The sequence below is a fragment of the Streptomyces showdoensis genome (genome assembly GCF_039535475.1).
Classification (GTDB): Bacteria; Actinomycetota; Actinomycetes; order Streptomycetales; family Streptomycetaceae; genus Streptomyces; species Streptomyces showdoensis.
Window position 1 is genome coordinate 167,893 of sequence record NZ_BAAAXG010000006.1, and the last position, 44,748, is coordinate 212,640.

Consider the following 44,748-nt stretch of genomic DNA (forward strand, 5'->3'; position numbering starts at 1 on the left):
CGTTGTCGCCGCTGCCTCGGGCAGCCAGCCGTACGCCTCCTACTGGTATCCGAACTCGATCCTGAACTGGGACCCGGCCACCGACCCGGACGCGCGTTTCAACCGCTCGCGCGTCCCGCTCCGGCCGCGTGTCTCCGATCCCGCGCTCAAGGCCAACGCCAACGCCCGCGCGGGCGAGGGCAAGGTCGTGTCGCTGGTCTCGTTCGCGCCCACCTCGAACAACCCGTCCCAGGGCTCGGCCGACGCCAATTACTACGCCTTCGGGCACTGGCAGTACGTCGACAAGCTGGTGTTCTGGGGCGGTTCGGCCGGCGAGGGTCTGATCCTCGCGCCGAACCCGACCGTCGTCGACGCGGCCCACCGCAACGGGGTCAAGGTCTACGGCACCGTCTTCTTCCCGCCCACCGCGTACGGCGGCCAGCTCCAGTGGGTGCGCGACTTCACGCAGAAGTCCGGCGGCCGCTACCCCGTCGCCGACAAGCTGGCCCAGGTCGCGCAGCACTACGGATTCGACGGCTGGTTCGTCAACCAGGAGACGGCGGGCGGAGACGCGGCGCTCGCGACCGAGGTGCGCAACACGATGCGCTACGCCCGCTCGCTCGGCCCGGTCGAGTTCATGTGGTACGACGCGATGACCGAGTCCGGCTCGGTGAGCTGGCAGAACGCGCTGACCTCCGCCAACGACGCCTTCCTCCAGGAGGGCGCGCAGCGCACCAGCGACTCGGTGTTCCTGAACTTCAACTGGAGCGCGAGCGGCCTGAACTCCTCCCGCACCCTGGCCCGCGGTCTCGGGCGCGGCGAGTACGAGCTGTTCAGCGGCATCGACACCGAGTCCAACGGCTACGGCACGAGCGTCGACTGGAACGCCCTGTTCCCCGCCGGACAGCCGCACACCACCTCGCTCGGGCTCTACCGCCCCGAGTGGACCTGGAAGTCCGCCGCCGACCGGGCCGACGCCACGGCCCGCGAGGCCCGTTACTGGGTCGGCGCCAACGGCGACCCGTCCGACACCACGACCACCTCCTCCTGGAAGGGGCTCGCGCAGTACGTCGCCGAGTCCTCGCCCGTGACCGCCAAGCCCTTCGTCACCCACTTCGACGCCGGGCAGGGCGACTTCTACCACTCCGGCGGGACCCGGGTGTCCGGCGCGGCCTGGAACAACCTCTCCCTCCAGGACGTGCCGCCCACCTACCGCTGGCTGGTCACGTCCACGGGCACGAAACTCAAGCCGTCGATCGACTACACCGACGCCTACGAGGGCGGCTCGGCCCTGCGCCTGACCGGCACGCTCGACGCCGTGAACACCGTACGGCTGTACCAGACGAAGCTGCCCGTGGCGGCCGACACCAAGCTGTCGGTGGTGGTGAAGACCCCCGCCGCCGGGCCCACCCGGCTGAAGGCGGCCGTCTCCTTCACCGACGCCCCCACCACCTTCACCACGCTGGACCTCGGCGCCACCACCGGCACGGGATGGGAGCACAAGACGCTCGACCTCTCCGCGTACGCCGGGAAGACGGTCGCGCAGCTCGGCCTGGAGACGACCGGGACGACCTCCTCGTACGACATCAAGGTGGGCCGGATCGCCCTGTACGACGGCGCGGTGGACGCCCCGTCCGCACCGACGGCGCCCACCGTCCTCGGCACGACGGACACCGGTGGCGCGAGCAAGTCGCTCCGGCTCGGCTGGACCGCCTCGGCCTCCGGCGAGGTCCATCACTACGAGGTGTACCGCCGCAACGCCGACGGCGGCCGCACCTTCCTGGGCGCCACGCCCAACGACAGCTACTTCGTACCGAAGCTGGACCGGGCCGGCACCGAGACCTCGACGACGCTCGACGTCGAGGCCGTCTCCACCGAGTTCGGCCGCTCCCCCGCCGCGAGCACCACGGTCACCTGGTCCGCGACCACCGAGAGCAACCTGGCGCTGAACCGGCCCGCGACGGCCTCCGGTCAGTGCAACGCCTCGGAGGCCCCCGCCAAGGCGGTCAACGGCAGCGTCTCGGGCGGCAACGCCGACAAGTGGTGCGCGACCACCTCGGCCAAGTGGCTGGAGGTGGACCTCGGTTCGTCCCGGCCGCTGAACCGCTTCGTGGTGAAGCACGCGGCGGCCGGCGGCGAGAGCGCGAGCTGGAACACCCGGGACTTCCGGGTGGAGGTCCGCGACAGCACCACCGCCGCCTGGACCACCGCCGTGACCGTCAGCGGCAACACGGCGGCGACCACGACCCACCCGGTGGCCCTGTCCGCCCGGTACGTCCGGCTGGTGGTCACGGCGCCCACGCAGACCACCGATCCGGCCGCCCGGATCTACGAGTTCGAGGCCTGGGGGACCTGACCGCGTGCCGCCCGGGCCCGGGCGGCACGCTAGGAGGCCGCCGTCGCGACCTTCACCCCGAAGCCGATGAGCACCACACCGGTGACCCGCTCCATCGCGCCCCGCACGGCGGGCCGGGCGAAGAAGGAGCGGGCCCCGGCGAGCAGCAGCACGTAGCCGGAGAGCCAGACGACCGTGAGCGCCGCGTGGACCAGCACCAGCAGGGCCATCCCGGTGTGCGGGGAGAGCCCGGACGGGGCGAGGGTCGGCAGCAGGCCGGTGTAGAAGACCGCGATCTTCGGGTTGAGCAGGTTGCCCACCAGACCGGTCCGCCACGGGTTCCCGGCGGGCGGCGGCGCGTCCACGGGCGCCGCCGCCCCACCGCGCCTGGTCCGCCACAGCGCCTGCGCACCGAGGAAGACCAGGTAGGCCGCGCCGACCAGCTTCACCACGGTGTACGCGACGGCCGAAGCCGCCAGGACGGCGGCCAGCCCGGCCACCGCCAGCACGCCCCAGACCAGCAGCCCGCCGACGATCCCGCCGACGGTCAGCAGCCCGTCCCGCCGGCCGGCGGCCACGGCCCTGCGGGTCACGATCGCCATGTCCGGTCCCGGGACCATGGTCAGAAGCGCCAGCACACCGGTCGCCGCGAGAAGTTCGAACCCCATGGGCGGAGTCTGCCACCCGCACGCCCCGCGCGTTCTCCCGCCCCGGAGCCGTACGTCCGCCGGACAATGGAGCCCTGGACCGGACCGAGCCGGGTCGGGTCCCACCGGGCCGGATCGGGCCGTCGCAGGGAGCAGCGGATGGCAGAGGTCGAGGTCGACGGGGCACGCCTGTTCTACGAGGCCGGCGGCGACGGTGCCCCGCTGGTCCTGGTGCACGGCTCCTGGGGCGACCACCACAACTGGGACCAGGTCGTCCACGGGCTCGCCCTGCGCCACCGGGTGCTCGTCTACGACCGCCGCGGGCACAGCGCGAGCGAGCGGCCGGCCGGACAGGGCTCGCGGCGCGAGGACGAGGACGACCTGGCCGCGCTGATGGAGGCGCTGGGCTTCGCGCCCGCGTTCGTCGCGGGCAACTCCTTCGGCGCCTCCACCGCCCTCGGGCTCGCCGCCCGCAGGCCCGGGCTGTTCCGGGCCCTCGCCGTCCACGAGCCCCCGCTGCTCGACCTCGCCGCCGAGGTGCCCGAGCACCGGGAGGAGGTGGCCGCCACGCGCGGGCGGCTCGACGCCGTCGCCGCCCTGGTACGGGCGGGCGACCCGCTCACCGCCGCCCGGACCTTCGTGGACGGGGTGGCCTTCGGGCCCGGCGAGTGGGAGCGGTTCCCTCAGCGGCTGCGGGACACCTTCGTCGCCAACGCCCCCACCTTCCTCGACGAGCAGGGCGACCCGGGCTGGGCCGCCCTCGACGTGGCCGGGCTGCGGCGCTGCGCCGCCCCCGTGCTCCTCACCCGGGGCTCACGGAGCCCGAGCTGGTTCCGGGCGGTCTACGACCGGGTCGCCGGGGCACTGCCGGGCGCGCGCACCCGGGTCTTCGAGGGCGCCGGTCACGTGCCGCACGTGAGCCATCCGCAGCGGTACGTGGAGGAGCTGACGGCCTTCTTCGCGACGGCGGGGTGAACCGGGCGGGGCGTCAGGCCCCGCCGGGCGCCTCCGGCTCGGCGACCCGCTGCAACAGCCCGTGCAGCACGGCCCGTTCGTCCTCGGTCAGCGGATGGAGCAGGTCGTCGGTGACGCGGCGGCTGGTGCGGTCGGTGTCGCGCAGGAAGGCGCGGCCCGCGTCGACGAGGACGACGACGCGGCTGCGCCGGTCGCCGGGCGCGGGGCGGCGTTCGACGAGGCCGAGGCGTTCGAGGTCGTCGACGAGGCCCACGATGGCGCTGGGGTCGTAGCCGAGCCGGGTGCTCAACTCCCGCTGGAGCGCGCCCTCGACGGTGGCCAGGTAGCGCAGGAGCGCGTAGTGGCGCAGGCGGAGGCCCGATTCCTGCAGCGCCGCGTTGAAGAGCTGCCCCGAGCGCAGGCCGAGGCGGTAGAGCAGGTAGCCGCTGTCGGAGTGCAGTCCGAGCATCCAGGGTTCGTCCATGGGTCCAGCATGGGGCACTACCGGTGTTGCTGACAACTATTGACGTCAACAATGATTGGTCCTAGCTTCCATCACGGCGGACCGCCGGCGATCGAGCCCCACGCTCTCCCGGTGACCCGCTCCGTACTCCCGCGCCCGTCATTCCCTCACTCCCTCACTCCCGAAGGGACAGCTCATGTCGCACTCCCCCGCCGTCGACCTCACCGGGAAGGTGGCCGTCGTCACCGGCTCCGGCCGCGGTCTCGGTCTCGCCTACGCCTCCGCGCTCGCCGCAGCGGGCGCCGCCGTCGTCGTCAACGACCTGGACGAGGAGGTGGCCCGGCGGGCGGCCGACTCGATCGTCGCGGCCGGCGGGCGGGCCGTCGCCGAGGCCGTGGCGGTCGGCGGCGCCGAGGCCGCCGACCGGCTGGTGGCCCGCGCCGTGGAAACCTTCGGCCGGCTCGACGTCCTCGTCACCAACGCCGGGATCCTGCGCGACAAGGTGCTGTGGAAGATGACCGACGACGACTTCGACGCCGTCGTGACCACCCATCTCAAGGGCACCTTCACCTGCGCCCGGGCCGCCGCCGTCCGCATGCGCGAACAGGGCGAGGGCGGCAGCCTGATCCTGATCGGCTCCCCCGCCGGGCAGCGCGGCAACTTCGGCCAGACCAACTACGCGGCCGCCAAGGCCGGCATCGCCGCCATGGCCCGTACCTGGTCGATGGAGCTGTCCCGGGCCGGCATCACCGTCAACGCCGTCGTCCCGGTGGCCGCCACCGCCATGACCGAGACCGTCCCCGCCTTCGCCCCGTACGTCGAGGCGCTCCGCGGCGGCGAGCCGCTGCCGGACTTCCTGCGGAAGGGCGAGGGGTTCGGCACCCCGGAGGACTGCGCCGCCCTCGTCCCCTTCCTCGCCTCCGAGGCGGCCCGGGGCATCACCGGCCAGTGCGTCGGCATCGGCGGGGACAAGCTGGCCCTGTGGTCGCACCCGCAGGAGGTGGCCACCGCGTACGCCGACGGCGGCTGGACCCCGGAGACCCTGGCCGCCGCCTGGCACACCTCGGTGGGCCGCGAGCCGCAGACCGTGGGCATCCCCGCGCCGAAGCTCCCGGAGGCCTGATGTCCGCGCCGTCCGTGGACGACCTGGTCGCGATCGACGTCCACACCCACTGCGAGGTCTCATCGAAGGGCCACGCCTCGCTCTCCGAGGAGCTGCACACGGCCTCCGCCGCGTACTTCAAGGTCGCGGGCGAGCGGAAGCCGACCCTGGAGGAGACCGCCGCGTACTACCGCGAGCGGCGGATGGCCGCGGTGGTCTTCACCGTGGACGCCGAGCACGCCACCGGCACCGAGCCGATCCCGAACGAGGAGATCGCCGAGGCGGCGGCCGCCCACGCCGACGTCCTCATCCCCTTCGCCTCCGTCGACCCCTTCCGCGGCCGGGCCGGAGTGCGGCGGGCCCGCCGGCTGGTCGAGGAGTACGGGGTCCGGGGCTTCAAGTTCCACCCGAGCATCCAGGGCTTCTTCCCCGACGACCGGATGGCCTACGGCCTCTACGAGGTCATGGAGGAGACCGGCACGATCGCCCTCTTCCACACCGGGCAGACCGGCATCGGTGCCGGGGTCCCCGGGGGCGGCGGCATCCGGCTCAAGTACTCCAACCCGCTGCACGTCGACGACGTCGCCGCCGACTTCCCGCACCTGAAGATCATCCTGGCGCATCCGTCCTTCCCCTGGCAGGACGAGGCGCTCGCCGTCGCGACCCACAAGCCGGGGGTGCACATCGACCTGTCCGGCTGGTCGCCGAAGTACTTCCCGCCGCAGCTGGTCCGGTACGCGAACACCCTGCTCCAGGACAAGGTCCTGTTCGGCTCCGACTTCCCCGTGCTCAGCCCCGACCGCTGGCTCGCCGACTTCGCGGAGCTGCCGGTCAAGGACGCGGTCCGCCCGAAGATCCTCAAGGAGAACGCCGCCCGGCTGCTCGGCCTCACCGGCTCCGACTCCCCTTCCTGAAAGGGCACCCGATGCGCAACGAGGGACTGGGGTCGTGGCCCGCCCGCCGGGCCCGCAAGACCCCGCACCGCACCGCCCTGATCCACGACGGCGCCACCGTCACGTACGGGGAGCTGCACGCACGCACCTCCCGGCTGGCCCACGCCCTGCGGACGGCCGGGGTCCGGCGCGGCGACCGCGTCGCCTACCTCGGCCCCAACCATCCGTCGTTCCTGGAGACCCTGTTCGCGGCCGGCCTGCTCGGCGCGGTCTTCGTGCCGCTCAACACCCGGCTCGCGGCGCCCGAGATCGCGTACCAGCTGCGCGACTCCGGCAGCACCGTGCTGCTCCGCTCGCCCGCCCTCGCGGCGGTGGCGGACGCGGCGCTCGCGGAGGGCGGGACCGGTGTGCGGACGGTCGTCGGACACCGGCGGCCCGTACGAGGAGCTGCTCGCCGCCGCCTCCGCGGAGCCGGTCGACGAGCGGGTCTCGCCCGAGGACGTGGCCCTCATCATGTACACCTCGGGCACCACGGGCCGCCCGAAGGGCGCGATGCTCACCCACGGCAACCTGGTCTGGAACGCGGTCGACGTCCTCGTCGACCTCGACCTGGCCGGCGACGAGACCGCGCTCGTCTCCGCCCCCCTGTTCCACACCGGCGGCCTCAACATGCTGGCCCTGCCGGTCCTGCTCAAGGGCGGAGCGTGCCTGCTCGTCGAGTCCTTCGACCCGGGCGACACCCTCGACCTGATCGAACGGCACGGCGTCACCTTCGTGTTCGGGGTGCCCACCATGTTCGACCGGGTCGCCCGGCACCCGCGCTGGGCGACGGCCGACCTGTCCAGTCTGCGGCTGCTCACCTGCGGCGGCGCGCCCGTGCCGACCGCGCTCATCGCCGCGTACCAGGAGCGGGGGCTCGCCTTCCTCCAGGGGTACGGGATGACCGAGGCCTCACCGGGCGTGCTGTTCCTGGACGCGGAGCACGCCGTGAGCAAGGCCGGGTCCGCCGGGGTGCCGCACTTCTTCACCGACGTACGGGTGGTGCGCCCCGACCTGACCCCGGCGGCGACCGGCGAGACGGGCGAGGTGCTGGTCCGCGGCCCGCACGTGATGGCCGGCTACTGGGGCCTGGCCGAGGAGACGGCGGCCGTGTTCGCCGACGGCTGGTTCCGCAGCGGCGACGCGGCCCGGGTCGACGCCGACGGCTACGTCACCATCGTCGACCGCCTGAAGGGACATGATCATCTCGGGCGGGGAGAACATCTACCCCGCCGAGGTGGAGGACGCCCTGCTCGCCCATCCCGACGTCGTCGAGTGCGCCGTCATCGGCGTGCCCGACGGGACGTGGGGCGAGACGGTCCGCGCGGTGATCGTGACCGGAGCGGCCGGCACGCCCGATCCGGCCGCGATCCTCGCGTCGCTGGACGGCCGGCTCGCCCGGTACAAGATCCCGAAGTCCGTCGTGGTCGTCGCCGAACTGCCGCGCACCGGCCTCCGGAAAGCTCCTCAGCACCAGCTCCGCACCCGGTACGGAACCCCCTGGACACGCCACCCGGCGCTTCCCTAGGAAGGACCACCCCCATGACCACGACCCTCATCGTCGACGGCATCGACGCCCTGAAGGAGCTGGCCGGCAGCGAGCTGGGCACCAGCGGCTGGATCGACGTCACCCAGGACCGGATCGACGGCTTCGCCGACGCCACCGGCGACCACCAGTGGATCCACGTGGACGTGGAGCGCGCGAAGGAGGGGCCCCTTCGGCGCCCCGATCGCCCACGGCTATCTGACTCTCGCCCTCTTCATCCCCCTGTTCACCGGACTCCTCGACGTCCGGGGCGTCACCACGAAGGTCAACTACGGCCTGGACAAGGTGCGTTTCCCCGCCCCGGTCACGGTCGGCTCCCGGCTGCGGCTCGTCGCCCGCCTCGCCGCGGTCGAGGAGGTGAACGGCGGCGTCCAGATCGCCGTCGACGGCACGATCGAGATCGAGGGCGGCGCCAAGCCGGCCTGCGTGCTGCGCAGCCTGTCGCGCTTCTACGCGTAGGCCGGCTGCGGCCGGGTCCTGGCCCGGACCCGGCCGCGGCTCACGCCTCCGCGCCGTCCACCACGAGGACGATCTTCCCGGTGGTGCGGTCCGTCCTCGCCGAGCGCGTGGGCCTCGGCCGCGGCGGAGAGCGGGAAGACGGAGTCGACGTGGGCGCGGAGCGCGCCGGAGGCGACGAGGTCCGCGATGGCGTTCATGCCGCCGTGGTCGGCCTCGACCAGCATGGTGACCGCCCGGACGCCCCGCCTCGGCCGCCTTCGCCGCGTCGTCGGGGTCGGTGGGCGGCAGGATCGACACGACGATGCCGCCGGGGCGCAGCACGTCGAGGGAGCGGGTGCGGGTGTCGCCGGAGAGGGGGTCGAGGACGACGTCGATGTCCTTCGTCGCCTCGCGGAAGTCGACCGAGCGGTAGTCGATCACCTCGTCCGCGCCGAGCGAGCGCAGGAAGTCGTGCTTGGGGGCGCTGGCGGTGGCGATCACATGCGCCCCGTGCGCCTTGGCGATCTGTACGGCGAGGTGGCCGACCCCGCCCGCGGCCGGCGTGGATCAGGACGCGCTGCCCGGCCCGCAGCCCGGCGGTGTCGACGAGCGCCTGGTACGCGGTGAGGGCGGCGAGCGGCAGGGCGCCGGCCTGTACGTGTCGACCTCGCGAGGGCTGCGGGCGAAGGCACGGGCCGGGGCGTGTGACGTACTCGCGTGGGCGCCGACCCCGTGCGGGTACGGCAGCATGCCGAGACCTCGTCGCGGGCCGAAGAGGGTGACGCCGAAGCCGACCGCCTCGACGACGCCAGGAGACGTCCCAGCCGAGGACCGGGGCAGCTCGCTCAGAAGAGGGCGTCGAGGCGACAGGTGCTTCAGTCCGTCGGGTGACCCCCGGAGCGCGCGGACCGGCGACAGGATCTCGCTGGGCCTCGGGACGGGACGGCCGGTACCTCGACCTCCTGGAGGACTCGGGGGTTCCGTGGGTGCGCTGGCTGATGGCCCGCATGGTGGGGGCGGTGGGGCGCAGTGGTGCTGTTCGTCATGGAGCAAGCCTCGCCGGAGCGCCCCGGGACGTACCATGGCATGAAGGCCTCTTCGACAGGATCGTGCCATGGGAAACGTCCCCGCGGTCGTCGTCTCGCTCTGTGACGGCGTGTAACCCTTCGAGCTGGGCATCGCCCGACCGGGTCTTCGCGCGGCCGGGGGCCGCTATACGAGGTCCTGACCTGCTCGGTCGACGGCGGGCCGTGCGGACGAACTCCGACTTCTCGTGAGACCGTCGCGCACGTCAGTCCCGAGGTGCTTGAGCACGGCGACACCGTGATCCTGGCCCCTGCCCTGCGAGACCGCCCTCGTCTCGCCCGAGCTGCCTCGAGCGGTCGGCGCGGCCCCTCGCGCGGACGATCCCGCGGGGCGCGTCGGATCAGTGTCCATCTGCACGACCGTGCTGCTCGCCAGCGGCGGGCTCCTCGACGGCTGCGCCGAGGCGACCACCCACTGGCGCTCGTGTGGAGCGTTGCCGCGCGTGGTTCCTGAGGTGGCAGCTCGACCCGGACGTCCTGTTCATCGCGACGGCGACATCCTCGACCTCGGCGGGAGGCGCCGTCGGGCGTGGACGTCTGTCTGCACCTGCTGCGCAAAGGACCACGGGACCGCGCTCGCCAACCGGGTTCGCCCGCCTGGCTCGTCGTGCCGCCCGGGCGGACGGCGGCCAGGCGCTCAGTACATCGAGCAGCGGTGCCCGAGCCACCGGCGAACGACACCTCGGCCACCGCCAGTGGGCGCTGGAGAACCTGCACGAGCCGCTGGCCCGCGCCGATCTCGCCGGGCACGTCCCGGATGAGCCTGCGCACCTTCGCGCGCCGGTTCAACGAGGAGTCGGCATGAGCCCGGGCCGCTGGCTGATCCAGCAGCGGGTGACCGGGCCCGTGACCTCCTGGAGTCCACCGACCTGGCCGGGGACGACATCGCGGGCAGGTCGGCTCGCCACCGGAACCTCCCCTGCGCCCAGCACCTGCACGCCGCCATCGGGGTGACCCCCCTGGCCCTACCGGCGCACCTTCGCGGCGGGGTGGGCGCCGGGCGTCTAGCGCCCGTCCAGCAGGGCGCCGAGTCCGGCCGCCAGCCGCTCGTACTCCTCGGGCCGCGTTGTAGATCTCGCCGCTGATCCGGATGCCGCCGCCGTCCGGCCAGGCCAGACGAGGGTCGGCAGCCGAGGGCGGGCCGCGATCTCCTCGCGCAGCGCGGCCCGCCTCGCCTGCGTCCGGGCCAGGCTCCGGGGCAGCCGCAGGGAACCGCATGGCGAGCCCCTCGTCCACGGGAGGGGCGTGACGCCCGGGAGGCGGGACAGCAGTGGCGGGCGCCGTACGCGACGAGGGCGCCGTTGTGGGCCGACGGGTCGCGGCGCCGAGGGCGCTCGATCAGGTCGAGGCCCTCGGGCGCGGCCAGCCAGCCCGTGTAGTCGGCGGTGGCCCGGAACTCGACGCGCGCGGAGCAGCCGCGGTGGCCCTCCAGGAGGGCACCGGCGCGGGGACCCGGGCCGGAACCCGGGGCCGACCGCGAGGACCGGCGCTGCCCGGCGGGGCGTAGGCCCCACTTGTGCAGGTTGCCGAACCAGAGGTCGCGGCCGTCCGGCGAGCGGTTCGGCGAGCATCCGGGCGCGTGGGCGCCCGTCCGACGACGGTGGTGATCCCGCGGGCGCGCAGCTCGGTGAGCAGCCGGGCGTGGCCGACGGGCCGCCGGTGGGCGAGCTGATACTGGTCGAGCAGCGCCACCTGGTGCGGGGCGTGATCCCGGCGAGCACCGCCGCGCACACCGCGTCCTCGTCCGGGAGGGCCGGGTCGAGGGCGACGGTGGTGAGAGCGGGGCGCGCCGGGCGGCGGCCGTGATCACCCGTGCCGTAGCCGTGGTCGGTCACCAGGATCTCGTCGTTCCCGCTCCAGGCGCAGGGCCGTCGAGCGCGAGGTTGGCCGCCTCGGTGGCGTTGGCGACGAACGCGAGGCCCTCCGGCTCCGTTCCCAGTGCCGTCCGGCGACGCGGGCCCGGGCCGCGGCGAGCCGGTCGGGGACGTCGCGGAAGAAGCGGTCGGGGTCGGCGGCGGACTCGTCGTCGAGGCGGCGGCGTTCCCGGGGCGACGGGGACCGGGACGGCGCCGTAGGAGCCCGTGGTTGAGGTGGGCGACGGCGGGGTCGAGCCGGAACAGGCCGGCGCCGCCCGGGAACGCGCCGGGCCGCCGCGGATCCGGCGGGCGCCGTCGCCCGTCCGGCCGCGCCCGAGGCCTTCCGCCCCGTCATCGGACCTCCACGACACCGTACGGCCGGGGGCACCCGGGTGCGGACGGTCGTGTACGTGACGCGTCGACACCCACCCTCGGTGCGGGCCGGGCGCCTGGCGCCGTCGACCAGGACAGTGGCGTGGGGCGCCGGGGAAGCGCGCCACCCAGGTGTAGGGCCGGGTGCCGGAGGTGGGGTGAGGGGGTGGAGCGGAGGGACGCCGGGGCCGTGTCGTGCCGCAGGGTGAAGGCGGAGTCGCCGACCGCAGGTCCGAGACGCTCAGCCAGTCCATGCCGGAGGGCAGGCGCGGCTGGGTGGTGAGGGTGCGGGCGGGGGGCGTCGGGGGTGACGCCCCATGAGGCCCTGGACGGTCTGGGGCGAGAGGGTGAAGGACACTCGGGGTAGTCGCGTTGGTTGCCCTGGCGGGGTGTGACGTGCCGGACCATCCTTCTCCGGCGTAGATGCGGCGCATCCACTTCCAGGCGGTGTCGGCGGCGCGGTTGTCGGTGAGGAAGGTGTCGGGGAGGTAGGTCAGGGCCTCGATGTTGTCGGGGCGGCCGGCGCCTCGGCGCCTGGGCGTCGATGTAGTCGAGGTAGGCCTTCGCGGCGGGCGCCCGGGGTCGATGATCCCTTCATCGGCATGAAACCAGCTGTTCTCCTTGCCCCCAGCCGGTCAGCGCCGCCGTCGGTGGTGTAGCCGCGCGGACCATGTCGGCGCCCGAACCGGTGCCGCTCCAGGTGGTGTTGAAGTAGGTCCTGAGCGCGCGCGGGCGCGGCGGTTCGAAGCGGGCGGCGGGGGTCGCGGTGTCGCCCTGTGCGCGGGCGAGGGAGGCCATCGCGCGGTAGGCCCTGTACTGGAGAGCCGATGGCGTCGGCCCGGCCTCGGCGAGCGGTTCGCGCTCTGCTCGTTGTAGCTGGCGGTGCCCGGAAGATGCCGTGTCCGGTGCCCTCGGCGACCCGCACGGGGCGTTGTCCTTGCGGCCGTCGTGGAGGGTGACGAACTCCTCGGTGTGTGCCGGTAGAAGTCCCACAGGGCCGGGTCGTCGAGGTAGGGCGGGGTCGCCGCTCCAGCGGTAGCCTCCTCGGCCTTCTGGACGAGTTCGAAGGGGCGGGGACCTCGCGGACGAAGAGCTCGGGGCCGCCGGTAGTCGATGGAGAGCGGGCTGCGGTTGTCCGAAGTTGAGCGCCCACACCGGGTAGTAGGCGTGCTCGGCGTGGCGGAGGAGGCGGCGAAGGCGCGCAGCATCTCCTTGTTCTCGTCGGGCAGGCCGAGGATGCGCACCGGCGAGTGGTGGGCCATGTCGCGGGAGTAGTAGCCGCTGCGGTTCGCGTAGCCGGCCCAGTAGGAGGGGCCGTAAGACGCCGGCCGGTGTCCGCGGTCTGGCGTTCGTCGGCGTCGAGGGGGCCCCGGGTGCCGCGGGAGGTGGACCAGCTGTTGGCCTTGTGCTTGGCCCAGTCGAACATCGCGACGATCATCCGGGGTCGTGGAGCCGATCCGGGGGTCGGCCGGGGCCGCCGGGGAGGACCATCACGTCGTCGACGTTGACCAGCCCCGGCCGACTCGAAGGCGATCTCCAGCCGGTCGCCGGGGGCGAGGGTGACCTGCCGAGCGGTGTGGCGCCGGTAGCCGGCGCCGGCCGGCAGGAGCCGCCTCCGCGGTCCTCGGTGGCCGTTGACGCGCAGGACGTAGCGGGCGCCGGGGCCGCCCGTGGCGATCCAGGCGGAGACGAGGTAGCCGCCGTGCCCGGGGCGGTCACCGGTCTGGAGAGATCTTCATGCCGCGCCGGCGTTCGAGGTAGGCCAGCCGTCCGCCGGCGTGCGGGTAGTTGCTCGCCACGCGGTGCCGGAGGTGAACCTCCCAGCCCTCGCGCCCCGTTCGAAGAACCCGGGTCGGCGACGGCCAGCGGGGCGGGTGCGGTCGGCCCACGTCGGTGCGGCCGGCGCGCGGGGGTGGCGTGGGCGCGCGTGAGCGGGGCGAGCGTACTGAAGAGCAGCGCGACGGCTGCGAGCAGCGTCAGGCGGGTGCGCGTCATGAGGTGTCTCCCGGACGGGTCGGGCGGCGCGCGGCACGCTAGCAACCGGGAAGAAGGGACCGCCAATGCATCGGGCAACATTCCTGACGGATCAAACTGAAAAGTTTCAATCGAGTCTTGCAACTCGGGCGGGAGGGCTTGTAGCGTCCCGCCCCATGACAGACAGAGACTCGGCAGGACACCCCGCCCGGCGCCACCTTCCTCCGCATGGGCGGCGGGGGCACTGGCCTCTCGCTCGCCGGCTGCACCGGCAGCGGCGCCGCCGACGCGGGCGGTTCGGGCGGCAAGGGCGGACCCCGCAAGGGGAAAGGATCACCAGGTCTGGTCCGGCCAGGGACCCCGCGGCCGAACTCAAGGCCTGCTACGAAGTTCAACAAGGAGTTCACGGACATCCAGGTCACCGTCGAGGACATCGGCAACCCGGCGATCTGGGACAAGATCACGGCGGGCCTGGCCGCCGGCGGCCAGGGCCTCGCCGAGTGTCCTGCACATCGGCGTGGGACTACCTGCCCGGGTAGTCGAGCGCTTCCCCGGCGGTCTCGCCGACCTCCCTGCCGCCGCTGGGCGAGACCGCCCACAAGCAAGGACCATTCGACCGCCGCCGTGGCAGAGACCGTTCTGCCCCACGGCAAAGCGGGTCGACGCCCTCTTCCTGTTGGAGGCCAACTCGGCGGGCTCTCTACTACGGGCCGACCTCTTCGAGAAGGCGGCGTCGACGTCGGCGCGCTGCAGACCTGGGACAGACGGTCGAGGCGGGCAAGCGGCTCAAGGCCCGCACCGGCGCCCCACCTCCTCGGCATCGACAAGCCCGCCTCGCAGCCGGACGCCGCCAACTTCTTCCAGCTGCTGCTCCAGCTCCAGGGCGCCTTCTACTTCGACCTGGAGGGCCGCATCACGCTGGACTCCCCCGAGGCCGTCCGGGCGATGACGCTCATCAAGACCATGAACGACGCCGGTCTGGTCAGCGACCTGGCCGGCGGCTGGAACGCCCTGATGATGCTCGCTGAAGCGGGCACCCGCCGCCGTGCTCCCCTGGCCCACCTGGTTCGGCGGGATCATCCAGGAGCAGGTGCCCGCCGAGGCCGGCAAGTGGAAGGTGCGGCTGCCCCCGGCCGTCCGCCGCGGCGGCCCCACCGCGGCGACGTGTGAACTCCACCCACCTCGCCGTCGCGGGCAGCAGCACGCAGCAGGCCGCCGCCTGGACCTTCGTCGAGTTCGCGCTGACCCGGCCCGCCTCCCAGGTGGGCATCTACCGCGGCAAGGGCATCGCGCCGCCCTGCTCAAGGCGTACGACGACCCGGTCTTCCACGAGCCGTCCGCGTTCTTCAGCGGGCAGCGCAAGGGCGAGATCTTCCTCTCCGCCCTCAAGGCCCCCAGCCCCGCCGTGAACTACACCGGCGACTACGCCCGCGCGCTCAAGCTGGTCACCGACGCCCAGTCCCAGGTGCTCCTCAAGGCGCCGACCCGGCGAAGGTGCTGGGCGAGGCGGCCCGTGAACTGGCCCGCCAGACGGGCCGGAAGGCCGCCCGATGACGCAGGTCGCCGCCCCGGCGGCCGGCCCCGCGCCGGCCGCCGCCGCACCACGGCCCGCCGTGCCCCGCCGCCGGCGGCGGGGCCGGGCCGCCCCGTACCTCTTCGTCCTGCCCGCCCTGCTGCTCTTCGCCGCCTTCAAGCTCTACCCGATCGGCTGGTCCTTCCTGCTCAGCCTGCACCGCACGGTCGGCGGCGCCGAGACCTTCGTCGGCGCCGACAACTACCTGCGGCTCGCGGAGGACCCGCTGCTGTGGACCGCGCTGCGCAACACCCTCGTGATCCTCGTCGTCCAAGTGCCGCTGATGCTGGCGCTCGCGACCGGGCTCGCCGTCGCCCTCGACTCCACCCTGCTGCGCGGCGCCCGGTCTTCCGGCTCGGCTTCTTCCTGCCGATGGTCACCGGCCTCGTCGCGTACGGCATCGTCTTCTCCGTCCTGCTCAACAAGGACTACGGCCTGGTCAACTGGGTGTTCGGGCGCTTCGGCGCCGACCCGGTGCCGTGGCTGACCGATCCGATGTGGGCGCGGATCTCCCTCGCCTGGCGCTGACCTGGCACTACACACCGGCTACAACGCCGTCATCCTGCTGGCCCGGCTGCAGACGGTGCCGCGCGAGCTCTACGACGCGGTCGCCGTCGACGGCGGCGGGGCGCTCTCCGCCTTCCGGCACGTCACCCTCCCCGGACTGCGCCCGGCCCTGCTGCTCACCACGGTCCTGTCCACCATCGGCACCCTCCAGCTCTTCGACGAGTCCGTACGTGCTGACCGGCGGCGGCCCGGACAACGCCACCCTGACCATCGGCGTGTACCTGTACCAGAACGCCTTCACATACTTCGACTTCGGCTACGCCTCCGCCATCGCGTACGCCCTCACCGTCCTCGTCGGGCTGCTCGGCCTGATCCAGTTCCGCCTCCTCGGGGAGAAGCCGTGACCGCCCGCCGCGCCCGCCCCCGCCACCCGGGGCGAGCCTCCTGCTCACCTCCGCGCTCGGCCTGGCGCTCGCCGTCGTCGTGGTCCCCGTTCTACTGGCTGGCCGTCGGCGCCACCCCACAGCTCGGCGGAGATCTTCGACAGCCCGCCGCCGCTGCTGCCCGGCGGGCACCTCGGGGAGAACCTCGCCACCCTCCGGAGACCGCCGACTTCGGCCGGGTCGTGCTCAACTCCCTGGGCATCGCGCTGGTCTACACGCTGCTCGCGGGCACCGTGTGCACCCTCGCCGGATACGGCTTCGCCACCTACCGCTTCCGCGGCCGCGAGGCCTGTTTCGGGCTGCTGATGCTGGGGCTGGTCGTGCCCGCGCAGATCACCCTGGTCCCGCTGTTCCAGATGATGGCCGAGCTGCACTGGCTGAACACCTACCAGGCCGTCGTCGCCCCGACCTGGCCCTGCCCTTCGGCATCTTCCTGATGCGCCAGTCGATGGCCGCGCTGCCGCAGGAACTGCTCGACTCGGGGCGGATGGACGGCTGCGGCGAGCTGCGGCTGCTGTGGCGCGTCGCCCTGCCGCCGATGCGCCCGGCGCTCGCCGCCCTCGCGCTGTTCCTCTTCCTCTACCAGTGGAACGACTTCGTCTGGCCGCTGATCGTGCTGCGCGACGACAGCGCCTTCACCATCCCGGTCGCGCTCGCCTCGCTCCAGGGCCTGGACGAGACCGACTACGGCGCCATCCTCGCCGGCACCTCCCTCGCCGCCGTCCCCATGGCGGTGGTCTTCCTCGCCCTCCAGCGGCACTTCGTCTCCGGCCTCCTCGCGGGTGCCGTGAAGGAATGAACCGGACAAGCGACATGAGCCAGCCCAGCCCCACCACGCCCCCGCCCGCCCAGGCGGTGACCACCGCCCATCTGGCTCCCGCCCCCGCCGAGCCGCTGCTCGACACGGTGTCGATCGCCGTCCTCGTGCCGGGCCGGGACGGCCCGCTCCCCCGCTGGACGCTGGTGTCCGCCCACCGACGGAGTGCGGCTCCCTCGAAGTCGATGCCGACGGCGGGCCCGTGGAGATCCGCCTCTCGGTGCCGGCTCGGCGACGCCGCCGGCTACTGGCACCCGAAGGGCGGCTGGCGGCGCACCCTGGTCGCCGACTGGGAGGGCCTCGCCCGAGTCAGCCTGGTCGACGGGGCCGCCGCCGGCTGCCTGTACGAGCACTCCGGCGCCACCCTGCTCGCCTTCGCCGCCGCCGACCCGGTCCCCGAGGCCACCGTCCGCTTCGGGGTGTCGGAGGAGAACGACACCCACGTCGTCCACCTGGTCTGCCCGCCTCCGCCGCCCCGCACCGGCTGCTCCTCGTGCCGCGGGCGCCCTCCGTCGCCGCCGCCCTGCGCCCGCTGCGCACCTGGTTCGCCGCCGACCGCCCGCCGATGCCCGTGCCGGACACCGCCCGGCTGCCCGTGTACTCCACCTGGTACGCCTTCAACCAGGACGTCTCCGCAGGCGCCGTCGAGACCCAGGCCCGGCTCGCCGCCGGGCTCGGCTGCGGGGTGCTGATCCTGGACGACGGCTGGCAGGCGTACGGCAACGGGCGCGGCTACGCAGGCTGCGGGGACTGGCGCCCGGACCGGGCCAAGTTCCCCGACCTGGCCGAGCACGTGGCCCGGGTGCGCGCGCCGCCGGACTCCACTACCTGCTGTGGGTCGCGCCGCTGCTCGTCGGCCCGGAGGCGGACTGCTTCCCGCGCTGGGCCGCCGCCGCGCCCGCCCCGGCCACCGTGCCCGGCGCCCGGGTGCTCGACCCCCGGCTGCCCGAGGTGCGCCGGCACGTCGTCGAGCTGTGCGTCGCGCTCGTGGTGGAGTACGGACTCGACGGGCTCAAGCTGGACTTCCTCGACGAGGCCGCCGTGTACGCGGGCGACGGCGGCGAGGACGTGGGCCGGGCGATGACCGGGCTGCTCGCCGAGCTGCGGGCCGCGCTGGAGTCCGTACGGCCCGGGGTGCTGCTCGAACTGCGCCAGCCGTACGCCGGTCCCGGCATGGCGCCGTACGGGAACCTGCTGCGCTCCTTCGACTGCCCGGGCGACGCGACCGCCAACCGGGTGCGGACGCTGGACACCGCGCTGCTCGCGGTCGGCGGGGCGGTCCACTCCGACATGGTGATGTGGTCCCGCTCCGCGCCGGTCGAGGCGGTGGCCCGCCAGCTGATCGGCGCGCTGCACTGCGGTGCCCCAGGTCTCCGTGCGCCTGGACGAGCTGCCGGAGGCGCATCTGGCGGCCGTGCGGTTCTGGCTCGCGACCTGGCTGCGCCACCGCGAACTGCTCCTGGACGGCCGGGTCGAGCCGGGCCGGCCGGACGAGCTGTACCCGCTGGTCACCGCGGCCCTGGGCGAGGAGTGCCTGGTGAGCGTGCACGGCGACCGGGTGGTGGCCGCTCGACTTCACCGCGCACCGCCGCTACCACCTGGTCAACGGATCGGACCGGGACCGGCTGGTGGTGGAGGTCCTGGACGGCGGGCAGGGGGTGACCGCCGAGGTGCACGGACCGGACGGCCGTATGATGGCTGATCCGCTGTCGCTCCCGCCCCAGGGGCCCCGTTCCCTGGCCGTATCCGCGCGGCGGCCTGGTTTCGCTCGTACTCACGGAAGGACCGCGATGAAGGTCGGCATCACCGACGTCGCAGCCCGGGCTCAGGTCAGCGAGGCCACCGTCAGCCGGGTGATCAACCGGCGGCAGGGGGTGTCGAAGAAGACCCGCGAGGCCGTCGAGCAGGCGATGGCCGAGCTCGGCTACGAGCGTCAGACGCAGGGGCAACTGGTCGCCGTGGTGACCGAGTTCGTGTCGAACCCGTTCTTCGCGGACGTCGCCGAGCGGATCGAGTCGGCGCTCGCCCCGCACGGCCTGAAGACGGTGCTCTGCCCGGTCTTCCCCGGCGGCGTGCAGGAGCTGGACTTCCTCAGCTCGCTCGTGGACAAGGGCATCGCGGCCGTCGTCTTCCTCTCCGCCTCCAACACCGTGGAGGGCGCGGACACCGACGGCTACGAGCTGCTGCGGCAGCGCCGCGTGCCGTACGTGGGCATCAACGGCGAGTTCGCGGACGGGGTGCCCGCCCCGGTCTTCTCCACCGACGACGCCCTCGCCGCCGAGCTGGCCGTGGACCATCTGCACCGGCTCGGCCACCGCCGGATCGGCATGGCCTCGGGTCCCTCGGGCAACCGGCCCGCGGACCGGCGGGTACGGGGCTTCGTGGCGGCCATGGCCCGGCGCGGCATCGACGACGCGGAGCGCTGGGTGGTCCGCCAGTCCTACAGCGTGGAGGGCGGCCAGTCGGCGGCCACCTCGCTGGTCGGCCTGGGCGCCACCGGGATCGTCGCGGCCAGCGACTTCATGGCGCTGGCGCGGTCCGCGGGATCCGCCGGCTGGGCCTCTCGGTGCCCGGCGACGTGTCGGTGGTGGGCTACGACGGGTCGACCGTCACCGAGTTCACCGACCCGGCCCTCACCACGGTCCGCCAGCCCGCCGACCGCCTCGCCCTGGAGGTGGGCCGCGGCGTGCTGGCCCTGGTCAGCAACCGGGAGGTCCCCCACGGGCGAGCTCCTGTTCGACCCGGAGCTGGTGATCAGGGCCTCCACGGGGCCCGCCCCCCGCGTGACTCCGGACGGGGCGGGCGGCCCTCGGGCGCGCGCCCCGTTTGCCCGGCCCGTCCGGTGGTGCGGTAATGGGAACGCCATGTCCCCTCCGCCCCACCAGTGACGCGGGGAGCAGCCATGACCGACGGTCCCCAGCCCATCAGCCCCGAAGCCCGGCGCGCCCTGGAGCGGGAACTCGCGGAGCTGCGCGCCGACCGCGCGAAGGTGGCGGCGACGCTGCGGTCCGAGGACCCGGTGGGCGACCGGGCGGACGAGGCCGACGAGCTGCAGCGGGCCGACGACGTCGCCCGCCTGGACGAGCGGATCGGCGCGATCGAGGGGCGGCTGCGCGAGGGCGCCGTCGCCGGACCGCCGCCGGCCGACGCGGTGGGCGTGGGGCAGCACCGTCACCGTGGCGCTTCGCGGACGGCGCGGAGTCCACCGTCCACGTGGGCGAGCTGGCCGAGGCCCCCGACCTGGACCTGGTGACCGCCGACAGCCCCCTGGGGCGGGCGCTGCTGGGGCGCCACGCGGGCGACACCGTCACGTACCGGACGCCGGAGGGCACCACCACGGCGACGGTGGTGTCCCTCAGCTCGTGACGAGGCTCGCCACCAGGTTGATCGTGGTCGCGAGGATGCTCGCGCCGAACACGTACGACAGCAGGCAGTGCCGCAGCACCACCGCGCGGATCGCCTGGCTGGAGACGTCGTTGTCGGACACCTGGTAGGTCATGCCGAGGTTGTAGCTGAAGTAGAGGAAGTCGCTGAACCGCGGCGGCTCCTCGGAGTGGAAGTCGATCCCGCCGCCGGGCTCCCCGTAGAACATGTCCGCGTAACGGGTCGCGTACATCAGGTGGAGCGCCGCCCAGGCCATGAAGACGCCGGCGAGCGCGGTCGCCGCGGCGGCGTGCCCCGTGCCGGGGTCGGCTCCCAGGAGCAGCAGCACGATGGCGACGAGGCCGCACAGCGCGGCGGAGACCACCACGATCTCGGCCAGGAGCGGCCGGAAGTCCTCCCGGCCGACGTTGCGGCGGGTGGCGGCGGCGTCCATCGGCCAGAGCACGGCCCAGCCGGTGACGACGAAGACCGACTCCCCGGCGGCGATCCCGGACAGGGTGCCCAGCGACACCCGGGTCAGCACGCCCACGAGCAGGCCGACGAGCACGCCGACGACGGCCGAGCCCACCAGCCGGGGGACCGCGGCCAGCGGCAGCAGCTCGCGCGTCACGGGCTCAGTGCCGGAGGACGACGACGGCCTCGTCCGTGTAGGTCAGGAAGGTCAGCGTCTCCTGGAAGTACAGCTCGACGCCGTGCGCGTCGTGGGACGTGTAGCCGATCGCCACGTCCTGGCCGAGCCGCAGCTCGAAGTCGCCGCCCCGGGTGGACAGGACGAACGCGCCGCTGAGCGCCGGCGCCCACAGCGGCGGGCCGTCCAGCATCCGGGCCAGGTGCGCGGCGATGGGGTAGCCGTGGTCGGAGGTCTCGCTGACGGCGCTGTACTCGTCGGCGCCGAGCAGCAGCGCGTACGGGCCGTCGACGCCGGCGAGCCGCAGCGAGGTCAGGGCGCGGCTGACCGCGTCCGGGTAGTCGCGCGGCTCGGCGGGCAGGCTGAGCACCGGGTTCGAGCTGCGGTTCCGCAGCCCGTCGATGCCCGCGGCCGGGTAGCCGTCGAAGACGGCCCGGTCCTCGGCGAAGGCCATGGCCCGCGCCGCGTCCTTCACCGGCTGCCAGTCGGAGTCGCTCGAGCCGCGCTCGACGTCGTCCACGGCGGCCCTGCTGACGGTGAACGGCACCCGCAGTTCGACGAGCGGCTTCGCCTCGCGCAGCCGGGCCGTCACCCCGGGGGCGGGCGGGTCGATGCCGGTGAGGTGTCCGGTGCCGACGGCGGCGAGGCCGGGGCCCGCGGGGTCGGGCACGTCGACGACCCGGCGGCCCGCGACGTGGCGCCGGAAGGTGCGCCGGGCCTCCTCCTCGATCTGCTCCCAGGCGGCCTGGGTGACGGGGGCGAGTTCGCGGTGCAGGTTGGTGGTGCCGGCCGGGTCGGCGGAAGCCGTCATGACGGGTCACGCTCCTTTCATGCTGCCGATGCCGAGGGTGCCGCCGGGGGCCGTACGCACGACCGAGGGGGGCCGGGGTGGTCGCGGCGGCGGACCCGGCCGTCGCCGTGGCCGCCGCGGTCGGCGGGTCCGGCAGGTCGTCGAGGAAGTCGGCGCTCGGCACGTGGAAGAGGCAGCCCGTCACGGCCGTCGAGAAGTCGAGGATGCGGTCGGTGGTGCCGGGCGGGTCGCCGAGGAACATGTGGGAGAGCATCAGCTCGGTCACGGCGGGGGTCCGGGCGTAGCCGATGAAGTACGTGCCGAACTCGCCGCTGCCGACGTTCCCGAACGGCATGTTGGCGCGCAGGATCTGCCGCTCGGTGCCGTCCTCGTCGGTGATGGTGTTGAGCGCGACGTGGGAGTCGGGCGGCTTCACGTCGTCGGGGAGCTCGACGTTGTCCGCCTTGTGGCGGCCGATCACGCGTTCCTGCTCGTCGACGGTGAGCCCCTGCCAGGCCGTCATGTCGTGCAGGTACTTCTGCACGATCACGTAGCTGCCGCCCCGGAATCCGGGGTCCTCGTCGCCGACGAGGACGGCCCCGGCCGCGACCCCGCCCTCGGGGTTCTCGCTGCCGTCGACGAATCCCAGCAGGTCACGCTCGTCGAAGTAGCGGAAGCCGTGCACCTCGTCGACGACGGTCACGGCACCCGCGAGGCTCCGCGCGATCAGCCGGGCCAGCTCGAAGCAGAGGTCCATGCGCTGGGCGCGTACGTTCGACGAGCGTGACCTGCTGGGATTCGTCGACGGCAGCGAGAACCCCGAGGGCGGGGTCGCGGCCGGGGCCGTCCTCGTCGGCGACGAGGACCCCGGATTCCGGGGCGGCAGCTACGTGATCGTGCAGAAGTACCTGCACGACATGACGGCCTGGCAGGGGCTCACCGTCGACGAGCAGGAACGCGTGATCGGCCGCCACAAGGCGGACAACGTCGAGCTCCCCGACGACGTGAAGCCGCCCGACTCCCACGTCGCGCTCAACACCATCACCGACGAGGACGGCACCGAGCGGCAGATCCTGCGCGCCAACATGCCGTTCGGGAACGTCGGCAGCGGCGAGTTCGGCACGTACTTCATCGGCTACGCCCGGACCCCCGCCGTGACCGAGCTGATGCTCTCCCCACATGTTCCTCGGCGACCCGCCCGGCACCACCGACCGCATCCTCGACTTCTCGACGGCCGTGACGGGCTGCCTCTTCCACGTGCCGAGCGCCGACTTCCTCGACGACCTGCCGGACCCGCCGACCGCGGCGGCCACGGCGACGGCCGGGTCCGCCGCCGCGACCACCCCGGCCCCCTCGGTCGTGCGTACGGCCCCCGGCGGCACCCTCGGCATCGGCAGCATGAAAGGAGCGTGACCCGTCATGACGGCTTCCGCCGACCCGGCCGGCACCACCAACCTGCACCGCGAACTCGCCCCCGTCACCCAGGCCGCCTGGGAGCAGATCGAGGAGGAGGCCCGGCGCACCTTCCGGCGCCACGTCGCGGGCCGCCGGGTCGTCGACGTGCCCGACCCCGCGGGCCCCGGCCTCGCCGCCGTCGGCACCGGACACCTCACCGGCATCGACCCGCCCGCCCCCGGGGTGACGGCCCGGCTGCGCGAGGCGAAGCCGCTCGTCGAACTGCGGGTGCCGTTCACCGTCAGCAGGGCCGCCGTGGACGACGTCGAGCGCGGCTCGAGCGACTCCGACTGGCAGCCGGTGAAGGACGCGGCGCGGGCCATGGCCTTCGCCGAGGACCGGGCCGTCTTCGACGGCTACCCGGCCGCGGGCATCGACGGGCTGCGGAACCGCAGCTCGAACCCGGTGCTCAGCCTGCCCGCCGAGCCGCGCGACTACCCGGACGCGGTCAGCCGCGCCCTGACCTCGCTGCGGCTCGCCGGCGTCGACGGCCCGTACGCGCTGCTGCTCGGCGCCGACGAGTACAGCGCCGTCAGCGAGACCTCCGACCACGGCTACCCCATCGCCGCGCACCTGGCCCGGATGCTGGACGGCCCGCCGCTGTGGGCGCCGGCGCTCAGCGGCGCGTTCGTCCTGTCCACCCGGGGCGGCGACTTCGAGCTGCGGCTCGGCCAGGACGTGGCGATCGGCTACACGTCCCACGACGCGCACGGCGTCGAGCTGTACTTCCAGGAGACGCTGACCTTCCTGACCTACACGGACGAGGCCGTCGTCGTCCTCCGGCACTGAGCCCGTGACGCGCGAGCTGCTGCCGCTGGCCGCGGTCCCCCGGCTGGTGGGCTCGGCCGTCGTCGGCGTGCTCGTCGGCCTGCTCGTGGGCGTGCTGACCCGGGTGTCGCTGGGCACCCTGTCCGGGATCGCCGCCGGGGAGTCGGTCTTCGTCGTCACCGGCTGGGCCGTGCTCTGGCCGATGGACGCCGCCGCCACCCGCCGCAACGTCGGCCGGGAGGACTTCCGGCCGCTCCTGGCCGAGATCGTGGTGGTCTCCGCCGCGCTGTGCGGCCTCGTCGCCATCGTGCTGCTGCTCCTGGGAGCCGACCCCGGCACGGGGCACGCCGCCGCGGCGACCGCGCTCGCCGGCGTCTTCATGGCCTGGGCGGCGCTCCACCTGATGTACGCGACCCGTTACGCGGACATGTTCTACGGGGAGCCCGGCGGCGGGATCGACTTCCACTCCGAGGAGCCGCCGCGGTTCAGCGACTTCCTCTACTTCAGCTACAACCTCGGCATGACCTACCAGGTGTCCGACAACGACGTCTCCAGCCAGGCGATCCGCGCGGTGGTGCTGCGGCACTGCCTGCTGTCGTACGTGTTCGGCGCGAGCATCCTCGCGACCACGATCAACCTGGTGGCGAGCCTCGTCACGAGCTGAGGGACACCACCGTCGCCGTGGTGGTGCCCTCCGGCGTCCGGTACGTGACGGTGTCGCCCGCGTGGCGCCCCAGCAGCGCCCGCCCCAGGGGGCTGTCGGCGGTCACCAGGTCCAGGTCGGGGGCCTCGGCCAGCTCGCCCACGTGGACGGTGGACTCCGCGCCGTCCGCGAAGCGCACGGTGACGGTGCTGCCCACGCCCACCGCGTCGGCCGGCGGCGGTCCGGCGACGGCGCCCTCGCGCAGCCGCCCCTCGATCGCGCCGATCCGCTCGTCCAGGCGGGCGACGTCGTCGGCCCGCTGCAGCTCGTCGGCCTCGTCCGCCCGGTCGCCCACCGGGTCCTCGGACCGCAGCGTCGCCGCCACCTTCGCGCGGTCGGCGCGCAGCTCCGCGAGTTCCCGCTCCAGGGCGCGCCGGGCTTCGGGGCTGATGGGCTGGGGACCGTCGGTCATGGCTGCTCCCGCGTCACTGGTGGGGCGGAGGGGACATGGCGTTCCCATTACCGCACCACCGGACGGGCCGGGCAAACGGGGCGCGCGCCCGAGGGCCGCCCGCCCCGTCCGGAGTCACGCGGGGGCGGGCCCCGTGGAGGCCCTGATCACCAGCTCCGGGTCGAACAGGAGCTCGCCCGTGGGGACCTCCCGGTTGCTGACCAGGGCCAGCACGCCGCGGCCCACCTCCAGGGCGAGGCGGTCGGCGGGCTGGCGGACCGTGGTGAGGGCCGGGTCGGTGAACTCGGTGACGGTCGACCCGTCGTAGCCCACCACCGACACGTCGCCGGGCACCGAGAGGCCCAGCCGGCGGATCCCGCGGACCGCGCCCAGCGCCATGAAGTCGCTGGCCGCGACGATCCCGGTGGCGCCCAGGCCGACCAGCGAGGTGGCCGCCGACTGGCCGCCCTCCACGCTGTAGGACTGGCGGACCACCCAGCGCTCCGCGTCGTCGATGCCGCGCCGGGCCATGGCCGCCACGAAGCCCCGTACCCGCCGGTCCGCGGGCCGGTTGCCCGAGGGACCCGAGGCCATGCCGATCCGGCGGTGGCCGAGCCGGTGCAGATGGTCCACGGCCAGCTCGGCGGCGAGGGCGTCGTCGGTGGAGAAGACCGGGGCGGGCACCCCGTCCGCGAACTCGCCGTTGATGCCCACGTACGGCACGCGGCGCTGCCGCAGCAGCTCGTAGCCGTCGGTGTCCGCGCCCTCCACGGTGTTGGAGGCGGAGAGGAAGACGACGGCCGCGATGCCCTTGTCCACGAGCGAGCTGAGGAAGTCCAGCTCCTGCACGCCGCCGGGGAAGACCGGGCAGAGCACCGTCTTCAGGCCGTGCGGGGCGAGCGCCGACTCGATCCGCTCGGCGACGTCCGCGAAGAACGGGTTCGACACGAACTCGGTCACCACGGCGACCAGTTGCCCCTGCGTCTGACGCTCGTAGCCGAGCTCGGCCATCGCCTGCTCGACGGCCTCGCGGGTCTTCTTCGACACCCCCCTGCCGCCGGTTGATCACCCGGCTGACGGTGGCCTCGCTGACCTGAGCCCGGGCTGCGACGTCGGTGATGCCGACCTTCATCGCGGTCCTTCCGTGAGTACGAGCGAAACCAGGCCGCCGCGCGGTACGGCCAGGGAACGGGGCCCCTGGGGCGGGAGCGACAGCGGATCAGCCATCATACGGCCGTCCGGTCCGTGCACCTCGGCGGTCACCCCCTGCCCGCCGTCCAGGACCTCCACCACCAGCCGGTCCCGGTCCGATCCGTTGACCAGGTGGTAGCGGCGGTGCGCGGTGAAGTCGAGCGGCACCACCCGGTCGCCGTGCACGCTCACCAGGCACTCCTCGCCCAGGGCCGCGGTGACCAGCGGGTACAGCTCGTCCGGCCGGCCCGGCTCGACCCGGCCGTCCAGGAGCAGTTCGCGGTGGCGCAGCCAGGTCGCGAGCCAGAACCGCACGGCCGCCAGATGCGCCTCCGGCAGCTCGTCCAGGCGCACGGAGACCTGGGGCACCGCGTGCAGCGCGCCGATCAGCTGGCGGGCCACCGCCTCGACCGGCGCGGAGCGGGACCACATCACCATGTCGGAGTGGACCGCCCCGCCGACCGCGAGCAGCGCGGTGTCCAGCGTCCGCACCCGGTTGGCGGTCGCGTCGCCCGGGCAGTCGAAGGAGCGCAGCAGGTTCCCGTACGGCGCCATGCCGGGACCGGCGTACGGCTGGCGCAGTTCGAGCAGCACCCCGGGCCGTACGGACTCCAGCGCGGCCCGCAGCTCGGCGAGCAGCCCGGTCATCGCCCGGCCCACGTCCTCGCCGCCGTCGCCCGCGTACACGGCGGCCTCGTCGAGGAAGTCCAGCTTGAGCCCGTCGAGTCCGTACTCCACCACGAGCGCGACGCACAGCTCGACGACGTGCCGGCGCACCTCGGGCAGCCGGGGGTCGAGCACCCGGGCGCCGGGCACGGTGGCCGGGGCGGGCGCGGCGGCGGCCCAGCGCGGGAAGCAGTCCGCCTCCGGGCCGACGAGCAGCGGCGCGACCCACAGCAGGTAGTGGAGTCCGGCGGCGCGCACCCGGGCCACGTGCTCGGCCAGGTCGGGGAACTTGGCCCGGTCCGGGCGCCAGTCCCCGCAGCCTGCGTAGCCGCGCCCGTTGCCGTACGCCTGCCAGCCGTCGTCCAGGATCAGCACCCCGCAGCCGAGCCCGGCGGCGAGCCGGGCCTGGGTCTCGACGGCGCCTGCGGAGACGTCCTGGTTGAAGGCGTACCAGGTGGAGTACACGGGCAGCCGGGCGGTGTCCGGCACGGGCATCGGCGGGCGGTCGGCGGCGAACCAGGTGCGCAGCGGGCGCAGGGCGGCGGCGACGGAGGGCGCCCGCGGCACGAGGAGCAGCCGGTGCGGGGCGGCGGAGGCGGGCAGGACCAGGTGGACGACGTGGGTGTCGTTCTCCTCCGACACCCCGAAGCGGACGGTGGCCTCGGGGACCGGGTCGGCGGCGGCGAAGGCGAGCAGGGTGGCGCCGGAGTGCTCGTACAGGCAGCCGGCGGCGGCCCCGTCGACCAGGCTGACTCGGGCGAGGCCCTCCCAGTCGGCGACCAGGGTGCGCCGCCAGCCGCCCTTCGGGTGCCAGTAGCCGGCGGCGTCGCCGAGCGGCACCGAGAGGCGGATCTCCACGGGCCCGCCGTCGGCATCGACTTCGAGGAGCCGCACTCCGTCGGTGGGCGGACCCAGCGTCCAGCGGGGGAGCGGGCCGTCCCGGCCCGGCACGAGGACGGCGATCGACACCGTGTCGAGCAGCGGCTCGGCGGGGGCGGGAGCCAGATGGGCGGTGGTCACCGCCTGGGCGGGCGGGGGCGTGGTGGGGCTGGGCTGGCTCATGTCGCTTGTCCGGTTCATTCCTTCACGGCACCCGCGAGGAGGCCGGAGACGAAGTGCCGCTGGAGGGCGAGGAAGACCACCGCCATGGGGACGGCGGCGAGGGAGGTGCCGGCGAGGATGGCGCCGTAGTCGGTCTCGTCCAGGCCCTGGAGCGAGGCGAGCGCGACCGGGATGGTGAAGGCGCTGTCGTCGCGCAGCACGATCAGCGGCCAGACGAAGTCGTTCCACTGGTAGAGGAAGAGGAACAGCGCGAGGGCGGCGAGCGCCGGGCGCATCGGCGGCAGGGCGACGCGCCACAGCAGCCGCAGCTCGCCGCAGCCGTCCATCCGCCCCGAGTCGAGCAGTTCCTGCGGCAGCGCGGCCATCGACTGGCGCATCAGGAAGATGCCGAAGGGCAGGGCCAGGTTCGGGGCGACGACGGCCTGGTAGGTGTTCAGCCAGTGCAGCTCGGCCATCATCTTGAACAGCGGGACCAGGGTGATCTGCGCGGGCACGACCAGCCCCAGCATCAGCAGCCCGAACAGGGCCTCGCGGCCGCGGAAGCGGTAGGTGGCGAAGCCGTATCCGGCGAGGGTGCACACGGTGCCCGCGAGCAGCGTGTAGACCAGCGCGATGCCCAGGGAGTTGAGCACGACCCGGCCGAAGTCGGCGGTCTCCCGGAGGGTGGCGAGGTTCTCCCCGAGGTGCCCGCCGGGCAGCAGCGGCGGCGGGCTGTCGAAGATCTCCGCCGAGCTGTGGGTGGCGCCGACGGCCAGCCAGTAGAACGGGACCACGACGACGGCGAGCGCCAGGCCGAGCGCGGAGGTGAGCAGGAGGCTCCGCCCCGGGTGGCGGGGGCGGGCGCGGCGGGCGGTCACGGCTTCTCCCCGAGGAGGCGGAACTGGATCAGGCCGAGCAGCCCGACGAGGACGGTGAGGGCGTACGCGATGGCGGAGGCGTAGCCGAAGTCGAAGTATGTGAAGGCGTTCTGGTACAGGTACACGCCGATGGTCAGGGTGGCGTTGTCCGGGCCGCCGCCGGTCAGCACGTACGGCTCGTCGAAGAGCTGGAGGGTGCCGATGGTGGACAGGACCGTGGTGAGCAGCAGGGCCGGGCGCAGTCCGGGGAGGGTGACGTGCCGGAAGGCGGAGAGCGCCCCGCCGCCGTCGACGGCGACCGCGTCGTAGAGCTCGCGCGGCACCGTCTGCAGCCGGGCCAGCAGGATGACGGCGTTGTAGCCGGTGTAGTGCCAGGTCAGCGCCAGGCCGAGGGAGATCCGCGCCCACATCGGATCGGTCAGCCACGGCACCGGGTCGGCGCCGAAGCGCCCGAACACCCAGTTGACCAGGCCGTAGTCCTTGTTGAGCAGGACGGAGAAGACGATGCCGTACGCGACGAGGCCGGTGACCATCGGCAGGAAGAAGCCGAGCCGGAAGACCGGGCGGCCGCGCAGCAGGGTGGAGTCGAGGGCGACGGCGAGCCCGGTCGCGAGCGCCAGCATCAGCGGCACTTGGACGACGAGGATCACGAGGGTGTTGCGCAGCGCGGTCCACAGCAGCGGGTCCTCCGCGAGCCGCAGGTAGTTGTCGGCGCCGACGAAGGTCTCGGCGCCGCCGACCGTGCGGTGCAGGCTGAGCAGGAAGGACCAGCCGATCGGGTAGAGCTTGAAGGCGGCGAAGAGCAGCAGGGCGGGCAGGACGAAGAGGTACGGGGCGGCCCGGCCCCGCCGCCGGCGGCGGGGCACGGCGGGCCGTGGTGCGGCGGCGGCCGGCGCGGGGCCGGCCGCCGGGGCGGCGACCTGCGTCATCGGGCGGCCTTCCGGCCCGTCTGGCGGGCCAGTTCACGGGCCGCCTCGCCCAGCACCTTCGCCGGGTCGGCGCCCTTGAGGAGCACCTGGGACTGGGCGTCGGTGACCAGCTTGAGCGCGCGGGCGTAGTCGCCGGTGTAGTTCACGGCGGGGCTGGGGGCCTTGAGGGCGGAGAGGAAGATCTCGCCCTTGCGCTGCCCGCTGAAGAACGCGGACGGCTCGTGGAAGACCGGGTCGTCGTACGCCTTGAGCAGGGCGGGCGCGATGCCCTTGCCGCGGTAGATGCCCACCTGGGAGGCGGGCCGGGTCAGCGCGAACTCGACGAAGGTCCAGGCGGCGGCCTGCTGCGTGCTGCTGCCCGCGACGGCGAGGTGGGTGGAGTTCACCGTCGCCGCGGTGGGGCCGCCGCGGCGGACGGCCGGGGGCAGCCGCACCTTCCACTTGCCGGCCTCGGCGGGCACCTGCTCCTGGATGATCCCGCCGAACCAGGTGGGCCAGGGGAGCACGGCGGCGGTGCCCCGCTTCAGCGAGCTCATCAGGGCGTTCCAGCCGCCGGCCAGGTCGCTGACCAGACCGGCGTCGTTCATGGTCTTGATGAGCGTCATCGCCCGGACGGCCTCGGGGGAGTCCAGCGTGATGCGGCCCTCCAGGTCGAAGTAGAAGGCGCCCTGGAGCTGGAGCAGCAGCTGGAAGAAGTTGGCGGCGTCCGGCTGCGAGGCGGGCTTGTCGATGCCGAGGAGGTGGGCGCCGGTGCGGGCCTTGAGCCGCTTGCCCGCCTCGACCGTCTCGTCCCAGGTCTGCAGCGCGCCGACGTCGACGCCGGCCTTCTCGAAGAGGTCGGCCCGGTAGTAGAAGCCCGCCGAGTTGGCCTCCCAGGGAAGGGCGTCGACCCGCTTGCCGTCGGGGCAGACGGTCTGCCACAGGCCGGCGGCGAAGGCGTCCTTGTGGGCGGTCGCGCCCAGCGGCGCGAGGTCGGCGAGACCGCCGGGGAAGCGCTCGACGTACCCGGGCAGGTAGTCCACGCCGATGTGCAGGACATCGGCGAGGCCCTGGCCGCCGGCGGCCAGGCCCGCCGTGATCTTGTCCCAGATCGCCGGGTTGCCGATGTCCTCGACGGTGACCTGGATGTCCGGGAACTCCTTGTTGAACTTCGGTAGCAGGGCCTTGAGTTCGGCCGCGGGTCCCTGCCAGGACCAGACCGTGATCCTCCCCTTGCGGGGGTCGCCCTTGCCGCCCGAACCGCCCGCGTCGGCGGCGCCGCTGCCGGTGCAGCCGGCGAGCGCGAGGGCCAGTGCCCCGCCGCCCATGCGGAGGAGGTGGCGCCGGGCGGGGTGTCCTGCCGAGTCTCTGTCTGTCATGGGGCGGGACGCTACAAGCCGCTCCGCCCGAGTTGCAAGACTCGATTGAAAACTTTCAGTTTGATCCGTCAGGGAATGTTGCCCGATGCATTGCGGTCCTTCCTTCCCGGTTGCTAGCGTGCCGCGCGCCGACCCGACCCGATCCGGGAGACACCCTCATGACGCGCACCCGCCTGACGCTGCTCGCAGCCGTCGCGCTGCTCAGTACGCTCGCCCCGCTCACCGCCGCCCACGCCACCCCCGCGCGGCCGGCCGCACCGACGGGGCCGACCGCACCCGCCCCGCTGGCCGTCGCCGACCCGGGCTTCGAACGGGGCGGCGAGGGCTGGGAGTTCACCTCCGGCACCGGCGTGGCGAGCAACTACCCGCACGCCGGCGGACGGCTGGCCTACCTCGACGCCGGCAGCGGCATGAAGATCTCCCAGACCGTGACCGCCACCGGGCACGGCGGCTACCTCGTCTCCGCCTGGATCGCCACGGGCGGCCCCGGCGCCCGCTACGTCCTGCGCGTCAACGGCACCGAGGCCGCGGAGCGGCTCCTGCCGGCCGGCGCCGGCTACCGGCGCCACACGCTCGGCAGGATCACCCTCGCCCCCGGCGACCGGCTGGAGATCGCCTTCGAGTCGGGCCGGGGCTGGGTCAACGTCGACGACGTGATGGTCTCCCCGGCGGCCCCGGCCGACCCCCGGATCGGCTCCAGCGACCCCGAGATCGTCGCGATGTTCGACTGGGCCAAGCACAAGGCCAACAGCTGGGTCCACCTCCCCGGCACCCGGGGCCCCCTCGACGCCGACGAACGCCAGACCGGCGGCACCGGCACCGGCGTCTACGGCCCCTCCTACTGGGCCGGCTACGCGAACCGCAGCGGCTACTACTCCCGCGACATGGCCCACCAGCTCGCCGGTGCCGGCATCCTCGGCCTGCACGACGAGAACAAGGAGATGCTGCGCGCCTTCGCCGCCTCCGCCACCGCCGAGCACGCCTACTACCCGGTGTGGGCGCTCAACTTCGACAACCGCAGCCCGCTCTCCATCGACTACCGCGGCCCCGAGCTCTTCGTCCGCGAGGTCCCCGCCCCCTTCGAACTCGTCCAGAAGGCCGAGGAGGCCTACCGCTGGAGCGGCGACCCCGCCTACCTCGACGACCCGGCCCTGTGGGACTTCTACCGGCACACCACCGAGGAGTTCGTCACCCTCCACGACGGCCGCAAGGACAACGGCCCGGTGCGGGTCGCCGAGGGCACCGGACACGGCATCTTCCAGGGCACCGCCAGCTACAACGAGCAGAGCGACGAACCGCTCGCCGAGGCCGGCGACGCCATCGGCTCCCAGTACCAGGCCTACCGCGCGATGGCCTCCCTCGCCCGCGCCAAGGGCGACACCGCGACCGCCGCCCGCTTCGACCGCCGCGCCCGCGCGCTCAGGACCTACTTCAACACCACCTGGAGCGGCACCGGTTCGGGCGCCGACATGGTCCGCGGCTACACCACCGACGGGCGGGCGCTGACCGGCTGGGGCAAGGAGAACAGCTGGTTCATGCCGATGAAGCGGATCATCGACCCCGGCGCCCGCCGCGAGGCCTACCTCGACTACATCGACGCCCAGGCCGAGGGCGCCGGCCGCCCCGACAACATCGAGGCCCTGACCTACCTCCCCGACACCTTCCTCACCGACAACCGCGCCGACACCGCCTGGAAGTGGATGCGCCGCATCTACGCCGAGAAGGACGTCCAGCACGTCAACACCCGCCAGGGCACCAACGGCGACTACCCCGAGGTGTCCTTCACCCTCGTCGCCCAGACCGTCCAGGGCCTCATGGGCGTCACCCCCGACGCCCCCGCCCGCACCCTCACCACCCAGCCGCGCCTGCCCTCCGGCATGGACTGGCTGAGCGTCTCGGACCTGCGGGTCGGCGACTCCGCCTTCACCCTGCGGCACGACACGGCCCCGGCGTCCCTCCGCTCCACCCTCACCCACACCTCCGGCACCCGGCCCTACACCTGGGTGGCGCGCTTCCCCGGCGCCCACGCCACTGTCCTGGTCGACGGCGCCAGGCGCCCGGCCCGCACCGAGGTGGTCGACGGCGTCACGTACACGACCGTCCGCACCCGGGTGGCCCCCGGCCGTACGGTGTCGGTGGAGGTCCGATGACGGGGCGGAAGGCCTCGGGCGCGCCCGAGGCGACGGCGCCCGCCGGATCCGCGGCGCCCGGCGCGTTCCCGGGCGGCGCCGGCCTGTTCCGGCTCGACCCGGCCGTCGCCCACCTCAACCACGGCTCCTACGGCGCCGTCCCGGTCCCCGTCGCCCGGGAACGCCGCCGCCTCGACGACGAGTCCGCCGCCGACCCCGACCGCTTCTTCCGCGACGTCCCCGACCGGCTCGCCGCGGCCCGGGCCCGCGTCGCCGCGCACCTGGGAACGGAGCCGGAGGGCCTCGCGTTCGTCGCCAACGCCACCGAGGCGGCCAACCTCGCGCTCGACGCCCTGCGCCTGGAGCGGGACGACGAGATCCTGGTGACCGACCACGGCTACGGCACGGTGATCACGGCCGCCGCCCGGCGCGCCCCGCTCACCACCGTCGCCCTCGACCCGGCCCTCCCGGACGAGGACGCGGTGTGCGCGGCGGTGCTCGCCGGGATCACGCCCCGCACCAGGGTGGCGCTGCTCGACCAGATCAGCTCGCCCACCGCGCGGCCCGTCGCCACGCCCCGGCTGCTCACCGAGCTGCGCGCCCGCGGGATCACCACCGTCGTCGACGGCGCCCACGCGCCCGGGATGCTCGCCGAACCGCTCGCCGGACGGCCCGACCTCTGGTTCGGCAACCTGCACAAGTGGGCCTACGCCCCGCCGGGCAGCGCCGTCCTCGCGGTCGGCCCCGGGTTCCGGGCCCGGGTCCCCGCGCCGGTGCCCTCCTGGGAGGGCCACCGCGGCTTCCCGCGCGCGGTCGAGTTCCGGGCCACCGCCGACTACACGGGCTGGCTGGCCGCGCCCGAGGGCCTCGACCTGATCGAGCGCCTCGGCGCCGCGACCGTACGCGCCCACAACGGCGCCCTCGTCGCGTACGGCGCCGCACTGCTGTCCCGCCTCCCGGGCGTCACGCCCCTCCCGTGCGACGAGGGGCTCGCCATGCGGTCCCTGCGGCTGCCCCGGAGCCTGGCCCGGACGCAGGCCGAGGCGGCCGCGCTGCGCGAGGAGATCGCGGCCCGCCTCGGCTGCCGGACCCTCGTCTGGGCCTGGCCGGACGGCGGCGGCATCCGGATCAGCGGGCAGATCTACAACCGGCCCGAGGAGTACGAGCGGCTGGCGGCCGGACTCGGCGCCCTGCTGGACGGGCGCTAGACGCCGGCGCCCACCCCGCCGCGGAAGGTGCGCCGGTAGGCCAGGGGGGTCACCCCGATGGCGGCGTGCAGGTGCTGGCGCAGGGAGGTTCCGGTGGCGAAGCCGACCTGGCCCGCGATGTCGTCCACGGCCAGGTCGGTGGACTCCAGGAGGTCACGGGCCCGGGTCACCCGCTGCTGGATCAGCCAGCGGCCCGGGCTCATGCCGACCTCCTCGTTGAACCGGCGCGCGAAGGTGCGCAGGCTCATCCGGGCGTGCCCGGCGAGATCGGCGAGGGCCAGCGGCTCGTGCAGGTTCTCCAGCGCCCACTGGCGGGTGGCCGAGGTGTCGTTCGCGGTGGGCTCGGGCACCGGCTGCTCGATGTACTGCGCCTGGCCGCCGTCCCGCCAGGGCGGCACGACGGCCAGGCGGGCGACCCGGTTGGCGAGCGCGGTCCCGTGGTCCTTGCGCAGCAGGTGCAGACAGACGTCCACGCCCGAGGCGGCCCCCGCCGAGGTGAGGATGTCGCCGTCGTCGATGAACAGGACGTCCGGGTCGAGCGCCACCTCCGGGAACCACGCGCGGAACCGGTCCACGAGCGCCCAGTGGGTGGTCGCCGGCCGGCCGTCGAGCAGCCCGGCCGCGGCGAGCAGCACGGCCCCCGTGCAGATGGACACGATCCGCGCGCCCCGCGGGATCGCCGCGAGGGCCGCGCCGACCGCCTCGGGCAGCTCGGGCGAGACGAGGGCGGTCTCGCAGGGCGGCAGGATCACGGTGTCGGCCGTGCTCAGCACCTCGGGACCGTGCGCGACGGTCACCGAGAAGTCGGAGTTCGTCCGCACCGGCCCGCCGTCGACCGAGCAGGTCAGGACCTCGTAGCGGCCCCCGGCCGCGCCGAAGACCCGGTGGGCGATGCCCAGCTCGAAGGGGTACACGCCGTCCAGAGCGAGGACGACGACCCGGTGGACGTTTCCCATGGCACGATCCTGTCGAAAGATGGCATTCATGCCATGGTACGTCCCGGGGGCGTCCGGCGAGGCTTGCTCCATGACGAACAGCACCACTGCTCCCACCGCCCCCACCATGCGGGCCATCAGCCAGCGCACCCACGGAACCCCCGAGGTCCTCCAGGAGGTCGAGGTACCCCGTCCCGTCCCCGGGCCCAGCGAGATCCTGGTCGCCGTCCGCGCCTCCGGGGTCAACCCGACGGACTGGAAGCACCGCGCCTCCGACGCCCTCTTCCTGAGCGAGCTGCCCCTGGTCCTCGGCTGGGACGTCTCCGGCGTCGTCGAGGCGGTCGGCTTCGGCGTCACCCTCTTCCGGCCCGGCGACGAGGTCTTCGGCATGCTGCCGTACCCGCACGGGGTCGGCGCCCACGCCGAGTACGTCACCGCCCCGGCCCGTTCCTTCGCCCGCAAGCCCGCCGAGGTCGACCACGTACAGGCCGGCGCCCTGCCGCTCGCCGCCCTCACCGCGTACCAGGCGCTCGTCGACACCGCCGGGCTGCGGGCCGGGCAGCGCGTCCTGATCCACGCGGCCGCGGGCGGGGTCGGCCACCTCGCCGTACAGATCGCCAAGGCGCACGGGGCGCATGTGATCGCCACCGCCAGCGCCCCCAAGCACGACTTCCTGCGCTCGCTCGGCGCGGACGAGGTGATCGACTACCGCTCGGTCGACTTCCGCGAGGCGACGAAGGACATCGACGTCGTCCTCGACCCCCTCTCCGGCGACACCCGCACCCGCTCCCTCGACGTGCTGCGCCCCGGCGGCATCGTCGTGTCGATCCTGCCGCCCACCGACCCCGACGACGCGGCGAAGGCGGCCGAGCGGGGCGTCCGGGCGGTCACCATGCTGGTCGAGGCCGACCACGGCGGCATGAACGCCATCGCGGACCTCGTCGCCTCCGGCGCGCTCCGCGCCCACGTCGACTCCGTCTTCCCGCTCTCCGCCGCGGCCGAGGCCCACGCGCTCGGCGAGACGGACCGCACCACCGGGAAGATCGTCCTCGTGGTGGACGGCGCGGAGGCGTGAGCCGCGGCCGGGTCCGGGCCAGGACCCGGCCGCAGCCGGCCTACGCGTAGAAGCGCGACAGGCTGCGCAGCACGCAGGCCGGCTTGGCGCCGCCCTCGATCTCGATCGTGCCGTCGACGGCGATCTGGACGCCGCCGTTCACCTCCTCGACCGCGGCGAGGCGGGCGACGAGCCGCAGCCGGGAGCCGACCGTGACCGGGGCGGGGAAACGCACCTTGTCCAGGCCGTAGTTGACCTTCGTGGTGACGCCCCGGACGTCGAGGAGTCCGGTGAACAGGGGGATGAAGAGGGCGAGAGTCAGATAGCCGTGGGCGATCGGGGCGCCGAAGGGGCCCTCCTTCGCGCGCTCCACGTCCACGTGGATCCACTGGTGGTCGCCGGTGGCGTCGGCGAAGCCGTCGATCCGGTCCTGGGTGACGTCGATCCAGCCGCTGGTGCCCAGCTCGCTGCCGGCCAGCTCCTTCAGGGCGTCGATGCCGTCGACGATGAGGGTCGTGGTCATGGGGGTGGTCCTTCCTAGGGAAGCGCCGGGTGGCGTGTCAGGGGGTTCCGTACCGGGTGCGGAGCTGGTGCTTGAGGAGCTTTCCGGAGGCCGTGCGCGGCAGTTCGGCGACGACCACGACGGACTTCGGGATCTTGTACCGGGCGAGCCGGCCGTCCAGCGACGCGAGGATCGCGGCCGGATCGGGCGTGCCGGCCGCTCCGGTCACGATCACCGCGCGGACCGTCTCGCCCCACGTCCCGTCGGGCACGCCGATGACGGCGCACTCGACGACGTCGGGATGGGCGAGCAGGGCGTCCTCCACCTCGGCGGGGTAGATGTTCTCCCCGCCCGAGATGATCATGTCCTTCAGGCGGTCGACGATGGTGACGTAGCCGTCGGCGTCGACCCGGGCCGCGTCGCCGCTGCGGAACCAGCCGTCGGCGAACACGGCCGCCGTCTCCTCGGCCAGGCCCCAGTAGCCGGCCATCACGTGCGGGCCGCGGACCAGCACCTCGCCCGTCTCGCCGGTCGCCGCCGGGGTCAGGTCGGGGCGCACCACCCGTACGTCGGTGAAGAAGTGCGGCACCCCGGCGGACCCGGCCTTGCTCACGGCGTGCTCCGCGTCCAGGAACAGCACGCCCGGTGAGGCCTCGGTCATCCCGTACCCCTGGAGGAAGGCGAGCCCCCGCTCCTGGTACGCGGCGATGAGCGCGGTCGGCACGGGCGCGCCGCCGCAGGTGAGCAGCCGCAGACTGGACAGGTCGGCCGTCGCCCAGCGCGGGTGCCGGGCGACCCGGTCGAACATGGTGGGCACCCCGAACACGAAGGTGACGCCGTGCCGTTCGATCAGGTCGAGGGTGTCGCCCGGGTCGAAGGACTCGACGAGCAGGCACGCTCCGCCCTTGAGCAGGACCGGCAGGGCCAGCATGTTGAGGCCGCCGGTGTGGAACAGGGGGGCGGAGACGAGCGCGGTCTCGTCGCCGGCCAGGTCGAGGTCGACGAGGACGTCGACCGCGTTCCAGACCAGGTTGCCGTGGGTGAGCATCGCGCCCTTCGGGCGGCCCGTGGTGCCCGAGGTGTACATGATGAGGGCCACGTCCTCGGGCGAGACCCGCTCGTCGACCGGCTCCGCGGAGGCGGCGGCGAGCAGCTCCTCGTACGGGCCGCCGGTGTCGACGACCGTCCGCACACCGGTCCCGCCCTCCGCGAGCGCCGCGTCCGCCACCGCCGCGAGGGCGGGCGAGCGGAGCAGCACGGTGCTGCCGGAGTCGCGCAGCTGGTACGCGATCTCGGGCGCCGCGAGCCGGGTGTTGAGCGGCACGAAGACCGCGCCGAGCAGGCCGGCCGCGAACAGGGTCTCCAGGAACGACGGATGGTTGGGGCCGAGGTAGGCGACGCGGTCGCCGCGCCGGACCCCGGCCGTCCGCAGGGCGTGGGCCAGCCGGGAGGTGCGTGCGTGCAGCTCCCCGTACGTGACGGTGGCGCCGTCGTGGATCAGGGCGGTGCGGTGCGGGGTCTTGCGGGCCCGGCGGGCGGGCCACGACCCCAGTCCCTCGTTGCGCATCGGGTGCCCTTTCAGGAAGGGGAGTCGGAGCCGGTGAGGCCGAGCAGCCGGGCGGCGTTCTCCTTGAGGATCTTCGGGCGGACCGCGTCCTTGACCGGCAGCTCCGCGAAGTCGGCGAGCCAGCGGTCGGGGCTGAGCACGGGGAAGTCGGAGCCGAACAGGACCTTGTCCTGGAGCAGGGTGTTCGCGTACCGGACCAGCTGCGGCGGGAAGTACTTCGGCGACCAGCCGGACAGGTCGATGTGCACCCCCGGCTTGTGGGTCGCGACGGCGAGCGCCTCGTCCTGCCAGGGGAAGGACGGATGCGCCAGGATGATCTTCAGGTGCGGGAAGTCGGCGGCGACGTCGTCGACGTGCAGCGGGTTGGAGTACTTGAGCCGGATGCCGCCGCCCCCGGGGACCCCGGCACCGATGCCGGTCTGCCCGGTGTGGAAGAGGGCGATCGTGCCGGTCTCCTCCATGACCTCGTAGAGGCCGTAGGCCATCCGGTCGTCGGGGAAGAAGCCCTGGATGCTCGGGTGGAACTTGAAGCCCCGGACCCCGTACTCCTCGACCAGCCGGCGGGCCCGCCGCACTCCGGCCCGGCCGCGGAAGGGGTCGACGGAGGCGAAGGGGATGAGGACGTCGGCGTGGGCGGCCGCCGCCTCGGCGATCTCCTCGTTCGGGATCGGCTCGGTGCCGGTGGCGTGCTCGGCGTCCACGGTGAAGACCACCGCGGCCATCCGCCGCTCGCGGTAGTACGCGGCGGTCTCCTCCAGGGTCGGCTTCCGCTCGCCCGCGACCTTGAAGTACGCGGCGGAGGCCGTGTGCAGCTCCTCGGAGAGCGAGGCGTGGCCCTTCGATGAGACCTCGCAGTGGGTGTGGACGTCGATCGCGACCAGGTCGTCCACGGACGGCGCGGACATCAGGCCTCCGGGAGCTTCGGCGCGGGGATGCCCACGGTCTGCGGCTCGCGGCCCACCGAGGTGTGCCAGGCGGCGGCCAGGGTCTCCGGGGTCCAGCCGCCGTCGGCGTACGCGGTGGCCACCTCCTGCGGGTGCGACCACAGGGCCAGCTTGTCCCCGCCGATGCCGACGCACTGGCCGGTGATGCCCCGGGCCGCCTCGGAGGCGAGGAAGGGGACGAGGGCGGCGCAGTCCTCCGGGGTGCCGAACCCCTCGCCCTTCCGCAGGAAGTCCGGCAGCGGCTCGCCGCCGCGGAGCGCCTCGACGTACGGGGCGAAGGCGGGGACGGTCTCGGTCATGGCGGTGGCGGCCACCGGGACGACGGCGTTGACGGTGATGCCGGCCCGGGACAGCTCCATCGACCAGGTACGGGCCATGGCGGCGATGCCGGCCTTGGCGGCCGCGTAGTTGGTCTGGCCGAAGTTGCCGCGCTGCCCGGCGGGGGAGCCGATCAGGATCAGGCTGCCGCCCTCGCCCTGTTCGCGCATGCGGACGGCGGCGGCCCGGGCGCAGGTGAAGGTGCCCTTGAGATGGGTGGTCACGACGGCGTCGAAGTCGTCGTCGGTCATCTTCCACAGCACCTTGTCGCGCAGGATCCCGGCGTTGGTGACGAGGACGTCGAGCCGGCCGAAGGTTTCCACGGCGCGGGCCACCAGCCGGTCGGCGGCCTCGGCGCCGCCGACCGCCACGGCCTCGGCGACGGCCCGCCCGCCGGCCGCGACGATCGAGTCGGCCGCCCGCCGGGCCACCTCCTCGTCCAGGTCGTTGACGACGACGGCGGCGCCCGCTGCGGCGAGCGCGGAGGCGTAGGCGAGACCGAGACCGCGGCCGGAGCCGGTGACGACGGCCACCTTCCCGGTGAGGTCGACGGCGGGGGAGTGCGACATGAGCTGTCCCTTCGGGAGTGAGGGAGTGAGGGAATGACGGGCGCGGGAGTACGGAGCGGGTCACCGGGAGAGCGTGGGGCTCGATCGCCGGCGGTCCGCCGTGATGGAAGCTAGGACCAATCATTGTTGACGTCAATAGTTGTCAGCAACACCGGTAGTGCCCCATGCTGGACCCATGGACGAACCCTGGATGCTCGGACTGCACTCCGACAGCGGCTACCTGCTCTACCGCCTCGGCCTGCGCTCGGGGCAGCTCTTCAACGCGGCGCTGCAGGAATCGGGCCTCCGCCTGCGCCACTACGCGCTCCTGCGCTACCTGGCCACCGTCGAGGGCGCGCTCCAGCGGGAGTTGAGCACCCGGCTCGGCTACGACCCCAGCGCCATCGTGGGCCTCGTCGACGACCTCGAACGCCTCGGCCTCGTCGAACGCCGCCCCGCGCCCGGCGACCGGCGCAGCCGCGTCGTCGTCCTCGTCGACGCGGGCCGCGCCTTCCTGCGCGACACCGACCGCACCAGCCGCCGCGTCACCGACGACCTGCTCCATCCGCTGACCGAGGACGAACGGGCCGTGCTGCACGGGCTGTTGCAGCGGGTCGCCGAGCCGGAGGCGCCCGGCGGGGCCTGACGCCCCGCCCGGTTCACCCCGCCGTCGCGAAGAAGGCCGTCAGCTCCTCCACGTACCGCTGCGGATGGCTCACGTGCGGCACGTGACCGGCGCCCTCGAAGACCCGGGTGCGCGCGCCCGGCAGTGCCCCGGCGACCCGGTCGTAGACCGCCCGGAACCAGCTCGGGCTCCGTGAGCCCCGGGTGAGGAGCACGGGGGCGGCGCAGCGCCGCAGCCCGGCCACGTCGAGGGCGGCCCAGCCCGGGTCGCCCTGCTCGTCGAGGAAGGTGGGGGCGTTGGCGACGAAGGTGTCCCGCAGCCGCTGAGGGAACCGCTCCCACTCGCCGGGCCCGAAGGCCACCCCGTCCACGAAGGTCCGGGCGGCGGTGAGCGGGTCGCCCGCCCGTACCAGGGCGGCGACGGCGTCGAGCCGCCCGCGCGTGGCGGCCACCTCCTCCCGGTGCTCGGGCACCTCGGCGGCGAGGTCGAGCAGCGGGGGCTCGTGGACGGCGAGGGCCCGGAACAGCCCGGGCCTGCGGGCGGCGAGCCCGAGGGCGGTGGAGGCGCCGAAGGAGTTGCCCGCGACGAACGCGGGCGCGAAGCCCAGCGCCTCCATCAGCGCGGCCAGGTCGTCCTCGTCCTCGCGCCGCGAGCCCTGTCCGGCCGGCCGCTCGCTCGCGCTGTGCCCGCGGCGGTCGTAGACGAGCACCCGGTGGCGCAGGGCGAGCCCGTGGACGACCTGGTCCCAGTTGTGGTGGTCGCCCCAGGAGCCGTGCACCAGGACCAGCGGGGCACCGTCGCCGCCGGCCTCGTAGAACAGGCGTGCCCCGTCGACCTCGACCTCTGCCATCCGCTGCTCCCTGCGACGGCCCGATCCGGCCCGGTGGGACCCGACCCGGCTCGGTCCGGTCCAGGGCTCCATTGTCCGGCGGACGTACGGCTCCGGGGCGGGAGAACGCGCGGGGCGTGCGGGTGGCAGACTCCGCCCATGGGGTTCGAACTTCTCGCGGCGACCGGTGTGCTGGCGCTTCTGACCATGGTCCCGGGACCGGACATGGCGATCGTGACCCGCAGGGCCGTGGCCGCCGGCCGGCGGGACGGGCTGCTGACCGTCGGCGGGATCGTCGGCGGGCTGCTGGTCTGGGGCGTGCTGGCGGTGGCCGGGCTGGCCGCCGTCCTGGCGGCTTCGGCCGTCGCGTACACCGTGGTGAAGCTGGTCGGCGCGGCCTACCTGGTCTTCCTCGGTGCGCAGGCGCTGTGGCGGACCAGGCGCGGTGGGGCGGCGGCGCCCGTGGACGCGCCGCCGCCCGCCGGGAACCCGTGGCGGACCGGTCTGGTGGGCAACCTGCTCAACCCGAAGATCGCGGTCTTCTACACCGGCCTGCTGCCGACCCTCGCCCCGTCCGGGCTCTCCCCGCACACCGGGATGGCCCTGCTGGTGCTGGTCCACGCGGCGCTCACGGTCGTCTGGCTCTCCGGCTACGTGCTGCTGCTCGCCGGGGCCCGCTCCTTCTTCGCCCGGCCCGCCGTGCGGGGCGCGATGGAGCGGGTCACCGGTGTGGTGCTCATCGGCTTCGGGGTGAAGGTCGCGACGGCGGCCTCCTAGCGTGCCGCCCGGGCCCGGGCGGCACGCGGTCAGGTCCCCCAGGCCTCGAACTCGTAGATCCGGGCGGCCGGATCGGTGGTCTGCGTGGGCGCCGTGACCACCAGCCGGACGTACCGGGCGGACAGGGCCACCGGGTGGGTCGTGGTCGCCGCCGTGTTGCCGCTGACGGTCACGGCGGTGGTCCAGGCGGCGGTGGTGCTGTCGCGGACCTCCACCCGGAAGTCCCGGGTGTTCCAGCTCGCGCTCTCGCCGCCGGCCGCCGCGTGCTTCACCACGAAGCGGTTCAGCGGCCGGGACGAACCGAGGTCCACCTCCAGCCACTTGGCCGAGGTGGTCGCGCACCACTTGTCGGCGTTGCCGCCCGAGACGCTGCCGTTGACCGCCTTGGCGGGGGCCTCCGAGGCGTTGCACTGACCGGAGGCCGTCGCGGGCCGGTTCAGCGCCAGGTTGCTCTCGGTGGTCGCGGACCAGGTGACCGTGGTGCTCGCGGCGGGGGAGCGGCCGAACTCGGTGGAGACGGCCTCGACGTCGAGCGTCGTCGAGGTCTCGGTGCCGGCCCGGTCCAGCTTCGGTACGAAGTAGCTGTCGTTGGGCGTGGCGCCCAGGAAGGTGCGGCCGCCGTCGGCGTTGCGGCGGTACACCTCGTAGTGATGGACCTCGCCGGAGGCCGAGGCGGTCCAGCCGAGCCGGAGCGACTTGCTCGCGCCACCGGTGTCCGTCGTGCCGAGGACGGTGGGCGCCGTCGGTGCGGACGGGGCGTCCACCGCGCCGTCGTACAGGGCGATCCGGCCCACCTTGATGTCGTACGAGGAGGTCGTCCCGGTCGTCTCCAGGCCGAGCTGCGCGACCGTCTTCCCGGCGTACGCGGAGAGGTCGAGCGTCTTGTGCTCCCATCCCGTGCCGGTGGTGGCGCCGAGGTCCAGCGTGGTGAAGGTGGTGGGGGCGTCGGTGAAGGAGACGGCCGCCTTCAGCCGGGTGGGCCCGGCGGCGGGGGTCTTCACCACCACCGACAGCTTGGTGTCGGCCGCCACGGGCAGCTTCGTCTGGTACAGCCGTACGGTGTTCACGGCGTCGAGCGTGCCGGTCAGGCGCAGGGCCGAGCCGCCCTCGTAGGCGTCGGTGTAGTCGATCGACGGCTTGAGTTTCGTGCCCGTGGACGTGACCAGCCAGCGGTAGGTGGGCGGCACGTCCTGGAGGGAGAGGTTGTTCCAGGCCGCGCCGGACACCCGGGTCCCGCCGGAGTGGTAGAAGTCGCCCTGCCCGGCGTCGAAGTGGGTGACGAAGGGCTTGGCGGTCACGGGCGAGGACTCGGCGACGTACTGCGCGAGCCCCTTCCAGGAGAGTGTGGTCGTGTGTCGGGACGGGTCGCCGTTGGCGCCGACCCAGTAACGGGCCCGCGGGCCGTGCGTCGGCCCGGTCGCGGCGGACTTCCAGGTCCACTCGGGGCGGTAGAGCCCGAGCGAGTGGTGTGCGGCCTGTCCGGCGGGGAACAGGGCGTTCCAGTCGACGCTCGTGCCGTAGCCGTTGGACTCGGTGTCGATGCGCTGACAGCTCGTACTCGCCGCGCCCGAACCGCGGGCCAGGTGCGGGAGGAGTTCAGGCCGCTCGCGCTCCAGTTGAAGTTCAGGAACACCGAGTCGCTGGTGCGCTGCGCGCCCTCCTGGAGGAAGGCGTCGTTGGCGGAGGTCACGCGTTCTGCCAGCTCACCGAGCCGGACTCGGTCATCGCGTCGTACCACATGAACTCGACCGGGCCGAGCGAGCGGGCGTAGCGCATCGTGTTGCGCACCTCGGTCGCGAGCGCCGCGTCTCCGCCCGCCGTCTCCTGGTTGACGAACCAGCCGTCGAATCCGTAGTCGCTGCGCGACCTGGGCCAGCTTGTCGGCGACGGGGTAGCGGCCGCCGGACTTCTGCGTGAAGTCGCGCACCCACTGGAGGCTGGCCGCCGTACGCGCGGTGGCGGTACAGAAGGACGGTGCCGTAGACACTTGACCCCGTTGCGGTGGGCCGCGTCGACGACGGTCGGGTTCGCGCGAGGATCAGACCCTCGCCGGCCGAAACGCCCAGACACCAGCTGGTCGACGTACGTGCCGTGCCCGAAGGCGAGT

At 73.8% G+C, this 44,748-nt stretch carries 40 protein-coding genes and 6 pseudogenes (1 of these 46 only partly in view); 24 read left to right on the forward strand and 22 right to left on the reverse strand.

What is annotated here, in order from left to right; genetic code table 11:
- Positions 1 to 2,335, forward strand: the 3' portion of a protein-coding gene (locus ABD981_RS03955) for an endo-beta-N-acetylglucosaminidase (RefSeq protein WP_046909417.1). 101 nt of this gene lie to the left of the window's left edge; only the last 2,335 of its 2,436 coding nucleotides appear in the window; the start codon falls outside the window, past its left edge; it ends in the stop codon at positions 2,333 to 2,335.
- A 29-nt stretch (positions 2,336 to 2,364) separates the two neighbouring features.
- Here the strand turns inward: ABD981_RS03955 and ABD981_RS03960 are convergent, their stop codons facing one another.
- Positions 2,365 to 2,982 (reverse strand): LysE family translocator, encoded by a 618-nt coding sequence (locus ABD981_RS03960; RefSeq protein ID WP_046909418.1) that lies wholly within the window; start codon positions 2,980 to 2,982, stop codon positions 2,365 to 2,367.
- A gap of 138 nt (positions 2,983 to 3,120) precedes the next feature.
- Between ABD981_RS03960 and ABD981_RS03965 the strand changes: the two genes are divergently transcribed.
- Positions 3,121 to 3,936 (forward strand): alpha/beta fold hydrolase, encoded by an 816-nt coding sequence (locus ABD981_RS03965; RefSeq protein WP_046909419.1) that lies wholly within the window; start codon positions 3,121 to 3,123, stop codon positions 3,934 to 3,936.
- Between the two features lie 13 nt (positions 3,937 to 3,949).
- Here ABD981_RS03965 and ABD981_RS03970 read toward each other — a convergent pair whose 3' ends face one another.
- On the reverse strand, positions 3,950 to 4,399 hold the full coding sequence (locus ABD981_RS03970) for a MarR family winged helix-turn-helix transcriptional regulator (RefSeq protein WP_240495318.1): 450 nt from the start codon (positions 4,397 to 4,399) through the stop codon (positions 3,950 to 3,952).
- A gap of 175 nt (positions 4,400 to 4,574) precedes the next feature.
- Between ABD981_RS03970 and ABD981_RS03975 the strand changes: the two genes are divergently transcribed.
- From ABD981_RS03975 to ABD981_RS03990, 4 genes and pseudogenes are all read left to right on the forward strand, one after another.
- The gene (locus ABD981_RS03975; protein ID WP_046909420.1) at positions 4,575 to 5,501 is read left to right on the forward strand and encodes an SDR family NAD(P)-dependent oxidoreductase; all 927 of its coding nucleotides are present in this window, start codon (positions 4,575 to 4,577) and stop codon (positions 5,499 to 5,501) included.
- Positions 5,501 to 6,394 (forward strand): amidohydrolase family protein, encoded by an 894-nt coding sequence (locus ABD981_RS03980; protein ID WP_046909421.1) that lies wholly within the window; start codon positions 5,501 to 5,503, stop codon positions 6,392 to 6,394. The genes ABD981_RS03975 and ABD981_RS03980 overlap by 1 nt, the downstream gene beginning before the upstream one ends.
- A gap of 11 nt (positions 6,395 to 6,405) precedes the next feature.
- A pseudogene (locus tag ABD981_RS03985) lies at positions 6,406 to 7,940 on the forward strand (acyl-CoA synthetase).
- 14 nt (positions 7,941 to 7,954) lie between these two features.
- Positions 7,955 to 8,417 (forward strand): annotated as a pseudogene (locus ABD981_RS03990) (MaoC family dehydratase).
- On the opposite strand, the pseudogene ABD981_RS38745 reads toward ABD981_RS03990, so the two are convergent.
- Positions 8,408 to 8,897: pseudogene (locus tag ABD981_RS38745) on the reverse strand (zinc-binding dehydrogenase). The pseudogenes ABD981_RS03990 and ABD981_RS38745 overlap by 10 nt on opposite strands.
- 3,406 nt (positions 8,898 to 12,303) lie before the next feature.
- Complete coding sequence (locus ABD981_RS04000; RefSeq protein WP_345527905.1) at positions 12,304 to 12,507, reverse strand: hypothetical protein; 204 nt, start codon at positions 12,505 to 12,507, stop codon at positions 12,304 to 12,306.
- Positions 12,508 to 14,307: 1,800 nt separating this feature from the next.
- Between ABD981_RS04000 and ABD981_RS04005 the strand changes: the two genes are divergently transcribed.
- The 10 genes from ABD981_RS04005 (at position 14,308) to ABD981_RS04050 (ending at position 20,389) form a co-directional block, all read left to right on the forward strand.
- Complete coding sequence (locus ABD981_RS04005; protein ID WP_345527907.1) at positions 14,308 to 14,853, forward strand: hypothetical protein; 546 nt, start codon at positions 14,308 to 14,310, stop codon at positions 14,851 to 14,853.
- A gap of 380 nt (positions 14,854 to 15,233) precedes the next feature.
- Positions 15,234 to 15,743, forward strand: coding sequence for a carbohydrate ABC transporter permease (locus ABD981_RS04010; RefSeq protein ID WP_345527909.1), 510 nt, complete (start codon positions 15,234 to 15,236; stop codon positions 15,741 to 15,743).
- Positions 15,744 to 15,993: 250 nt separating this feature from the next.
- Positions 15,994 to 16,167, forward strand: a complete 174-nt coding sequence (locus ABD981_RS04015) for a hypothetical protein (RefSeq protein WP_345527911.1) — start codon at positions 15,994 to 15,996, stop codon at positions 16,165 to 16,167.
- A gap of 221 nt (positions 16,168 to 16,388) precedes the next feature.
- Positions 16,389 to 16,643, forward strand: a complete 255-nt coding sequence (locus ABD981_RS04020) for an ABC transporter permease family protein (protein WP_345527913.1) — start codon at positions 16,389 to 16,391, stop codon at positions 16,641 to 16,643.
- A complete protein-coding gene (locus ABD981_RS04025; RefSeq protein ID WP_345527915.1) occupies positions 16,643 to 17,005 on the forward strand; it encodes a carbohydrate ABC transporter permease in 363 nt (120 codons plus the stop codon). The genes ABD981_RS04020 and ABD981_RS04025 overlap by 1 nt, the downstream gene beginning before the upstream one ends.
- Before the next feature lie 14 nt (positions 17,006 to 17,019).
- A complete protein-coding gene (locus tag ABD981_RS04030; RefSeq protein WP_345527917.1) occupies positions 17,020 to 17,715 on the forward strand; it encodes a hypothetical protein in 696 nt (231 codons plus the stop codon).
- Between the two features lie 220 nt (positions 17,716 to 17,935).
- A complete protein-coding gene (locus tag ABD981_RS04035) occupies positions 17,936 to 18,685 on the forward strand; it encodes an alpha-amylase family protein (RefSeq protein ID WP_345527919.1) in 750 nt (249 codons plus the stop codon).
- Between the two features lie 128 nt (positions 18,686 to 18,813).
- Positions 18,814 to 19,911, forward strand: a complete 1,098-nt coding sequence (locus tag ABD981_RS04040; protein ID WP_345527921.1) for a LacI family DNA-binding transcriptional regulator — start codon at positions 18,814 to 18,816, stop codon at positions 19,909 to 19,911.
- 14 nt (positions 19,912 to 19,925) lie between these two features.
- Entirely contained in the window at positions 19,926 to 20,276 is a 351-nt protein-coding gene (locus tag ABD981_RS04045) for a hypothetical protein (protein ID WP_345527923.1), read from the forward strand.
- Positions 20,237 to 20,389: a GreA/GreB family elongation factor gene (locus tag ABD981_RS04050; RefSeq protein WP_345527925.1), complete on the forward strand. Its 153-nt coding sequence runs from the start codon at positions 20,237 to 20,239 to the stop codon at positions 20,387 to 20,389. Before ABD981_RS04045 ends, ABD981_RS04050 begins: the two co-directional genes overlap by 40 nt.
- Here ABD981_RS04050 and ABD981_RS04055 read toward each other — a convergent pair.
- The 3 genes and pseudogenes from ABD981_RS04055 to ABD981_RS04065 form a co-directional block, all read right to left on the reverse strand.
- Complete coding sequence (locus ABD981_RS04055; protein ID WP_046909432.1) at positions 20,379 to 21,017, reverse strand: DUF1345 domain-containing protein; 639 nt, start codon at positions 21,015 to 21,017, stop codon at positions 20,379 to 20,381. The genes ABD981_RS04050 and ABD981_RS04055 overlap by 11 nt on opposite strands.
- Positions 21,018 to 21,021: 4 nt before the next feature.
- Positions 21,022 to 21,846, reverse strand: a complete 825-nt coding sequence (locus ABD981_RS04060) for a family 1 encapsulin nanocompartment shell protein (RefSeq protein WP_046909433.1) — start codon at positions 21,844 to 21,846, stop codon at positions 21,022 to 21,024.
- Positions 21,847 to 21,949: 103 nt separating this feature from the next.
- Positions 21,950 to 22,600: pseudogene (locus tag ABD981_RS04065) on the reverse strand (Dyp-type peroxidase); the annotation flags it as partial.
- On the opposite strand from ABD981_RS04065, the pseudogene ABD981_RS04070 reads away from it, so the two are divergent.
- From ABD981_RS04070 to ABD981_RS04080, 3 genes and pseudogenes are all read left to right on the forward strand, one after another.
- Positions 22,593 to 23,238, forward strand: a pseudogene (locus tag ABD981_RS04070) (Dyp-type peroxidase); the annotation flags it as partial. The pseudogenes ABD981_RS04065 and ABD981_RS04070 sit on opposite strands and share 8 nt — an antisense overlap.
- 6 nt (positions 23,239 to 23,244) lie before the next feature.
- Positions 23,245 to 24,069, forward strand: a complete 825-nt coding sequence (locus tag ABD981_RS04075) for a family 1 encapsulin nanocompartment shell protein (protein ID WP_046909433.1) — start codon at positions 23,245 to 23,247, stop codon at positions 24,067 to 24,069.
- A gap of 4 nt (positions 24,070 to 24,073) precedes the next feature.
- Entirely contained in the window at positions 24,074 to 24,712 is a 639-nt protein-coding gene (locus tag ABD981_RS04080; RefSeq protein ID WP_046909432.1) for a DUF1345 domain-containing protein, read from the forward strand.
- On the opposite strand, the gene ABD981_RS04085 is transcribed toward ABD981_RS04080, so the two are convergent.
- The 7 genes and pseudogenes from ABD981_RS04085 to ABD981_RS04115 all read right to left on the reverse strand — a co-directional run bounded on the left by ABD981_RS04085 (position 24,702) and on the right by ABD981_RS04115 (position 31,205).
- Positions 24,702 to 25,163 (reverse strand): GreA/GreB family elongation factor, encoded by a 462-nt coding sequence (locus ABD981_RS04085; RefSeq protein WP_046909431.1) that lies wholly within the window; start codon positions 25,161 to 25,163, stop codon positions 24,702 to 24,704. The two genes, ABD981_RS04080 and ABD981_RS04085, sit on opposite strands and share 11 nt — an antisense overlap.
- Positions 25,164 to 25,277: 114 nt before the next feature.
- On the reverse strand, positions 25,278 to 26,189 hold the full coding sequence (locus ABD981_RS04090; protein WP_345527929.1) for a LacI family DNA-binding transcriptional regulator: 912 nt from the start codon (positions 26,187 to 26,189) through the stop codon (positions 25,278 to 25,280).
- A gap of 22 nt (positions 26,190 to 26,211) precedes the next feature.
- Positions 26,212 to 26,274 (reverse strand): annotated as a pseudogene (locus tag ABD981_RS04095) (hypothetical protein); the annotation flags it as partial.
- Positions 26,271 to 28,061 (reverse strand): glycoside hydrolase family 36 protein, encoded by a 1,791-nt coding sequence (locus ABD981_RS04100; protein WP_046909429.1) that lies wholly within the window; start codon positions 28,059 to 28,061, stop codon positions 26,271 to 26,273. The pseudogene ABD981_RS04095 and the gene ABD981_RS04100, both read right to left, overlap by 4 nt.
- Positions 28,062 to 28,075: 14 nt before the next feature.
- The gene (locus ABD981_RS04105) at positions 28,076 to 28,918 is read right to left on the reverse strand and encodes a carbohydrate ABC transporter permease (RefSeq protein ID WP_046909428.1); all 843 of its coding nucleotides are present in this window, start codon (positions 28,916 to 28,918) and stop codon (positions 28,076 to 28,078) included.
- Positions 28,915 to 29,847, reverse strand: a complete 933-nt coding sequence (locus tag ABD981_RS04110; protein WP_046909427.1) for a carbohydrate ABC transporter permease — start codon at positions 29,845 to 29,847, stop codon at positions 28,915 to 28,917. The genes ABD981_RS04105 and ABD981_RS04110 overlap by 4 nt, the downstream gene beginning before the upstream one ends.
- Positions 29,844 to 31,205: an ABC transporter substrate-binding protein gene (locus ABD981_RS04115; RefSeq protein WP_046909426.1), complete on the reverse strand. Its 1,362-nt coding sequence runs from the start codon at positions 31,203 to 31,205 to the stop codon at positions 29,844 to 29,846. Before ABD981_RS04115 ends, ABD981_RS04110 begins: the two co-directional genes overlap by 4 nt.
- Before the next feature lie 158 nt (positions 31,206 to 31,363).
- On the opposite strand from ABD981_RS04115, the gene ABD981_RS04120 reads away from it, so the two are divergent.
- Together ABD981_RS04120 and ABD981_RS04125 are read left to right on the forward strand one after the other, a co-directional pair.
- Positions 31,364 to 33,355: a carbohydrate-binding protein gene (locus ABD981_RS04120; RefSeq protein WP_123954724.1), complete on the forward strand. Its 1,992-nt coding sequence runs from the start codon at positions 31,364 to 31,366 to the stop codon at positions 33,353 to 33,355.
- Positions 33,352 to 34,542, forward strand: coding sequence for an aminotransferase class V-fold PLP-dependent enzyme (locus ABD981_RS04125; protein ID WP_123954723.1), 1,191 nt, complete (start codon positions 33,352 to 33,354; stop codon positions 34,540 to 34,542). The genes ABD981_RS04120 and ABD981_RS04125 overlap by 4 nt, the downstream gene beginning before the upstream one ends.
- Here the strand turns inward: ABD981_RS04125 and ABD981_RS04130 are convergent.
- Complete coding sequence (locus ABD981_RS04130) at positions 34,539 to 35,498, reverse strand: GlxA family transcriptional regulator (protein WP_046909425.1); 960 nt, start codon at positions 35,496 to 35,498, stop codon at positions 34,539 to 34,541. The genes ABD981_RS04125 and ABD981_RS04130 overlap by 4 nt on opposite strands.
- A 106-nt stretch (positions 35,499 to 35,604) precedes the next feature.
- Between ABD981_RS04130 and ABD981_RS04135 the strand changes: the two genes are divergently transcribed.
- Complete coding sequence (locus tag ABD981_RS04135; RefSeq protein ID WP_046909424.1) at positions 35,605 to 36,552, forward strand: NADP-dependent oxidoreductase; 948 nt, start codon at positions 35,605 to 35,607, stop codon at positions 36,550 to 36,552.
- A 40-nt stretch (positions 36,553 to 36,592) separates the two neighbouring features.
- On the opposite strand, the gene ABD981_RS04140 is transcribed toward ABD981_RS04135, so the two are convergent.
- Genes ABD981_RS04140 through ABD981_RS04155 form a run of 4 tightly spaced genes read right to left on the reverse strand, consistent with a single transcriptional unit; the run spans position 36,593 to position 40,431 of the window.
- Positions 36,593 to 37,054 (reverse strand): MaoC family dehydratase, encoded by a 462-nt coding sequence (locus ABD981_RS04140; protein ID WP_046909423.1) that lies wholly within the window; start codon positions 37,052 to 37,054, stop codon positions 36,593 to 36,595.
- 37 nt (positions 37,055 to 37,091) lie between these two features.
- The gene (menE, locus tag ABD981_RS04145; protein WP_046909422.1) at positions 37,092 to 38,600 is read right to left on the reverse strand and encodes an o-succinylbenzoate--CoA ligase; all 1,509 of its coding nucleotides are present in this window, start codon (positions 38,598 to 38,600) and stop codon (positions 37,092 to 37,094) included.
- An 11-nt stretch (positions 38,601 to 38,611) separates the two neighbouring features.
- A complete protein-coding gene (locus ABD981_RS04150) occupies positions 38,612 to 39,505 on the reverse strand; it encodes an amidohydrolase family protein (protein WP_046909421.1) in 894 nt (297 codons plus the stop codon).
- Positions 39,505 to 40,431 carry an SDR family NAD(P)-dependent oxidoreductase gene (locus ABD981_RS04155; RefSeq protein WP_046909420.1) on the reverse strand — a complete coding sequence of 309 codons (927 nt, stop codon included), beginning with the start codon at positions 40,429 to 40,431 and terminating at the stop codon, positions 39,505 to 39,507. The genes ABD981_RS04150 and ABD981_RS04155 overlap by 1 nt, the downstream gene beginning before the upstream one ends.
- Positions 40,432 to 40,606: 175 nt before the next feature.
- On the opposite strand from ABD981_RS04155, the gene ABD981_RS04160 reads away from it, so the two are divergent.
- A complete protein-coding gene (locus ABD981_RS04160; protein ID WP_240495318.1) occupies positions 40,607 to 41,056 on the forward strand; it encodes a MarR family winged helix-turn-helix transcriptional regulator in 450 nt (149 codons plus the stop codon).
- A gap of 13 nt (positions 41,057 to 41,069) precedes the next feature.
- On the opposite strand, the gene ABD981_RS04165 is transcribed toward ABD981_RS04160, so the two are convergent.
- A complete protein-coding gene (locus ABD981_RS04165) occupies positions 41,070 to 41,885 on the reverse strand; it encodes an alpha/beta fold hydrolase (protein WP_046909419.1) in 816 nt (271 codons plus the stop codon).
- A gap of 138 nt (positions 41,886 to 42,023) precedes the next feature.
- Here ABD981_RS04165 and ABD981_RS04170 point away from each other — a divergent pair, with 138 nt between their 5' ends.
- Entirely contained in the window at positions 42,024 to 42,641 is a 618-nt protein-coding gene (locus ABD981_RS04170) for a LysE family translocator (RefSeq protein WP_046909418.1), read from the forward strand.
- Between the two features lie 29 nt (positions 42,642 to 42,670).
- Here the strand turns inward: ABD981_RS04170 and ABD981_RS04175 are convergent, their stop codons facing one another.
- Complete coding sequence (locus ABD981_RS04175; RefSeq protein ID WP_345527939.1) at positions 42,671 to 44,257, reverse strand: GH85 family endohexosaminidase C-terminal domain-containing protein; 1,587 nt, start codon at positions 44,255 to 44,257, stop codon at positions 42,671 to 42,673.
- Between the two features lie 70 nt (positions 44,258 to 44,327).
- Positions 44,328 to 44,711 (reverse strand): endo-beta-N-acetylglucosaminidase, encoded by a 384-nt coding sequence (locus tag ABD981_RS04180; RefSeq protein ID WP_345527941.1) that lies wholly within the window; start codon positions 44,709 to 44,711, stop codon positions 44,328 to 44,330.
- Positions 44,712 to 44,748 lie beyond the last annotated feature (37 nt).

Excerpts from the sequence above, each read along its gene's own strand:
- ABD981_RS03960 (WP_046909418.1), bottom strand. The coding sequence starts at position 2,982 with ATGGGGTTCGAACTTCTCGCGGCGACCGGTGTGCTGGCGCTTCTGACC.
- ABD981_RS03965 (WP_046909419.1), top strand. The coding sequence starts at position 3,121 with ATGGCAGAGGTCGAGGTCGACGGGGCACGCCTGTTCTACGAGGCCGGC.
- ABD981_RS03970 (WP_240495318.1), bottom strand. The coding sequence starts at position 4,399 with ATGGACGAACCCTGGATGCTCGGACTGCACTCCGACAGCGGCTACCTG.
- ABD981_RS03975 (WP_046909420.1), top strand. The coding sequence starts at position 4,575 with ATGTCGCACTCCCCCGCCGTCGACCTCACCGGGAAGGTGGCCGTCGTC.
- ABD981_RS03980 (WP_046909421.1), top strand. The coding sequence starts at position 5,501 with ATGTCCGCGCCGTCCGTGGACGACCTGGTCGCGATCGACGTCCACACC.
- ABD981_RS04000 (WP_345527905.1), bottom strand. The coding sequence starts at position 12,507 with ATGGCCTCCCTCGCCCGCGCACAGGGCGACACCGCGACCCCCGCCGCC.
- ABD981_RS04010 (WP_345527909.1), top strand. The coding sequence starts at position 15,234 with ATGACGCAGGTCGCCGCCCCGGCGGCCGGCCCCGCGCCGGCCGCCGCC.
- ABD981_RS04025 (WP_345527915.1), top strand. The coding sequence starts at position 16,643 with ATGCGCCAGTCGATGGCCGCGCTGCCGCAGGAACTGCTCGACTCGGGG.
- ABD981_RS04030 (WP_345527917.1), top strand. The coding sequence starts at position 17,020 with ATGAGCCAGCCCAGCCCCACCACGCCCCCGCCCGCCCAGGCGGTGACC.
- ABD981_RS04040 (WP_345527921.1), top strand. The coding sequence starts at position 18,814 with ATGAAGGTCGGCATCACCGACGTCGCAGCCCGGGCTCAGGTCAGCGAG.
- ABD981_RS04045 (WP_345527923.1), top strand. The coding sequence starts at position 19,926 with ATGACCGACGGTCCCCAGCCCATCAGCCCCGAAGCCCGGCGCGCCCTG.
- ABD981_RS04060 (WP_046909433.1), bottom strand. The coding sequence starts at position 21,846 with ATGACGGCTTCCGCCGACCCGGCCGGCACCACCAACCTGCACCGCGAA.
- ABD981_RS04075 (WP_046909433.1), top strand. The coding sequence starts at position 23,245 with ATGACGGCTTCCGCCGACCCGGCCGGCACCACCAACCTGCACCGCGAA.
- ABD981_RS04085 (WP_046909431.1), bottom strand. The coding sequence starts at position 25,163 with ATGACCGACGGTCCCCAGCCCATCAGCCCCGAAGCCCGGCGCGCCCTG.
- ABD981_RS04100 (WP_046909429.1), bottom strand. The coding sequence starts at position 28,061 with ATGAGCCAGCCCAGCCCCACCACGCCCCCGCCCGCCCAGGCGGTGACC.
- ABD981_RS04110 (WP_046909427.1), bottom strand. The coding sequence starts at position 29,847 with ATGACGCAGGTCGCCGCCCCGGCGGCCGGCCCCGCGCCGGCCGCCGCC.
- ABD981_RS04115 (WP_046909426.1), bottom strand. The coding sequence starts at position 31,205 with ATGACAGACAGAGACTCGGCAGGACACCCCGCCCGGCGCCACCTCCTC.
- ABD981_RS04120 (WP_123954724.1), top strand. The coding sequence starts at position 31,364 with ATGACGCGCACCCGCCTGACGCTGCTCGCAGCCGTCGCGCTGCTCAGT.
- ABD981_RS04125 (WP_123954723.1), top strand. The coding sequence starts at position 33,352 with ATGACGGGGCGGAAGGCCTCGGGCGCGCCCGAGGCGACGGCGCCCGCC.
- ABD981_RS04130 (WP_046909425.1), bottom strand. The coding sequence starts at position 35,498 with ATGGGAAACGTCCACCGGGTCGTCGTCCTCGCTCTGGACGGCGTGTAC.
- ABD981_RS04135 (WP_046909424.1), top strand. The coding sequence starts at position 35,605 with ATGCGGGCCATCAGCCAGCGCACCCACGGAACCCCCGAGGTCCTCCAG.
- ABD981_RS04140 (WP_046909423.1), bottom strand. The coding sequence starts at position 37,054 with ATGACCACGACCCTCATCGTCGACGGCATCGACGCCCTGAAGGAGCTG.
- menE (WP_046909422.1), bottom strand. The coding sequence starts at position 38,600 with ATGCGCAACGAGGGACTGGGGTCGTGGCCCGCCCGCCGGGCCCGCAAG.
- ABD981_RS04150 (WP_046909421.1), bottom strand. The coding sequence starts at position 39,505 with ATGTCCGCGCCGTCCGTGGACGACCTGGTCGCGATCGACGTCCACACC.
- ABD981_RS04155 (WP_046909420.1), bottom strand. The coding sequence starts at position 40,431 with ATGTCGCACTCCCCCGCCGTCGACCTCACCGGGAAGGTGGCCGTCGTC.
- ABD981_RS04160 (WP_240495318.1), top strand. The coding sequence starts at position 40,607 with ATGGACGAACCCTGGATGCTCGGACTGCACTCCGACAGCGGCTACCTG.
- ABD981_RS04165 (WP_046909419.1), bottom strand. The coding sequence starts at position 41,885 with ATGGCAGAGGTCGAGGTCGACGGGGCACGCCTGTTCTACGAGGCCGGC.
- ABD981_RS04170 (WP_046909418.1), top strand. The coding sequence starts at position 42,024 with ATGGGGTTCGAACTTCTCGCGGCGACCGGTGTGCTGGCGCTTCTGACC.